59 protein-coding genes (1 of these 59 cut by a window edge) are annotated in these 55,249 nt (G+C 64.3%); 22 read left to right on the forward strand and 37 right to left on the reverse strand.

Annotated elements, in window-relative coordinates; genetic code table 11:
* Positions 1-664: 664 nt before the first annotated feature.
* A complete protein-coding gene (locus tag VQ045_RS11155; RefSeq protein WP_331830162.1) occupies positions 665-853 on the forward strand; it encodes a hypothetical protein in 189 nt (62 codons plus the stop codon).
* 191 nt (positions 854-1,044) lie between these two features.
* On the opposite strand, the gene VQ045_RS11160 is transcribed toward VQ045_RS11155, so the two are convergent.
* Positions 1,045-1,782, reverse strand: coding sequence for an outer membrane protein (locus VQ045_RS11160; RefSeq protein ID WP_331830163.1), 738 nt, complete (start codon positions 1,780-1,782; stop codon positions 1,045-1,047).
* A gap of 240 nt (positions 1,783-2,022) precedes the next feature.
* Between VQ045_RS11160 and VQ045_RS11165 the strand changes: the two genes are divergently transcribed.
* Positions 2,023-2,442: a hypothetical protein gene (locus tag VQ045_RS11165; RefSeq protein ID WP_331830164.1), complete on the forward strand. Its 420-nt coding sequence runs from the start codon at positions 2,023-2,025 to the stop codon at positions 2,440-2,442.
* A gap of 232 nt (positions 2,443-2,674) precedes the next feature.
* On the forward strand, positions 2,675-4,111 hold the full coding sequence (locus tag VQ045_RS11170; protein ID WP_331830165.1) for an MmgE/PrpD family protein: 1,437 nt from the start codon (positions 2,675-2,677) through the stop codon (positions 4,109-4,111).
* 139 nt (positions 4,112-4,250) lie between these two features.
* Here the strand turns inward: VQ045_RS11170 and VQ045_RS11175 are convergent, their stop codons facing one another.
* Genes VQ045_RS11175 through VQ045_RS11195 form a run of 5 tightly spaced genes read right to left on the reverse strand, consistent with a single transcriptional unit; the run spans position 4,251 to position 8,391 of the window.
* Entirely contained in the window at positions 4,251-4,934 is a 684-nt protein-coding gene (locus tag VQ045_RS11175; RefSeq protein ID WP_331830166.1) for a fumarylacetoacetate hydrolase family protein, read from the reverse strand.
* A 32-nt stretch (positions 4,935-4,966) separates the two neighbouring features.
* A complete protein-coding gene (locus VQ045_RS11180; protein ID WP_327624420.1) occupies positions 4,967-5,722 on the reverse strand; it encodes an ABC transporter permease in 756 nt (251 codons plus the stop codon).
* 8 nt (positions 5,723-5,730) lie between these two features.
* Positions 5,731-6,534 (reverse strand): ABC transporter ATP-binding protein, encoded by an 804-nt coding sequence (locus VQ045_RS11185; RefSeq protein ID WP_327624421.1) that lies wholly within the window; start codon positions 6,532-6,534, stop codon positions 5,731-5,733.
* Positions 6,531-7,409, reverse strand: a complete 879-nt coding sequence (locus tag VQ045_RS11190; RefSeq protein ID WP_331830167.1) for an ABC transporter permease — start codon at positions 7,407-7,409, stop codon at positions 6,531-6,533. The genes VQ045_RS11185 and VQ045_RS11190 overlap by 4 nt, the downstream gene beginning before the upstream one ends.
* The gene (locus VQ045_RS11195; RefSeq protein ID WP_331830168.1) at positions 7,402-8,391 is read right to left on the reverse strand and encodes an ABC transporter substrate-binding protein; all 990 of its coding nucleotides are present in this window, start codon (positions 8,389-8,391) and stop codon (positions 7,402-7,404) included. The genes VQ045_RS11190 and VQ045_RS11195 overlap by 8 nt, the downstream gene beginning before the upstream one ends.
* A 108-nt stretch (positions 8,392-8,499) precedes the next feature.
* Between VQ045_RS11195 and VQ045_RS11200 the strand changes: the two genes are divergently transcribed.
* Positions 8,500-9,273 carry a FadR/GntR family transcriptional regulator gene (locus tag VQ045_RS11200; protein WP_327624426.1) on the forward strand — a complete coding sequence of 258 codons (774 nt, stop codon included), beginning with the start codon at positions 8,500-8,502 and terminating at the stop codon, positions 9,271-9,273.
* A gap of 138 nt (positions 9,274-9,411) precedes the next feature.
* Here VQ045_RS11200 and VQ045_RS11205 read toward each other — a convergent pair whose 3' ends face one another.
* From VQ045_RS11205 to VQ045_RS11240, 8 genes are all read right to left on the reverse strand, one after another.
* A complete protein-coding gene (locus VQ045_RS11205) occupies positions 9,412-10,047 on the reverse strand; it encodes a nicotinate-nucleotide adenylyltransferase (protein ID WP_327646842.1) in 636 nt (211 codons plus the stop codon).
* A gap of 11 nt (positions 10,048-10,058) precedes the next feature.
* Entirely contained in the window at positions 10,059-11,342 is a 1,284-nt protein-coding gene (locus VQ045_RS11210; RefSeq protein WP_331830169.1) for a glutamate-5-semialdehyde dehydrogenase, read from the reverse strand.
* A 26-nt stretch (positions 11,343-11,368) separates the two neighbouring features.
* Complete coding sequence (gene proB / locus VQ045_RS11215) at positions 11,369-12,520, reverse strand: glutamate 5-kinase (RefSeq protein ID WP_327624429.1); 1,152 nt, start codon at positions 12,518-12,520, stop codon at positions 11,369-11,371.
* The gene (gene obgE / locus VQ045_RS11220; protein ID WP_327624430.1) at positions 12,520-13,572 is read right to left on the reverse strand and encodes a GTPase ObgE; all 1,053 of its coding nucleotides are present in this window, start codon (positions 13,570-13,572) and stop codon (positions 12,520-12,522) included. Before obgE ends, proB begins: the two co-directional genes overlap by 1 nt.
* Positions 13,573-13,832: 260 nt before the next feature.
* A complete protein-coding gene (locus VQ045_RS11225; protein WP_331830170.1) occupies positions 13,833-14,432 on the reverse strand; it encodes a DUF3833 family protein in 600 nt (199 codons plus the stop codon).
* The gene (locus VQ045_RS11230) at positions 14,429-15,040 is read right to left on the reverse strand and encodes a GNAT family N-acetyltransferase (protein ID WP_331830171.1); all 612 of its coding nucleotides are present in this window, start codon (positions 15,038-15,040) and stop codon (positions 14,429-14,431) included. The genes VQ045_RS11225 and VQ045_RS11230 overlap by 4 nt, the downstream gene beginning before the upstream one ends.
* Before the next feature lie 84 nt (positions 15,041-15,124).
* Entirely contained in the window at positions 15,125-15,394 is a 270-nt protein-coding gene (rpmA, locus tag VQ045_RS11235; protein WP_327646832.1) for a 50S ribosomal protein L27, read from the reverse strand.
* A 62-nt stretch (positions 15,395-15,456) separates the two neighbouring features.
* A complete protein-coding gene (locus VQ045_RS11240) occupies positions 15,457-16,167 on the reverse strand; it encodes a 50S ribosomal protein L21 (protein WP_331830172.1) in 711 nt (236 codons plus the stop codon).
* Between the two features lie 305 nt (positions 16,168-16,472).
* Between VQ045_RS11240 and galE the strand changes: the two genes are divergently transcribed.
* A complete protein-coding gene (galE, locus tag VQ045_RS11245) occupies positions 16,473-17,462 on the forward strand; it encodes a UDP-glucose 4-epimerase GalE (RefSeq protein ID WP_331830173.1) in 990 nt (329 codons plus the stop codon).
* A 39-nt stretch (positions 17,463-17,501) separates the two neighbouring features.
* Here galE and VQ045_RS11250 read toward each other — a convergent pair whose 3' ends face one another.
* The 8 genes from VQ045_RS11250 to VQ045_RS11285 form a co-directional block, all read right to left on the reverse strand.
* Entirely contained in the window at positions 17,502-18,425 is a 924-nt protein-coding gene (locus VQ045_RS11250) for an NAD(P)-dependent oxidoreductase (RefSeq protein ID WP_331830174.1), read from the reverse strand.
* A gap of 68 nt (positions 18,426-18,493) precedes the next feature.
* Positions 18,494-19,309, reverse strand: coding sequence for a GntR family transcriptional regulator (locus tag VQ045_RS11255; RefSeq protein WP_331830175.1), 816 nt, complete (start codon positions 19,307-19,309; stop codon positions 18,494-18,496).
* Between the two features lie 10 nt (positions 19,310-19,319).
* The gene (locus VQ045_RS11260; RefSeq protein ID WP_331830176.1) at positions 19,320-20,225 is read right to left on the reverse strand and encodes an NAD(P)-dependent oxidoreductase; all 906 of its coding nucleotides are present in this window, start codon (positions 20,223-20,225) and stop codon (positions 19,320-19,322) included.
* 28 nt (positions 20,226-20,253) lie between these two features.
* On the reverse strand, positions 20,254-21,240 hold the full coding sequence (gene denD / locus VQ045_RS11265; RefSeq protein ID WP_331830177.1) for a D-erythronate dehydrogenase: 987 nt from the start codon (positions 21,238-21,240) through the stop codon (positions 20,254-20,256).
* A gap of 23 nt (positions 21,241-21,263) precedes the next feature.
* The gene (locus VQ045_RS11270; RefSeq protein WP_327646829.1) at positions 21,264-22,016 is read right to left on the reverse strand and encodes an SDR family oxidoreductase; all 753 of its coding nucleotides are present in this window, start codon (positions 22,014-22,016) and stop codon (positions 21,264-21,266) included.
* A gap of 38 nt (positions 22,017-22,054) precedes the next feature.
* Positions 22,055-23,872 (reverse strand): IlvD/Edd family dehydratase, encoded by a 1,818-nt coding sequence (locus VQ045_RS11275; protein WP_327646828.1) that lies wholly within the window; start codon positions 23,870-23,872, stop codon positions 22,055-22,057.
* A 159-nt stretch (positions 23,873-24,031) separates the two neighbouring features.
* Positions 24,032-24,691, reverse strand: coding sequence for a cell wall hydrolase (locus VQ045_RS22000; protein ID WP_442879853.1), 660 nt, complete (start codon positions 24,689-24,691; stop codon positions 24,032-24,034).
* A 205-nt stretch (positions 24,692-24,896) separates the two neighbouring features.
* Positions 24,897-26,327, reverse strand: a complete 1,431-nt coding sequence (locus tag VQ045_RS11285) for a mannose-1-phosphate guanylyltransferase/mannose-6-phosphate isomerase (RefSeq protein WP_331830178.1) — start codon at positions 26,325-26,327, stop codon at positions 24,897-24,899.
* A 302-nt stretch (positions 26,328-26,629) separates the two neighbouring features.
* Here VQ045_RS11285 and VQ045_RS11290 point away from each other — a divergent pair, with 302 nt between their 5' ends.
* Positions 26,630-27,187, forward strand: coding sequence for a gluconokinase (locus VQ045_RS11290; RefSeq protein ID WP_331830179.1), 558 nt, complete (start codon positions 26,630-26,632; stop codon positions 27,185-27,187).
* Positions 27,188-27,264: 77 nt separating this feature from the next.
* Here the strand turns inward: VQ045_RS11290 and VQ045_RS11295 are convergent, their stop codons facing one another.
* A complete protein-coding gene (locus VQ045_RS11295; RefSeq protein WP_327624444.1) occupies positions 27,265-28,779 on the reverse strand; it encodes a UxaA family hydrolase in 1,515 nt (504 codons plus the stop codon).
* A 196-nt stretch (positions 28,780-28,975) separates the two neighbouring features.
* Between VQ045_RS11295 and VQ045_RS11300 the strand changes: the two genes are divergently transcribed.
* The 3 genes from VQ045_RS11300 (at position 28,976) to VQ045_RS11310 (ending at position 31,989) form a co-directional block, all read left to right on the forward strand.
* Positions 28,976-29,953 carry a sialic acid TRAP transporter substrate-binding protein SiaP gene (locus VQ045_RS11300; protein ID WP_327624445.1) on the forward strand — a complete coding sequence of 326 codons (978 nt, stop codon included), beginning with the start codon at positions 28,976-28,978 and terminating at the stop codon, positions 29,951-29,953.
* 73 nt (positions 29,954-30,026) lie between these two features.
* Entirely contained in the window at positions 30,027-30,608 is a 582-nt protein-coding gene (locus VQ045_RS11305; RefSeq protein WP_331830180.1) for a TRAP transporter small permease, read from the forward strand.
* A gap of 100 nt (positions 30,609-30,708) precedes the next feature.
* Complete coding sequence (locus VQ045_RS11310; protein WP_327624448.1) at positions 30,709-31,989, forward strand: TRAP transporter large permease; 1,281 nt, start codon at positions 30,709-30,711, stop codon at positions 31,987-31,989.
* On the opposite strand, the gene VQ045_RS11315 is transcribed toward VQ045_RS11310, so the two are convergent.
* Positions 31,937-32,878: a LysR family transcriptional regulator gene (locus VQ045_RS11315; RefSeq protein ID WP_331830181.1), complete on the reverse strand. Its 942-nt coding sequence runs from the start codon at positions 32,876-32,878 to the stop codon at positions 31,937-31,939. The two genes, VQ045_RS11310 and VQ045_RS11315, sit on opposite strands and share 53 nt — an antisense overlap.
* A 207-nt stretch (positions 32,879-33,085) precedes the next feature.
* Here VQ045_RS11315 and VQ045_RS11320 point away from each other — a divergent pair, with 207 nt between their 5' ends.
* From VQ045_RS11320 to VQ045_RS11350, 7 genes are all read left to right on the forward strand, one after another.
* On the forward strand, positions 33,086-34,297 hold the full coding sequence (locus VQ045_RS11320) for an aminotransferase (protein ID WP_331830182.1): 1,212 nt from the start codon (positions 33,086-33,088) through the stop codon (positions 34,295-34,297).
* The gene (gene speB / locus VQ045_RS11325) at positions 34,290-35,372 is read left to right on the forward strand and encodes an agmatinase (protein ID WP_331830183.1); all 1,083 of its coding nucleotides are present in this window, start codon (positions 34,290-34,292) and stop codon (positions 35,370-35,372) included. The genes VQ045_RS11320 and speB overlap by 8 nt, the downstream gene beginning before the upstream one ends.
* Positions 35,369-36,457 (forward strand): ABC transporter substrate-binding protein, encoded by a 1,089-nt coding sequence (locus VQ045_RS11330; RefSeq protein WP_331830184.1) that lies wholly within the window; start codon positions 35,369-35,371, stop codon positions 36,455-36,457. The genes speB and VQ045_RS11330 overlap by 4 nt, the downstream gene beginning before the upstream one ends.
* A gap of 68 nt (positions 36,458-36,525) precedes the next feature.
* A complete protein-coding gene (locus VQ045_RS11335; RefSeq protein WP_331830185.1) occupies positions 36,526-37,569 on the forward strand; it encodes an ABC transporter ATP-binding protein in 1,044 nt (347 codons plus the stop codon).
* A gap of 62 nt (positions 37,570-37,631) precedes the next feature.
* Positions 37,632-38,426: an ABC transporter permease gene (locus tag VQ045_RS11340; RefSeq protein WP_331830208.1), complete on the forward strand. Its 795-nt coding sequence runs from the start codon at positions 37,632-37,634 to the stop codon at positions 38,424-38,426.
* Positions 38,423-39,229, forward strand: a complete 807-nt coding sequence (locus tag VQ045_RS11345; RefSeq protein WP_331830186.1) for an ABC transporter permease — start codon at positions 38,423-38,425, stop codon at positions 39,227-39,229. Before VQ045_RS11340 ends, VQ045_RS11345 begins: the two co-directional genes overlap by 4 nt.
* Positions 39,226-40,002: a nitrilase-related carbon-nitrogen hydrolase gene (locus VQ045_RS11350; protein ID WP_331830187.1), complete on the forward strand. Its 777-nt coding sequence runs from the start codon at positions 39,226-39,228 to the stop codon at positions 40,000-40,002. The genes VQ045_RS11345 and VQ045_RS11350 overlap by 4 nt, the downstream gene beginning before the upstream one ends.
* An 18-nt stretch (positions 40,003-40,020) precedes the next feature.
* Here the strand turns inward: VQ045_RS11350 and VQ045_RS11355 are convergent, their stop codons facing one another.
* The 3 genes from VQ045_RS11355 to VQ045_RS11365 all read right to left on the reverse strand — a co-directional run bounded on the left by VQ045_RS11355 (position 40,021) and on the right by VQ045_RS11365 (position 42,762).
* A complete protein-coding gene (locus VQ045_RS11355) occupies positions 40,021-40,356 on the reverse strand; it encodes a hypothetical protein (RefSeq protein WP_327646812.1) in 336 nt (111 codons plus the stop codon).
* 138 nt (positions 40,357-40,494) lie between these two features.
* Positions 40,495-42,144, reverse strand: coding sequence for an energy-dependent translational throttle protein EttA (gene ettA / locus VQ045_RS11360; RefSeq protein WP_331830188.1), 1,650 nt, complete (start codon positions 42,142-42,144; stop codon positions 40,495-40,497).
* Positions 42,145-42,318: 174 nt separating this feature from the next.
* Positions 42,319-42,762: a hypothetical protein gene (locus VQ045_RS11365; RefSeq protein ID WP_331830189.1), complete on the reverse strand. Its 444-nt coding sequence runs from the start codon at positions 42,760-42,762 to the stop codon at positions 42,319-42,321.
* Between the two features lie 170 nt (positions 42,763-42,932).
* On the opposite strand from VQ045_RS11365, the gene VQ045_RS11370 reads away from it, so the two are divergent.
* A complete protein-coding gene (locus tag VQ045_RS11370; RefSeq protein ID WP_327624460.1) occupies positions 42,933-43,379 on the forward strand; it encodes a MarR family winged helix-turn-helix transcriptional regulator in 447 nt (148 codons plus the stop codon).
* A 38-nt stretch (positions 43,380-43,417) separates the two neighbouring features.
* On the opposite strand, the gene VQ045_RS11375 is transcribed toward VQ045_RS11370, so the two are convergent.
* Together VQ045_RS11375 and VQ045_RS11380 are read right to left on the reverse strand one after the other, a co-directional pair.
* Positions 43,418-44,437, reverse strand: a complete 1,020-nt coding sequence (locus VQ045_RS11375; RefSeq protein ID WP_442873089.1) for a DMT family transporter — start codon at positions 44,435-44,437, stop codon at positions 43,418-43,420.
* An 83-nt stretch (positions 44,438-44,520) separates the two neighbouring features.
* The gene (locus tag VQ045_RS11380) at positions 44,521-45,594 is read right to left on the reverse strand and encodes a ribonuclease T2 family protein (RefSeq protein ID WP_327624461.1); all 1,074 of its coding nucleotides are present in this window, start codon (positions 45,592-45,594) and stop codon (positions 44,521-44,523) included.
* Between the two features lie 180 nt (positions 45,595-45,774).
* Between VQ045_RS11380 and VQ045_RS11385 the strand changes: the two genes are divergently transcribed.
* Positions 45,775-46,713: an alpha/beta hydrolase gene (locus tag VQ045_RS11385; RefSeq protein ID WP_327624462.1), complete on the forward strand. Its 939-nt coding sequence runs from the start codon at positions 45,775-45,777 to the stop codon at positions 46,711-46,713.
* A gap of 96 nt (positions 46,714-46,809) precedes the next feature.
* Positions 46,810-47,253, forward strand: a complete 444-nt coding sequence (locus VQ045_RS11390; RefSeq protein ID WP_327624497.1) for an MgtC/SapB family protein — start codon at positions 46,810-46,812, stop codon at positions 47,251-47,253.
* Between the two features lie 379 nt (positions 47,254-47,632).
* Here VQ045_RS11390 and VQ045_RS11395 read toward each other — a convergent pair whose 3' ends face one another.
* The 8 genes from VQ045_RS11395 to VQ045_RS11430 form a co-directional block, all read right to left on the reverse strand.
* On the reverse strand, positions 47,633-48,838 hold the full coding sequence (locus VQ045_RS11395) for a pyridoxal phosphate-dependent aminotransferase (RefSeq protein WP_327624464.1): 1,206 nt from the start codon (positions 48,836-48,838) through the stop codon (positions 47,633-47,635).
* A 156-nt stretch (positions 48,839-48,994) separates the two neighbouring features.
* Positions 48,995-50,170, reverse strand: a complete 1,176-nt coding sequence (locus tag VQ045_RS11400) for a GAF domain-containing sensor histidine kinase (protein ID WP_327646806.1) — start codon at positions 50,168-50,170, stop codon at positions 48,995-48,997.
* Positions 50,171-50,363: 193 nt separating this feature from the next.
* Positions 50,364-50,717 carry a DUF1428 domain-containing protein gene (locus VQ045_RS11405; protein WP_327624465.1) on the reverse strand — a complete coding sequence of 118 codons (354 nt, stop codon included), beginning with the start codon at positions 50,715-50,717 and terminating at the stop codon, positions 50,364-50,366.
* A gap of 172 nt (positions 50,718-50,889) precedes the next feature.
* Positions 50,890-51,141, reverse strand: a complete 252-nt coding sequence (locus VQ045_RS11410) for a VOC family protein (protein ID WP_331830190.1) — start codon at positions 51,139-51,141, stop codon at positions 50,890-50,892.
* Positions 51,142-51,161: 20 nt separating this feature from the next.
* Positions 51,162-51,830: a DUF899 domain-containing protein gene (locus VQ045_RS11415; RefSeq protein WP_331830191.1), complete on the reverse strand. Its 669-nt coding sequence runs from the start codon at positions 51,828-51,830 to the stop codon at positions 51,162-51,164.
* 101 nt (positions 51,831-51,931) lie between these two features.
* Positions 51,932-52,408 (reverse strand): VOC family protein, encoded by a 477-nt coding sequence (locus VQ045_RS11420; protein ID WP_331830192.1) that lies wholly within the window; start codon positions 52,406-52,408, stop codon positions 51,932-51,934.
* A gap of 35 nt (positions 52,409-52,443) precedes the next feature.
* Entirely contained in the window at positions 52,444-52,917 is a 474-nt protein-coding gene (locus tag VQ045_RS11425) for an SRPBCC family protein (RefSeq protein WP_331830193.1), read from the reverse strand.
* Positions 52,914-53,540 (reverse strand): TetR/AcrR family transcriptional regulator, encoded by a 627-nt coding sequence (locus VQ045_RS11430; protein WP_327624470.1) that lies wholly within the window; start codon positions 53,538-53,540, stop codon positions 52,914-52,916. Before VQ045_RS11430 ends, VQ045_RS11425 begins: the two co-directional genes overlap by 4 nt.
* Before the next feature lie 321 nt (positions 53,541-53,861).
* On the opposite strand from VQ045_RS11430, the gene VQ045_RS11435 reads away from it, so the two are divergent.
* From VQ045_RS11435 to VQ045_RS11445, 3 genes are all read left to right on the forward strand, one after another.
* Positions 53,862-54,479 carry a glutathione S-transferase family protein gene (locus VQ045_RS11435; protein WP_331830194.1) on the forward strand — a complete coding sequence of 206 codons (618 nt, stop codon included), beginning with the start codon at positions 53,862-53,864 and terminating at the stop codon, positions 54,477-54,479.
* A 52-nt stretch (positions 54,480-54,531) separates the two neighbouring features.
* A complete protein-coding gene (locus VQ045_RS11440; protein WP_327646798.1) occupies positions 54,532-55,029 on the forward strand; it encodes a DUF1499 domain-containing protein in 498 nt (165 codons plus the stop codon).
* Positions 55,030-55,150: 121 nt separating this feature from the next.
* Positions 55,151-55,249, forward strand: partial view of a GntR family transcriptional regulator gene (locus VQ045_RS11445; RefSeq protein WP_327624473.1) — the 5' portion only. 603 nt of this gene lie beyond the right edge of the window; only the first 99 of its 702 coding nucleotides appear in the window; the start codon lies at positions 55,151-55,153; its stop codon lies off the right edge, out of view.

Consider the following 55,249-nt stretch of genomic DNA (forward strand, 5'->3'; position numbering starts at 1 on the left):
GATTTCGAGAACCTGTCGCGCAACGCGCTCGCATTCCTCAAACTGGCGTCTATCCGCCTAATGCTGCGAAGGCTTTGTTCAAATTGAACAACTTTCCGGACCGACTCTAAGACGCGAAAGAGAGTTCTGGAATTGCGCATGAGGAGTCCGGAGTTGCTCCGACTCCACTAGGCGACCCAAATCACTGGCAACTGTCCCAGGCTATACGAATTCGTATAGTCGGCAGCGGCAGTTGGGGGCATGCGCCGGTTGTTGGGCTTGCCTGCCTAGGCTCAAGCCAAGCGAGATCATCCCAGGTCACCTCGACAACGTAGGTGTCACAACCTGCTGATATCGCTCAGCTGCTTTTCGCCCACCCTCTCAGAGGCGCCACCGATGGGGATTCCCAGATGCGGATCTGCGGCGTTTCGGCCGCCGCCAAGCAGCCGACTGCTCAGCCATGGAAATCTCCGCTCTCGGGCTGGACCGAAAGTTGGCGACGGCCGGCTCAAGTCAGGTGAGCGCCACTGACGACCCTTTGCAACCGCGCCGCCATGGGAACCGCGGGGTCTACGCGTTCGGCCTATTCAATCCTCTCAGGGGAAACAAAGTAACGTCTGCGACGTTTCCTCTCATCAAAGCAATCAGGGGAAATCGGCGTCCTGCCGGACCAAGGGAGATCGACATGGCGACCAACACCGGCGAAGGCTATCGCAAGGGCTCCGTTACCGGCCGCACGCAGATGGAGCGCAAGGACGGCACCCATCAAAAGCGCGACGAGCGAACCGGCGAGTTCATGGAGGTCAAGCAGTCGGAGGGAAAGTTCAAGGGCGTCGCCAAGGAGCCGGACGGCCGCGACACCGGGAATTCCTGACGCCGCCGGCATGATTTGTCGCCGGACTTGCTCCGGGGATCAGGAACGGAGATGGCTTCCGACGGGCGGACGCAAGTGTCGTCCTTGCAATGGGGCGCTATAACCGGCCTTGAGCGGTTTCGTGGTTCCAAGCCTCATCGCCGCCATGCCCGCCGCCCTTATTACGGCGGGCGGCAGCGGCTCGCAGGCGCCTAGAAGCGGGCGCGAATACCCGCCAGAACCCGGTGCGCGGCAACTTCCACCTCGAACGGCGCCGTGCCGGTTCCCGGAAAGGTCGGGAACGTGAATTCGAACTCGGCGTCCTGACCGTAAGTGAAGTCGTATTCGGCGATCAGGTCAAACCGTTCGGACAGCGCGATCGCCGCGCCAACGCCGATCCGACCTGCGAAAACGGTATCGGAATCGTCGGCCACACCGTTGAAGGTCGTGCTCGATGTAACGTTGTCGAGCGAAATGTGGACGGCACCGACCCCGGCCTTCACATAAGGGCGGAATACGCCGAACGGCCCGAACTCGTAGGCCGTCTCCGCAAAGACGTTATAGGCCTCGATATCGCCGTTCAAACTGTCGCGGAACGGCGCGAACACGCCCTGGTTCAGCGTTTCCGGCTCCATCCTCGCATAGGCCAATTCGACGCCGGCGCGCCAGTTGGGGGTCAGATAGATGCCCGCCTCCACCGCGATCGCATAGCCGGTGTCGTAATCGATCGTCCCGTCGATTCGCTCTACCCGGAAAGGGGTCGGCGCCGACGTGAAGTCGTTGTCACCAATGATCGGCCCGGCGCCGCCCTTCAGCCCGAGATAGAAGCTGTAGGTGGACGCCGGCTCGAAAACCGGCGTCGTGTCGGTTACCGTGACGACGTCCGCCGCATTGGCCCCCGACGCGATCAACGTGACCGTAGTCAAAGCGGCAAACAACTTCACACCCATTATCTATTCCCCTACCGGACAAGATTCCGCCGGACCGTAAGCGCGGCAGGCAAATCCACCAAGCCCGCTTCGCCGCCAAGTCCGACGTTCTCGGCAATTGTGGCGAGAGCGCCACAATTGCCGACGTGGGTCTGCTTTGCGTTCCGGGCGACAGCTGTCGTCCAGCCGACATCTCGTGATTGCTTTCCTTGCGGCCATCCGGCAGATTTTGAATTTATTCCGTTGCGGAAGGATGCCTCTGTGTCGATCCGCCTGCTATCGTCCCTCGCCCTGCTCCTCGCACTCGCTGCCCCCGCGGACGCCCGCTCAAAAGCGGCCGCCTTTCTCGTCAAGGAGCAGATCGCCAGCGCCTGCGAAGGCGGGCGCGGCTCGATCGACCCGGCCGACGTCATCGAACGCGATCTCGACGGCGACGGGCGCGACGATTTGATCATCGCCCATGACGCGGTCACCTGCACGAGCGGTGGCCAGTTCGGCCGCAGCGCATTCTGCGGCATGCAGGTCTGTTCGGTGAATTTCTACCTCCGCCGCGGGCCACTGCTGCAAATTTCCCATGAAATGCTCGGCGGCGGCGTCACGGTCGGCGGAGGTCCGGGTTCCAGCCATATCGATGGATGCTCATGGCGGCAGCCGGGGCGCTGTCCAATGGAACGGCCGTAGTTTCGCCTGAGGCTCCCTCGCCCCCGACGGCGCCGCTCCCCGAAAACAGAGCCTCCTCCCCGATCATTCCTTTCTCCGCCGTATTGTTGACAATCGACAATACGGCTTGATAGCAAAGGTGAGAATAGGATGCCGGTGAGGCACCGCGCCGGTGCGATCGAGCGCTCGGGCCATGCTGGCGACATCGCGCCACACCACGGCGCCGGCGCTTCCCACGAACGAAGGTTCTGCCATGGAACAGCGCACGCCCACCCACTTCACGCCGCAGAACGACCCTTCCGTCGGCGAAGGACTGACGGCCGAGGTCGCCGCCTTCGTTCTGGATACCGGCTTCGACGCCATTCCCTCGCAGGTCGTCGACCTTGCAAAGAAGTCGATCCTCGACGGGTTCGGCCTGGCGCTGTCGGGGTCGGTCGCGGCGTCCGGCCGTTATGTGCAGCGGCATCTCAGGGATGTCGCCGGCGCCGGTACGGCCAGTGTGATCGGCACCGCCATCAAGGTGCCGTCGCGCTTTGCCGCCTTCGCCAACGGGGTCGGCATTCACGCTGACGATTACGACGACACCCAGCTGGCCGTCGCCCATGATCGCGTCTATGGCCTGCTCACCCATCCGACCGCGCCGTGCCTGCCGGCCGCCTTCGCCGAGACCGAGACCCGGTCGCTGAGCGGGCGCGATCTGCTGTCGGCCTATCTCGTCGGGGTCGATGTCGAGTGCAAGATCGCCGAGGCGATCTCGCCCCGGCACTATCAGCACGGCTTTCACGCGACCGCCACCTGCGGAACCTTCGCCGCCGCCTCGGCCACCGGCAAGCTCAGGGGCTTCGACCAGGAAACGCTGCAGCGGGCGCTATCCATCGCCGGCAGCCAGAGCGCCGGCCTACGCGAGAATTTCGGCACGATGACCAAGCCCTTTCATGCCGGCCGCTCGTCGGAATCCGGCGTCGTCGCCTGCGATTTCGCCGAGATGGGATGGAGCGCGACGGACAAGATCCTCGAGGCCCCCCGCGGCTTCTTCCAGGCGCATGGCGGCGGCTACGATCTCAACGCCATTCGCGGCAAGCTCGGCGCGCCCTGGAGCTTCGCCGATCCGGGAATTTCGATCAAACCGCACCCCTCGGGCTCCCTCACCCATCCCGGCATGACCGAGATGCTGGCGCTGATCGCCGCGCACGGCATCAAGGCCGAGGACGTCGAACGGGTCGATGTTGGCACCAATCACAACATGCAGAACGCCCTCATTCACCGCCGTCCCCAAAACGAACTCCAGGCGAAGTTCTCGATGGAATTCTGCATGGCGATCCTGCTGCTCGACGGGCGGGCAAACCTGCCCGAATTCACCGACGAGACGGTGCTGCGCGATGATGTGCGGGCGATGATCGAACGGGTTCATTTCGCCGTGCATCCGGAGGCCGAAGCGGCCGGCTACGCCAAGATGACGACGCTCATCGACATCCACATGAAGGATGGGCGGACGATTTCCGGCCGGGCCGATTTCGGCAAAGGCTCGCCCGCCAACCCGATGAGCTACGACGAGGTAGCCGACAAATTCCGTGGCTGCGCCGAATTCGCCGGGTGGCCGAAGGACAAAAGCGACGCGATCATCGACCTCGTCGCAACCCTCGATACCGCAACAGGCGTCGACGGCCTAACGGCCGCTCTGGGCGCCTGACCGATCGGAGCGCACCGAAGGCAAAGGCGCGTCGAGCGCGGTACGTTCGACCTGCGCGATAATACCATCCGCAAACGTCTCAGCGGCCGGCGACCGGCCGCTGAGACAATGGTTTGAGCCCGTCTATCCCGACGGTAAATCAGACGACGGTCACCTTGAGATCGCCGATCCCGTCGATGTGGCCTTCGAGCACATCGCCGCGCTGTACCGCGCCGACGCCGGCCGGCGTGCCCGTCATGATGACGTCGCCGGGCGCCAGCCGGAACAGGCCGGACAGGTAGGAGATCGATTCCGCCACCTTCCAGATCATCTGGTTGAGGTCGCCGCTCTGGCGGGTTTCGCCATTGACCTTCAGCCAGATCGCGCCCGCATCCGGATGGCCGATAGCCGATGCCGGAACGACCTCGGAAACCGGCGCGGAGTCCTCGAATGCCTTACCGACTTCCCATGGCCGGCCCAACTTCTTGGCCACGCCCTGCAGGTCGCGCCGGGTCATGTCGAGACCGACTGCATAGCCATAGACGTGCGACAGCGCGTCCTCGACCGATATCTCCTCGCCGCCCTTGCCGAGACAGACGATGAGTTCGATCTCGTGATGCACGTCGGAGCTCTTGCCGGGATAGGGAAAGGTATCGCCAGTGGTCAGGTTGTCAGGATTTTTCTGGAAGAAGAATGGCTCTTCCTTGTTGGGGTCATGCCCCATCTCGATCGCATGGTCGGCGTAGTTGCGGCCGACGCAATAGACCCGCCGGACAGGAAACGTATCGGCGGAGCCGCGGACCGGAAGCGCCGGGATCGCGGCGGGCGTGAAGACGTGGGACATGGGCGATTTTCCTTGATTGAGGTGGATTGGGGTTAGCCGCGGCTGGCGGCATAGAAGTCGACGCGCCGCTCCAGCCAGGCGAGGCTTTCCGCCAGGATGAAGGCGAGCGCAAACAGGACCAGCAGCGCGGCCCAGAAATGCTCCATCAGGAAGCGCGAGCCGTAGAGCTTGAACAGCGCGCCGAAGCCGACGATCGAGACCAGGAGTTGACCGATGATGACGCCCTTGACGGCGCGGATCACGCCGAGACGAATGCCGGCGAGGATTTCCGGCAGCGCCGCCCAGATGTAGATGCGCCGGAACGCCTGCCAGCGGCTGGCGCCGAAGACATGCGCCATCTCGACGAGCGACGGCGAGATCGAGCGCACGCCTGCCCGCGAATCGAGGACGATGATCCAGATCGCGAACAAGACGACGGTGAGGATGATGGTCGTCTGGCCGAGACCGAACAGCACCATGATCACCGGCACCAGCGCGGTCAGCGGCGCCGACAGGAAGAGGTTGACCCAGGGCAGAAAGATCCGGTCGGCGATCACCGACCGGCCCATCAGGATGCCGAGCGGCACGCCGACCACGATCGCGATCACATTGCCGACGACGAAGGCATAGGCGGTCACGCCGAGCGCCGACATGAAGGTCCGGGTCGGCACGATCTCGACGAGTGTGACGAGGACGGCCGATAGCGGCGGCAGCAGAATGGTGACCTCGAGCTGGCCGACGATTTCCCACAGGATGGCCCAGAGGATGAGGGAGCCGACCATGGGGATGCGATGTCCGAAGATGATCATGCCGCGCCTCAGTCCAGATAGGTCTTGAGCGACTGCCAGATGGCGTCGACCGTATCGAGATAGACCGGATGCCGGCGGATCGCGTCGGCATCGCCGTCGCGATTGATGTCCGGCTCGATGATCTCGGCGATCCGGCCCGGCCGCGGCGACAACAGCACGATGCGATCGGAGACGTAGACCGCCTCCTCGATCGAATGGGTGACAAAGATGAAGGTCTTCTTCTCGTTAGCGACGAGGGTCAGTAGGTCTTCCTGGAACTTGCGGCGGTTCTGTTCATCGACCGCCGAGAACGGCTCGTCCATCATCAGGACGTCGGCGTCGACCGACAGCGCCCGGGCGAGACCGACCCGCTGGCGCATGCCGCCGGACAGCTCATGCGGATAGCGCTCCTCGAAGCCGCCGAGACCCACCTGGGCGATGTATTTGCGGGATATCTCCTCGCGCTCGGCCTTCGGCGTGCCGCGCAGTTCCAGCCCAAATGCGACGTTCCGCAGCACTGTCGCCCAGGGCATCAGCGCGAAATCCTGGAACACGAAGGCGCGCTCGGGTCCGGGTCCGGCGACCGGCTTGCCGTTGACCAGCACTTCGCCCGAGGTCGCCGGCAGCAGGCCGGCGATGATCTTCAAAAGCGTGGTTTTGCCGCAGCCGGACGGGCCGAGCAGCGAGGTCAACTGGCCGCGAGGAAAATCGACACTGACGTTTTCGAGCGCCTGCACGCCGCCCGGATAGAGTTTGCTGACATTGCGGACAGCGACGACGGAATCGGTGACAGGCGACGGAGCGGCGAAGGCAAGGGGAGCGATGGCGTTCACGAAATGGCTCGCTTCTCGGGTCTGAAGATCGTGACCTCGACGCGCTCGATCAGTTCGATGAACAGCACGGAAAACACGATGATGGACAGGATCGCGGCGTACATGCCGGGATAGTTCGCGATGGAGCGGTTGTAGGTGATCAGATCGCCGACCCCGGTTGGCGTGATCAGCAGTTCGGCGAGGATCGCGCCAATGAAGCCCGAAGCGGCACCGAGCCGAAGCCCGGCGAAGATTACAGGGCTGGCCGCCGGCAGGATGATCCGCGTGATCACCTTCCATCGCGGCGCGAGGAACGAGCGCCCCATCTCGACGAGCGATGCGGGGGTGTGGCGGACCGCGGCATAGGAGTTCAGCACGATCACCGGCATCGCCATGATGCAGACGACGATGGTCTTCGACGTCAATCCGATGCCGTAGGAAAACACGATCAGCGGGATGAGCGCGGCGAGCGGCGCCGCCTGCGCGACGATGAAGATCGGCGAGGCCACCCACTCGGCCTTGGAGTTGAGGCCCATGGCGACACCGATCGCAACGCCGAAGATGGCCGAAATGACAAGGCCGAGGATCAGCGGCTGCAGGGTGATCGAGAAGGCCACGATCAGCGAACCGTCGGCCAGCATCTCCCACAGCGCGGCCATCGTTTCGGTGAAGGTCGGAAATGCCGGGCTGATCGGCACGAGCCCGGCCCATTGCCAGGCGACGCAGAACACGATCACCGAAAGAATCCGCAGGGTCAGCGGATGAGTCAGGAACGTGAATGCCGCATTGGGCTGCCGGTCACGGAGGGCCGACGGCTGCCCGCCCATTCCAACGGGCAGGAACCGGGAGAGGCGGAGCCCGGCAGGCTCCGCCTCCATGTCGTGATGCTCAGCCACCGAGCTTCTGCTCCGCCCGCTGCAGCGGCCCCAGGTCCCAGAAATCCTCAACCTTCAGGCTGTCAGCGGGACCATCGAGCTGACCGGCCTTGGTGTAGAACTCGAAATCGGCCTTGGCCGTGTCCATGCCGCCCTTGGGGTCGAACAGGTCGTTTTCGACGCCCTCAGTATAGAACGGCGTGACCTCGTCGAGAATTTCCTGCGGCTGGTCGGAGAGCAGGTCGCGCTTGGCCCGCTCGGTTTCGATGATCGAGGGATCCTCGTTCATCTCCTTCCACAGGCCCAGCAACTCCTCGACGAGGAGGTCAGCCTGTTCCGGATTGTCAGTAAGCCATTCCTGCGACGCGAAGATCAATTCGTCGCTCGGCTTGGCGTCGAGGCCCGGCAGGACCTGGAACTTGTCGCCGGCCTTCGCCATCAGGATGTTCTTGTTGGCGAGATCGACGATGGTGGCGTTGATCGTACCGTTCATCATCGCGATGATGCGGTTTTCCGACCCGGGCACGTAATTGCGCTGGCCGAATTCGATCCCTTCCCGCTCGGCGATGATGTTGCCGATCGCCTCGGTGCCGGTGCCGCGCGCATGAAAGGTGAAGGGCTGGCCGTCGAGATCCTTCCAGCTCTTGTATTCATTCGACGCGACCGGGAAGAATACCAGCCGCGACATCTGGAAGACGGCGCGCAGCGGCACCTTGGCCTTCTGGATGATCGTGTAGGGCGTGCCGACGCCGATATCGGCCTGACCGCTGACCAGTGCCTGGATCGCCAACTCCTCCTCGGCGAAAGACGTCAGCTCGTAGTCGAGGCCCTTTTCCTTGGCCCGGTCGAGCGCAACGAGAAATGCCAGCGTTTCCACCGACACCACATCGCCGAGCGCGACGCGGACCTTTTCCTGGGCGCTGACCGCCGGAATGCCGAAACCGATCGTCGCGGCGACGACGCCTGCGGCGAGCGTGCCTGTCATCTTAGTCCAAATTCGCATTGTATCCTCCCAATTGGCTTGTTTTGGTTGCTGCCGATAATGTGCCGCACCGGCCACTGACGGGCCAATCCCTTGCCAATACCCGATTGGTTAAGGCATAAGGGCCGGATGATCAAGCTGAACCATGCTGACCAAATGCGGAATCTGACGAAAGCCGAGATCGCCGGGCCGGGCGACGTCGACCGGGACCGGATCGACCGCAATGGCGGCGAGAGCGCCCTGGTGCAGCTTCGCGCCTATCTCGCGCAGAAGGAGTTCGCGCTGAACACCCGGCTGCCGCCGGAGCGCGAACTGGCGGAAATGATCGGCGTGTCACGCGGCGACCTCCGCAAGGCGCTTGCGGTGCTGGAGGAACACGGCGAGCTCTGGCGCCATGTCGGCAAGGGCACCTTCGTCGGTGCGCGCCCGGTCGCCGAGCTGGCCTCCGTCGCGATGATCGCCGATCAGACCAGCCCCGCCGAAGTGATGCGGGCGCGCCTGGTGATCGAACCGGAACTGGCGCGCGAGGCGGCGTTGCACGCCACCATCGACGACATCCGGGCGCTGCGGCTCTGCGTTTCCAGCGCCCGCCAGGCAGAGACCTGGCGGCAATATGAAAACTGGGACAACCGGCTTCACCGCACCATCGCGGAGGCCGGCAAGAATGCCCTGCTTCTTGCGATTTTCGACACGATCAACGCCGTCCGGCGCACCGTCGTCTGGGGCCGGTTGCGAACCGAGCTGCCACAGCCGCCAGTCGATCACCACAGCTTCGAAGAACATGATCTGATCGTCGATGCGATCGAGGAGCGCAATCTCGGCGCCGCGGCCACGCGAATGCGTTTGCACCTCCAGCAGGTCCAGACCCATCTGATCGCCCGCCACCAGTCGGCGGCGGAATAGTTGCGAGAAGCGGCGAACTCCGAGGCGGATTTGTTCTGCACTGCGAAAACCAATCCGGCATTGGTTATGCCCCCCCCTGGAGAATTGTCTCGCGAGCAACAGCCGAAAAACACATCGTATCTGCTCCGATGACGGCGCCTACCCTCCCCCGCCGATGCTTCTGAGGACGGTCGACGACACCGGGGAACGCGGACCGTGCAGGAAAACCCAAGCCGGTGGCTCGCGAAACGGCAGGGCCGCGGCATGTCGCTCGGCCAACCGGGCATAGGCAAAGGCCTGCGCCATGGGGGCCGACAGAACCGATAATGTCGATCCTGGCCGGTCGACCACCGCGATGGGAAACGTCGCGACGATTCGCCGCCAATCCTGCCAGCGATGGAAGGAGGCGAGGCTATCTGCGCCCATGATCCAGACGAAGCGAATGCCCGGGCGTTTTCGACGCAAGAGCGCCAGCGTATCGGCGGTGTAACGGATGCGATGCGCCGCCTCGAAGGCGGTGACATCGTCGCGCGGTCCGCTGGCGAGCGCCTTGACGGTCCCCAGCCTTTCGCGGAGCGGGCGCAGATGGCCATTGTCCTTGAGCGGATTGCCGGGTGTAACCATCCACCAGATGCGATCAAGACGCAGTCGCCGCCGGGCGATCTCGGCGACCAGACGATGGCCCTGATGCGGCGGATTGAACGAGCCGCCGAACAACCCGACGACCATGCCTGGCTCTGTGTGGGGCATGGCGAGCGCCGCCGGATCGATACCGTCGGGCCAGCCGGCTTTCATGTCGGACTGCGTCACGTGCGGGTCTGGCCGGTCCCGCGGACGCGGTAGTTGAAGCTCGTCAGCTGCTCGACGCCGACCGGCCCGCGCGCATGCATCTTGCCGGTGGCGATGCCGATTTCCGCGCCCATGCCGAATTCGCCGCCATCGGCGAACTGGGTCGAGGCGTTGTGCAGGAGGATCGCGGAATCGATGCCGGCGAAGAACGTCGCCGCCACGGCCTCGTCGGCGGTGACGATCGCCTCGGTGTGGTGGGACGAATGCCGCTCGATGTGGGCGATCGCCCCGTCGACGCCGTCGACCAGTGCGACCGAGATGATTGCATCCAGATATTCGGTGTCGAAATCCTCCTCGCTCGCGGGCTCGGCGGTCGGATAGCGCTGACGCACCTCGTCGGTCGCCCGGATTTCGCAGCCCGCAGTCCGCAACGCCTCGAGGATCGGCAGGAGCTGGGTGCTCGCCGCCGCGCGGTCGACCAGCAGCGTTTCGGCCGACCCGCAGATGCCGGTGCGCCGCATCTTCGAATTGACGACGACATTGACGGCCATGTCGAGATCGGCGGCTGCGTCGACATAGACGTGACAGATACCTTCCAGATGGGCGAAGACCGGCACCCGCGCCTCGTCCTGGACGCGGGCGACGAGCGAACGCCCACCACGCGGCACGATGACGTCAATGGCACCGTCAAGGCCCTTCAGCATCGCACCGACGGCAGCCCGGTCGGTCGAGGGTACGATCTGGATCGCGTCCTCCGGCAGGCCGGCCTGGGCGAGCCCGGCGGCCAGCGCGGCATGGATCGCGGCCGAGGACCTGGCCGAGTCCGAACCGCCGCGCAGGATGACCGCATTGCCGGATTTCAGACACAGGGCTCCCGCGTCGGCGGTGACGTTCGGCCGGCTCTCATAGATGACGCCGACGACGCCGAGCGGTGTCCGCACCCGCTCGATCTGGAGACCGTTGGGCCGCTCCCACGCGGCGATGGTCGCACCGACGGGGTCCGGCAGCGCGGCGACGGCGCGGATACCGTCGGCGATCGCGCCGATGCGCGCCGCGTCCAGTGTCAGCCGGTCGATGAAGGACGCGGCCATGCCGCTTTGCTTCGCCCGCTCGATATCGGCACGGTTTTCAGCGAGGATCGTCTCTCCCGCTTGCAGGATCGCATCCGCCATCGCCTCCAGCGCGGCGTTCTTCGCCTCCGCCGGTGCCAGGGCAAGGCTCCGCGCGGCACGGCGCGCGCGCTGGCCGATCGCGGCCATCAGCGCCTCGATCGAGCCGGCCTCCGTTGCACTGTCGAGCATCTCCACCTCTCCGCTTTCCGTCCTGCTCACGCGATGCGCAGGGATTCATCGGCCGGTTCCGCCGCCGCTTCCATCACCAAATCGTCGCGATGGATCATCGCCGTGCGCCCCTCGTAGCCGAGCACTGCCGCCACCTCCGCCGACCGCAACCCGGCTATCCGCCGCGCGTCCACGGCATCGTAGGCGACAAGGCCGCGCGCGATCCTGCGGCCGTCAGGTCCGGTGACCGCTATCGTGTCGCCGCGCCGGAACTCGCCATCGACGGAAACGATTCCGGCCGGCAGCAGGCTCTTGCCGGCGCACAGCGCCTTGACCGCGCCAGCATCCACGACGAGCCCGCCAGCGGAGCCGAGATGCCCGGCGATCCAGCGCTTGCGCGCCGTAACCGGATTGCCTGCGGCGCGAAACAGCGTCGCGCGTTCGCCGCGCTCGATGGCGCTGAGCGGAAACAGCCGGTCTCCCGCCGTGATGATCATCGCGGCGCCCGATCCGGTGGCGATCTTGCCGGCATCGATCTTGGTCTTCATGCCGCCGCGCGACAGCTCCGACCCGGCCGCGCCCGCCATCGCCTCGATGTCCGGCGTAATCCGCTCGACCAACGGGATATGCCGCGCCGCCGGATCGAGGGCGGGCGGCGCCGTGTAAAGACCATCGACGTCGGAGAGGAGAATCAGCAGATCGGCGCCCATCATCGTCGCGACGCGGGCCGCCAGACGGTCATTGTCGCCATAGCGGATTTCGGATGTGGCGACGGTGTCGTTCTCGTTGATGACCGGCAGCGCGCCGAAGCCGAGCAATGTCGAGATCGTCGCGCGGGCGTTGAGATAGCGCCGGCGTTCCTCGGTGTCGCCGAGGGTCAGCAGGATCTGCCCGGTCTCGATGCCGTGGCGGCCGAGAATCTCCGAATAAGTCCGCGACAGGGCGATCTGCCCGACGGCCGCGGCCGCCTGGCTTTCCTCGAGCCGCAGCGGTCCGGCGGGCATCTTCAGGAGCTTGCGGCCGAGCGCGATGGCGCCGGAGGAGACGACGAGGATCTGACGCCCCTCGCCGCTCAGTCGGGCGATATCCTCGCCGAGCGATTCCAGCCAAGTCCGCTTCAACCCGCTTTGAGGATCAACCAGAAGCGAGGAGCCGATCTTGACGACGATGCGGGCGTAGCCATCGAGCAGGTCCGTCATCACTCCTCCCTGGCGGCCTGTGCCTCGGCGAAACGATCCGGCTCGTCCTCATCGGTAGCGGCGGCGAGGCTGGCGATGCGGCTCTTCATCTGGCGAAGCGCCTCGGTCATGCCCTCGCGGCTCACCGCCGACAGCGCCAGCGGAGGGGATTTGGTCACCGCCGCCAGCTCGGCGAGCTTTTCCGCCCGCGTCTCCTCGGTCAGGGTGTCGACCTTGGAGAGCGCCACGATCTCGGGCTTTTCCGCCAAGCCATGCTCATAGGCCTCCAACTCGTGCCGCACGGTCGTATAGGCGCCCGCGACGTCTTCCTCGGTGGCGGAGACCAGATGCAACAGGACGCTGGTGCGTTCGATATGGCCAAGGAAGCGATCGCCGATGCCGACGCCGTCATGAGCGCCCTCGATCAGGCCGGGAATGTCGGCGATGACGAACTCGGCGTCGTCGATCTTGGCGACGCCAAGGCCAGGATGCAGCGTCGTGAACGGATAGTCGGCAATCTTAGGCCGGGCACGCGTCACCGAAGCCAGGAAAGTGGACTTGCCGGCGTTGGGAAGCCCGACCAATCCCGCGTCGGCGATCAGCTTCAGCCGCAGCCAGATCGTCAGCTCCTCGCCCTCGAGACCCGGATTGGCGCGGCGCGGCGCCTGGTTCACCGAGGTCTTGAAATACGCGTTGCCAAAGCCGCCATTGCCGCCGGCAGCCAGACGATGGCGCTCGCCGATATAGGTCAGATCGCAGAGCAGGGTCTCGTTGTCCTCGGCGAAGACCTGGGTTCCCGCAGGCACTTTCAACGTCACGTCGGGGCTTTTGGCGCCGGTGCGGTTGCGGCCCATGCCGTGCCCGCCGGTCTTGGCCTTGAAATGCTGCTGGTAGCGATAGTCGATCAGGGTGTTCAGGCCGGCCACCGCCTCGATGACGATGTCGCCGCCCCTACCGCCGTCGCCGCCGTCCGGGCCGCCGAATTCGATGAACTTCTCGCGGCGGAACGAGACCGAGCCGGCACCGCCATCACCGGAGCGGATGTAGACCTTGGCCTGGTCGAGAAACTTCATGATGTGCGTTCTTTCGTCTTCTTTTGGTGGCCGCTAGTGGTCCGATTTCGACATTTGCATCCCGCTTGGAGCACCCTGGCAAGCAAATGTCGAAATCAAAGGACCACTAGCAATTTTATGACTCTCGTGGACTTTTCAAATTTGATATTTGATCTTGAGTCCGCCGCACATGGGTATCAAATGTCAAATTCAATCCACTAGTCCAGCTCGCCTGTCATAGCGGTCCGGGCCGCCGATGGAAACGACCCCGTGTTATCGGTTCAATATGGTGCGAGCGCAGCCCGGCTCTTGGCGAAGGTCACATCCGAGGTAGCGAGCGGAATCCCGAACTTCGAGACAATGACGTGGTTGGCGACCGTACCGTCGGGACGGCCGGTCATCTCGTGGCGAAAATGCAGAAGCGTGCCCCCGCCGCCGGGCGCATAGCCGTCATAGTCGAGGACCGCGCCATTCTTCGTCTGGACGCCGACCACCGGCATGGGCGGCGCGAGGTCTCCTGTCTTCAGCTCCGTGGCGACGGTTCCGCCATAAAGACCCGGCGCGGTGCGCACCAAATCCCAGCGCTGCAGACGCTTGCCATCGGCAAAGGCAAAGCGCTCGTCGAGCTGGAACCGGTCGCCCGTCTGCTTGCCGTCGAATTCGGCGGTGAAAGCCTCGGTGAAAACCAAGGCCGTCGTCACCGTGCCCTTCGAGACCGACTTGCCCGCGAAGAAATCCGGCAGCGACAGGCCGTTTGGATCGGGCTGTGGAAGACGGGGCGGCGCGGCGAACCAAGCCAGGCCCGCGAGCAAAATAACAGCGCCACCCGCAACGGCCGTCGGCCAAAGCCAACTCCGACGCCCGTGGAGCTTCCCGATCATTGCCGTCCCCATGCCTTGAGCGACGTCCAGCAGCTGCGATCCATCACGAAATGTTCGCTGGCGACCCGGCCCGATGACACCGATTCGATCATGCCGCTACCGCAGAAGTGGAAGCCGCATTTCCGGATCACCCTTCGGGACGCCTCGTTGACGACACGGCAGCTGACGTCGATGGCGTCGAGCCGCAGCCGCGTAAAGCCGTAGTCGATAACCGCCTGGGCGCCTTCGGTCGCGATGCCGCGTCCCCAATAGGCCCGGCCGACCCAATAGCCGAGTTCCGCCCGCCCTTTCCTGCCCGAGGGCTTCAATCCGCAACAACCGACGAACCGATCCTCCTCCTTCAGGCACAGGGCGAAGACGATCTCCGAGCCATGATCGGCGATAAAGGCGCGCGCGTCTGAAAGCCGGTACGGGTGCGGAATCCGCGCGAGCATCGCCGCGAGGTGGCGGTCATTGGCGAGATTGGCCAAGGGCTGTGCGTCTTTCATCGCCAAGGGCCGCAGCCGGAGCCGTCCTGATTCGACCGTGGCGCCGTCCCGTTCGGCGGTAAAATCCTCGGTCATCGCATCGTCCTTCCTCAGACGCGAAAAGGGGAGATGGCGGTCCATCTCCCCTTTTCGCTCTGAAGTCCGATGCGTTTCGGAAGGATCAGAGGGCCGGTTCGTTGGAACGCCGGCGCTCTGAAGCTCCGGTCACTCGGCGGCTTCTGCTTTCGGCAGTACGGCTACGTAGGTTCGCCCGTTCGCCTTGTGCTGGAACGCGACGTTGCCCTCGGCCTTGGCGAACAGCGTGTGATCCTTGCCGATGCCGACATTCGTGCCCGGATGCCAGCGCGTGCCGCGCTGCCGGATGAGAATGTTGCCTGGAATCACAGCTTCGCCGCCGAACTTCTTCACGCCAAGGCGTTTGGATTCGGAATCGCGACCGTTGCGGGAAGAACCGCCTGCTTTCTTATGTGCCATCGTCTGTCTCCTTGCCTGTCAGGCTACCGGATCGGGTTCGCGTGGAAAATTCCGACCCGAACCTATTTCTTCGCCAGCTCTTTAGCCTGCTCGCGCCAATCTTCGATCTGGGCGGCGCTGAACGGCATATGCTCGTCGATCCGCGCCACGTCCTTGTCGCTCAGCTTGGCGATCTGGGCAAAGGTGGTGATGCCCTGCTCGTTGAGCTGCTTCTCGGCGACCGGGCCGATGCCCTTGATCGTAGTCAGCTTGTCGGCATCGCCCTTCGGCGCGGTGAACAGGCTCGCCGGCGCCGATGCTGCCGCCTGCTTCGGCTCTGCCGCCTGCTTTGGCTCTACCGCCTTCTCGGCGGGCTTCGCCGGCTTCGCGGCTTTCCCGGCCGCCTTGGCCGGTTGTGCCTTTTCGTCCTCGACGGGCTTCGCGACCTTGACGGGCTTGGTCCGGGCCGCCGAGGTCATCGACGGCGCCTTGCCGTCGGTCAGGATTTCGGCGACGCGGATCAGCGTCAGATCCTGGCGATGGCCGCGCGAACGCTTGGAGTTCTGCCGCCGACGCTTCTTGAAGGAGATGACCTTCTTGCTGCGCGTCTGGCCGATGATCTCGGCGGTGACGGAGGCGCCCGCGACGAACGGCGCGCCGATGGTCGAGCCGACCATCAGCACTTCCTTGAAGGTCAGAAGATCGCCGGCCTCGCCGGGCAGACGCTCGATGGTGAACTGGTCTTCAGGGACAACGCGGTACTGCTTGCCACCGGTCTTAATGACTGCGAACATTTTATCTCCGTTCGTTCGATCGGCTCTCGCGCCGTAAAGGCCCGGGCCATCTTCTTGTCAGTCGGTTGCGAATAGGGCGAAAACAAACGGGCGCGGTCAAGCCACGCCCCAATTTGATGCCCGTCACTAGCGGGCCGGGTCCTCAAGGTCAAGTCAACTTTGGAGACCCGATGCCGATCGGTTGCTTGCCTCCCGCTCGCCGGATATGGGGTCGACGGTGGCAGTTATGAACCTGCCACCGTGGCACATGCGGCATTGTCGCAATCTGTCGTGCCGTGCGGAAAGCATGAGGACAGGACCCGATCATGGCGATACTCGTCACCGGCGGCGCCGGCTATATCGGCAGCCACATGGCCTGGGAACTCCTGGATCGCGGCGAGACGGTCGTCGTCCTCGACCGGTTGTCCACCGGCTTCGACTGGGCGGTGCCGCCCGAGGCGACGCTGGTGGTCGGCGATGTCGGCGATGCCGATCTCCTCGATCGCACCATCACGGGCCATGATGTCGATGCCATCATCCATTTTGCCGGCTCGATCATCGTGCCGGAATCCGTTGCCGATCCGCTCGGCTATTACGAAAACAACACGGTCAAGTCGCGCGCCCTGATCGCGGCAGCGATCCGGAACAACGTCAAGAATTTCATTTTTTCCTCGACCGCCGCGGTCTACGGCTCTCCCGCCGCGATCCCGGTCACCGAGGCGGCCGCGACGCTGCCAGAATCGCCTTATGGCTCGTCCAAGCTGATGACCGAGATGATGCTCCGGGACACGGCGTTTGCCCATGATTTCCGCTACACTGCGCTGCGCTACTTCAACGTGGCGGGCGCCGACCCGCTGGGACGCACCGGCGAATCGACCAGGGGCGCGACGCATCTGATCAAGGTCGCGTCCGAAACCGCCCTCGGCAGACGCGCCTTCCTCGAGCTCTACGGCACCGATTATCCGACCGCCGACGGCACCTGCGTGCGCGACTACATCCATGTCACCGACCTCGTCAAAGCCCACTACTTTGCGCTCGAACGGCTGCGCGGCGGCGGGTCCAGCCTGGTCGCCAATTGCGGCTACGGACGCGGCTATTCGGTTCTGGAGGTGCTGAACGCGGTCAAGGATGTCGTCGGCAAAGACTTCGATATCCGCATAAAGGGCCGCAGGCCCGGCGACCCCGCGGCCATCGTCGCCGACCCGTCCCTGGCCCGCCGGGAGCTCGGCTGGCGCGCCGAATACGACAATCTGCAGCAGATCGTCGGTCACGCCCTCGACTGGGAACGCGCCCTCGCCCGCCGCAATCATCGCTGATCGCGACCGGCGACGTCGCGCCGGCATGGGCGGCGGAAATCAGGTGTTGGCGCCCGGATTGCGATCGGGTCCGGCGCCGAGCCGCTTGCCGGGATTGATCGCTTCCAGCCAGCGCAGATAGGCCGCGTGGTCGTGACGCCCCATCTCCATCTCCTTGGCGAGTGCATGGAAGGCGTCGCGCGCCTTTTCGGTCAGCGGCAGGGTCAATCCCGCCTCCCGCGCCACTTCGAGAGCGTTCTCCAGATCCTTCAATTGCAGCTCAAGCGGACCGCCGGGAACCCAGTTGCGCTCGGTCATCCGCTCGCCGTGGAGGTCGAGGATGCGCGAGGTGGCAAAGCCGCCCATCAGCGCGTCACGCAGCGCCACAGGATCGCAGCCGCCTTCCTGGGCAAGCAGCATCGCCTCGGCGACGGCACCGATGGTGACGGCGACGATCGCCTGATTGGCGAGCTTGGCGACCTGGCCGGCGCCGTGGACGCCGACATGAGTCGGCCGCCCCATCGCCTTCAAAACCGGTTCCGCCTCGGCGAAGTCCTCCGCGCGGCCGCCGGCCATGATCGCGAGCGTCGCCTCGATCGCGCCCTTCTCGCCGCCCGACACCGGCGCATCGATATGACGCCGTCCGGCCTTCTCAACCGCGCCGGAGTGATCGCGCGCAACGCTCGGCTGGATCGAGGACATGTCGATGAACAGCGCGTTTGTCGGCGCCGCCTCGATCACACCGAGCTCGCCGAAATAGATTTCCGTCACGATCGGCGAATTGTCGACCATGGTGATGACGGCGTCGGCCTCGGCCACGGCCTCACGCGGATCGGCGGCGACGGTCGCGACATCGGCGAGCGCCTCGGCTTTCGCACGGGTCCGATTCCAGACGGTGACGCGGAAGCCGGCCCTGCCGATGTTCCGCGCCATCGGCGCACCCATGATGCCGGTGCCGATCAGCGTGATGTTGTCGAGGCCCATGGGCGGCTCCTTTAACAAGATGAAACGCGGCGCCAGGTGCTCGGTCGGCCGCGAAGAGAAAACAGAAGCTAAAGGCCCTTGGCCTCGCCGGCCGACAGGTTGCCGGACTGGCTGCGCAGGAGATCGAGCGCCTGCCGATCGGCGCGATCGCGATGCTCCTGGTGCAGGCGCCTGGTTTCGGCCTCGTCGCCGCTCAGAATCGCGGCGATGATCGCCCGGTGCTCGTCATCCGATTGCGTCGGGCGCGGGCGGAGCGGCATAATCGCCATACGGGCACGATATTGCTGATCCCAATATTGCCGAAGCGTCGCCTGCAGTCTGGCATTGCCGCAGAACGAGACGATCTCGGCATGAAAGATGTCGTCCAGCCGCGACCATTGCTCGATGTCGTCACGCTGCGTCGCGCGCTCCAACTGCCCCATGAGCGCGCGCAAGCGATCGGCTTCGGACTTTGACAGGCCGCGGCGGGCGGCCAATTGCGCGGCCTTGACCTCGAGGGTGGAAAAGACCTCGTAGATATCGGCCAGATCGTCGAGCGATTGGGCCTTCACGGTAATACCGTGGCGCGGCCGCACCGCGACGAGGCCCTCCTCCTCGAGCCGGATCAGCGCCTCACGGATCGGCGTGCGGCTGAGCGACAGAAGATTGGCCACCTCGGTCTCCAGCAGCGTGGTGCCGGGTGGCAGGCGGCCTTCGAGGATCCGGAACTTCAGTTCGTGATAGGCCCGCTCGCGCGCCGGCATCTTGCCGACGCCCTGGAGCGTCGGCCGTGGCCGCGAACCGCCAGGCGTGGTGACCGTGGCCGTCTTTCTGCGACCACTGTCGCTGGTGGTGTCCGGTTTGGTCAGTGCGAGCCTCCCTGCTTCCGACGCATCAACGTCCACGGTCCTCCGCTCACTCCTTTGAGCCCTTTGAGGTCCCGATGCCGTTCAATTCCGCCACAACGTCGGAGAGCATCGGCAGGTAATCATCGCCCCGACCGATAGCCTCGGCCGTCGCCAGACCGTTCTTCACGCTCGACGAGACATGCGAAGCGATGCCGCTCTCGTTGGCCATCGAGACGACGTAGCGCATGTCCTTATGGGCATTGCGCAAGGTGAACTTGTGGGCATCGCGGTCGCGCTCGACCACATACTGCATGAAGGTCCGGTAGAAGCCGCAATCCATCCGGCCGCCGCTAATGACGCCATGAAATGTCTTGGCGTCAATGCCATTCTTCGCCCCGATCGCCAGCGCTTCGGAATAAAGCGAGGCATAACCGAGCGAGAGAAAGTTGTTGAGCAGCTTCATCGTGTGGCCGGCGCCGGTCTCCCCGACGCGCACGACCTTGCCGGCCCAGCAGTCAAGGATGGGGCGCACGCGCTCGAAATCCTCGACCGAGGCGCCGACCATGGTGTCGAGCGTGCCTTCCCAGGCTTCCTTTGGCGTTCGCGACAGCGGCGCGTCGATCAGCGTCACGCCGGCTTCGCGGCAGCGCTCCGCCACGGCACGCGTGGAAACCGGATTGCTGGTGGAGCTGTCGATGATCGTCTTCGTCGCGCCCTTGGCGCCAAGAATCTCGCCAATGGTTGCCTCGACCTCGGGACTGCCCGGCAGGCACAGGAAGACGATGTCCGACTTTTCGGCAATGTCGGCGACGCTTGCCCCCTCCTCGGCTCCCCGCGATATAAGATCGTCGACCGGCTTGCGGTTGCGGTGGGCGAGAACCGTTAGGGGGTAGCCGCCTTCGAAGATATTCTTGGCCATGCCGTGGCCCATCAGGCCGACGCCGATGAAGCCGATGCGCGGACGATCCGTCATGGTGTGTTCCTCTTCCAGGGCAGGCCGGTCACTGGGCGCCTTGGCGGGCGGCCTCGTCGGTGATGTGGGCGCGAATGATCGTGGAGAAGTCGGTGTCGGCCACGAAACCGGCCTCGACGGCCCGGTCCGCCTTGAAGTCGCGCGGCCAGCCCGAGACGATCTTCTCGATGGTGGCGTCCGGCTCGCGCCGGATCCGGCCGGCCACCTCGTCGCCTGCCACCTCGCGCAACGCCGCGATCATCTCGCGGATGGTGATCGACAGTCCGGGCATCGTCAGCGAACGGCGATGCCCCAGGATTTCGGTGTCCATCGTAGCCGCATGGATGAGGAAGCCGACGGCCGCGGCCGGGCTCGCGACCCAATGGCGCACTTCGTCGTCGACCGGCAGGATGGCTTCGTGGCCGGCCAACGGTTCGCGGATGATGCCGGAGAAGAACCCCGATGCCGCCTTGTTCGGCTTGCCAGGACGCACCACGATCGTCGGCAGGCGGATGCCGACGCCGTCGACGAAACCCTTGCGGGTGTAGTCGGCCAGCAGCAACTCGCAAATCGCCTTCTGGGTGCCGTAGCTGGTCAGCGGCGCCTGCTGGAAGGTGTCGGAGATCTGATCCTCGAAGGGCGCGCCGAAGACGGCGATCGAGGAGGTGAAGACCAGACGGGGACGATAGGCGTCACCCTGCGCGCGGATCGCCTCCAGGAGATGATGCATCCCGTCGAGATTGATCCGGTAGCCTTTCTCGAAATCGGCCTCCGCCTCGCCCGATACGATCGCCGCCAGATGGAAGATCATTTCCGGCCGCTTGGCGACCAGCGCCGCGACCGTGGCGGAATCGGCGATGTCTCCCGCGCTCGATTCGATCGCTATGGTGCCGGACGCCTTGTCGAAGCTGGGCTCCACGACATCGAAGGCGTGGATCGCCTCGATCGGCTGGCCGGCGAAGTTGCCATCGGCGAGAAGCTTGTCGACGAGCCTCCGGCCGACCATGCCGCCGGCACCCAAAATCAGAATTCGCATTACTCAGTCTCCCTACGGACGGGTCAGAGCGACCAGCCGCCGTCGATCAGTTGGGTGGTGCCGGTGGTGAAGCGGCTTTCGTCCGAGGCGAGATAGACGGCGAGGTGAGCGATCTCCTCGGGGGTGCCGAGACGGCCCATTGGCTGGCGCTCGATGAACATCGTCTTGGCCTTCTCGGTGCCGCCGACGCTCTTGCCCAGATCCTCGATCCGGCCTTCCAGCGACGGCGATTCGATTGTGCCGGGGCAGATCGCGTTGCAGCGGATGCCGCTTTTGATGAAGTCGATCGCCACAGAGCGGGTGAGGCCGATCACCGCCGCCTTGGTCGCCATGTAGACGTAGCGGTTCGGCGCCGCTTTGATCGAGGACGCGGCCGAGGCCATGTTGATGATTGAGCCACCGCCGGCCTCGACCATGCGCGGCAACAGGCCTGAGATCGTGCGGTGCATCGCCTTGACGTTGAGGTCGAAGGAAAAGTCCCAGGCATCCTCGTCGCAATCGAGCACTGTGCCGTGATGGACGAAACCGGCGCAGTTGAACAGGATGTCCGGCGTGTCGACCCGCTTCAGATACGCGGCGACCGCATCGGAGTCGGTGACGTCCAGCGCCGCCGTATCGACGATGCCGAAGGACTTCAGCCCGTCCAGCTTCGCCGCGTCGCGGTCGGATGCGTAGACCTTGGCACCTGCCTCCAGAAACGCTTCGGCGACCTTGCGGCCAATTCCCTGTCCGGCGGCCGTACAGACGGCCACTTTGCCGTCGAGACGCTTCGTCATGCTCACTCCCTGCTCCTGTCCGCCTTCGGACGGTTAGTTCAATGATTGTCGCGTGGCACGCGAGCGCCGGTGCCGTCGACCCCGCCCTGGGCCAGGCGCCGATAGGAGACGGCCGGCTCGAGCACCATCCCGGTCTCCAACTGCGAGATCATGCCGCGCTGGATTTCCTGCCAGGGCGTCTGATGTGCCGGATAGGCATAGCCGCCGGCTTCGGCAAGAGCGGCGAAACGCGCCTGGAGCTCGTCGTCCGCAATGAGGATGTTGGCGCTGCCCTGTCCCATATCGATCCGCACGCGGTCACCGGTGACCAGCACCGCCAGTCCGCCGCCGGCCGCGGCCTCTGGCGAAGCGTTGAGGATCGAGGGGCTGCCGGACGTGCCCGACTGGCGCCCGTCGCCGACGCATGGCAGCGAATGGATGCCGCGCTTCAACAGATAGTCGGGCGCCCGCATGTTGACCACTTCGGCCCCGCCCGGATAGCCGATCGGACCGGCGCCACGCATGAACAAGATGCAATGTTCGTCGATGCCGAGCGCCGGGTCGTCGATCCGAGCGTGATAGTCCTCCGGGCCATCGAAGACCACCGCCCTACCCTCGAACGCCATCGGATCATCCGGGTTCGAAAGATAGCGGTCGCGGAATTCCGGCGAGATCACGGACAGCTTCATGATCGCCGAATCGAACAGATTGCCCTTGAGCACCCGGAAGCCGGCATGTTGCAGCAACGGCCGGTCGATCGGCCAGATGACATTCTCGTCCTCGATGACCGCGCCACGGCAATTGTCGCCGATCGTCCGGCCATTCACCGTCATCGCGTCCTCGGCGATCAGGCCCTTGCTCATCAACTGATTGACCACCGCGGGCACGCCCCCGGCATGGTAGTAGTCCTCGCCGAGATATTCGCCGGCCGGCTGAAGGTTGACCAGCAGCGGGATTTCCTCGCCATAGGTCTGCCAGTCGTCGATCGACAGTTCGACGCCGAGATGGCGCGCGAGGCCGTTCAAATGGATTGGCGCGTTGGTCGAGCCGCCAATGGCCGAGTTGACTCGGATTGCGTTGATGAAGGCGTCGCGCGTCATGATGTCGGTAGGTTTCAGATCCTCATGCACCATATCGACGATGCGCTTGCCGGTGAGATACGAAATCTCCTGCCGGTCGCGATAGGGCGCCGGGATCGCCGCCGAGCCCGGCAGTTGCATGCCGAGCACTTCGGCCAGCGAGTTCATCGTCGTCGCGGTACCCATGGTGTTGCAGTAGCCGGTGGAGGGCGCCGACGAGGCGACCAGCTTGACGAAACCGGCATAGTCGATCTCGCCGGCGGCCATCATCTCCCGCGCCTTCCAGACGATGGTGCCGGAACCGGTGCGCTCGCCGCGGAACCAGCCGTTGAGCATCGGACCGACCGACAGAGCGATCGCCGGAAGATTCACGGTCGCCGCCGCCATCAGGCAGGCGGGCGTGGTTTTGTCGCAGCCGATAGTGAGAACCACCCCGTCGAGCGGGTAGCCGTAGAGCACCTCGACCAGCCCGAGATAGGCCAGATTGCGGTCGAGCGCCGCGGTGGGACGCTTGCCGGTTTCCTGAATCGGATGAACCGGAAACTCGATGGCGATGCCGCCGGCCTCGCGAATGCCCTCGCGCACCCGCTTGGCGAGTTCGAGGTGATGCCGGTTGCAGGGGCTGAGATCCGAGCCGGTCTGGGCGATGCCGATGATCGGCTTGCCCGACTGCAGCTCTTCCTGGCTGAGGCCGAAATTAAGATAGCGTTCGAGATAAAGCGCCGTCATGTCCGGATTTGACGGATTGTCGAACCACGCGCGGGAGCGTAGCTGGCCGGCCTTGAGGTCGTTTGTCATCGGATCTCCGGATGCATCCCTGTCCGTAGCGGCCGTTTCTTCGCCGCCACGCGCCGCATAACGTATACATTAGTTCGCTCGGCATTCAAACTCTTATCCCGCCTTCCGGTGAGAGGCGAGAGCGAGCGGAACGGGCAACGGGAAAACCCGGTGTTCGGGTCAGTTACCGTTCGCGGCGATGAGATCGGTTACGGTCATCGGCGCCAGAGCCCGGCCGTGAGTGGCCGGCGCGGCAATACGATGAGACACCGCCACGGGCCTGGCGAAGCGCGGCTCCTCCGCGATGCGGATCAAACGCGGTTCCGCCTGCGCCGTCCGCGACGCCGGATTGCGAAACGGCGGATCGCCTATCCGGCGGGCATTTTTGCGCTTTTCGTAGAACACGTTGCCGCCCGCTTCGACCAGATAATGCATGTTGGTGTAGGGGAAGGTCATTCCGGCCGTGTGGAAGAACATCGCCTTGCTGACGCTTGGGTGACGTTCGCCCCTGAGCACGCGCGTGGCCATCTTGGCGGCGAGGTCGCGGCCCTTGTTCATCGGTTTGCTGAGAACGCCCGGCGCAAACTGGTTCTTCTGGCCGACGACCCCACAGACCGATTTCGGATAGAGGCCGCTCTGGAGCCGATTCATCACCACCGTGCCGACGGCCAGCATGCCGTCCGGGCTCGAGCGATTCGATTCGAAATACATCACCCGTGTCATGCATTCGTGCGCGGTCATCGGGCGCAGGCGCGGTCCGCTGGCGCAGGCTCCGAAAACAGTGAGCACCGCAAGAAGCATCGCGTTGCGGCGGAGAATCGTCGGTTTCGGCACAGCCATCGCAGGGTCTCGAGCGTCGGAACGTCTGTCACGTTCAAATGCGATCAGCCTGCGGAATAAGACTTAACGGGTGGTGCGCTCCCGCTCGACGAGCGCCGAAAAGGTCGAACACCGTTAAGGATCGACTAAAATTTTCAGGGAAACGGCCAGCCGGCCAAGCAGCGCCCGCGCGGCGCCGCGTAAACGCCAGCTTTCGCGCGTGGGCTCAGACGGCAGAATCCGCGCGGGCGTAAACGTCCGCGATGCGCACGATGTCGTCTTCGCCGGTGTAGCTGCCGACCTGAACCTCGATCAGCTTGAGGTCGATCTTGCCCGGATTGTGCAGACGGTGGACGCAGCCGATCGGCAGATAGGCCGCTTCGTTCTCGTGGAACAGCGAGACCGTGCCGTCGATCGTCACCTCGGCCGTGCCATGGACCACGACCCAATGTTCGGCGCGATGGTGGTGGCGCTGCAGGCTCAACAGCCCGCCGGGCTTGACGCAGATATGCTTGACCTGAAAGCGCTCGCCGATATCGATGCGCTGATACCAGCCCCATGGCCGGTAGATTCTCAGATGCTCGCTCGCCTCGCGCCGCCCGTCGCGCTTCATATCGGCGACCAGATCCTTGACGCGGCCGGCCTCGCTCTTGGCGGCGACCAAGACCGCGTCCTGCGTCGCCACGACGATCACGCCGTCGAGGCCGACCGCGGCCGTCAGCATGTCCTCGCTGCGGATAAAGCTGTTCGTCGTGTCGAGCACGGCGACAGGGCCTTCGAGACGATTGCCGTTGTCGTCCTTGGCCTTGAGATCGTGGATCGCGTCCCAGGCGCCGATGTCCGACCAGTCGAACGATGCCGCGAGCACCCCCGCCCGCTCGGTCTTCTCCATCAACGCATGATCGATCGAAATTCTCGGTGCGTTGGCAAATTCATTCGCATCGAGGCGAAGGAAATCGAGATCGCGTACCGCCCTTGCGACGGCTTTGCGCGCGGCGCTCAGAACCTCGGGGCAATGACGCTCCATCTCCTCCAGGATCGTGCCGATGGAAAAGATGAAATTGCCGCTGTTCCACAGATAGCCTTCGGCAACGTAGCGCTCCGCCACTTCGCGCACCGGCTTTTCCACGAATCTTGCAAGACCGTGCGCCCGCTCGCCGAGAATGTCGTCCGACCGCTCGATGTAGCCATAGGCGGTGGACGGGCAATCGGGCTCGATGCCGATGGTCATGATCGGCCCGCCGGCGGCGACCGTTGCGGCCAGCAGGCAGTCGTTTACGAAAGCGTCGGCGTTCTCGATGGCGTGATCGGCGGCGACGACAATGCAGATGCTGTCAGGTGCGCGATCGGCCGCGAGCACCGCTCCGACGGCCACGGCCGCGGCGGAATCGCGGCGTTCCGGCTCCAGGACGATATCCCCCGTTATTCCAAGGGTCGCCATCTGCTCGGCCACGATGAACCGGAATTCGTGGTTGGTGACGACGATCGGTTCGCCGAATGCCTCGTCCTTGAAGCGCAGAAGCGTGGCCTGGAAGGTCGACATTCCTTCATCGAGCAGTGCGATGAACTGCTTCGGCATGGAATCGCGCGATACCGGCCAGAGGCGTGTGCCCGCCCCGCCGGCCATGATGATCGGAACCAGAGGATGATCCTGCACGCCGCCAACGCCTCCCAAAGCTCGCCCCATCGCCTATCGGCCTTGCGTAGCCGATCGATCTGTCGCTGTCCATTTGCGCGGCACCACAAGCCCGATCGCCGGCCAGCTCCGCGGCTTCAAGAAGACGAACTCGCTTGCGCGCCAACTTCTGCCGGTTGAAACCATGACAATCTGGCGCACGTTACGAGCTGACTGTCTAAGAAAAATGAAACCGATGGGCGATAATGTCGGTATCAACCCTTCGCTATCAGGGACCACCGCGTGAGTACGAATTGTTCCAAGCAGACCGGGAGGACGAAGCCATGACACCTTCAAGTCCCGTCTTCCTGCTCATGGGGGTATCCGGGGCAGGGAAAAGCACGGTCGGACAAGCGCTCGCCCATCGTCTCAATGGCATCTTTCTCGATGCCAATGACTTTCATCTCGCCAAGCATATCAACGGCATGTCCTGCGGTATCCCGATCAACGATTTCATCCGGAAGGGCTGGCTGCGGCGCGTCTGCGGCGCCGTGGAGCGAACCCGCCTGGAGCAGCAACGGCCGGTCTTCCTGGCCTGCTCCGCGCTCAGGAAGAGCAATCGGGACTTCCTGCGCCGGGAGATCGATGCGCTATGCGTCATTCACCTGGCCGGCGCGCGCGGCCTGATCCATGACCGCATGCTGGCGCGCCGCGACCATTTCGCGCCCGCCGCATTGCTCGATAGTCAACTCCTCGATCTGGAAGCACCGATCCCGCTCGAGGAGGACGCTCATGTGATCGACGTTTCTCCGAGCCTCGATGACGTCGTTGCCGAGGTCCTCACGCTTGTGGAGACTGTTATGCAACGGACAGGTCGGAATCCGGGCGCCGTCCCCGCCTGAGTGCGCGACCCCGCCTTCTCGCCCCCGCCGGATGACGCGCGGGTCCTGTTCCGGCAATCAGGGTCGCGCTCCCGCCTCTACATCGTCGCGCCGATCTGCCAGGGCACGAACTCGTAATCCCCCAGCCCCTGCGCCTCGGATTTCGACGTCTCGCCGGAGGCGACCCGCAGCAGCATGTCGTAGATCTCGCGGCCGAGTTCCTCGATCGAGCGGCCTTCCGAGACGATCCGGCCAGCATCGACGTCCATGTCCTCGGTCATCCGCCGGTACATCTCGGTGTTGGTCGCGATCTTGATCGAGGGTGACGGCTTGAAGCCTGCCGCCGAGCCGCGGCCCGTCGTGAAGGCGACGAGGTTGCAGCCCGATGCGATCTGTCCGGTGACCGAGGCGGGATCGTAACCGGGCGAGTCCATGAACACGAAACCGCGCTCGCGGATCGGCTCGCCGTATTTGTAGACGCCCATCAGCGGCGTGGTCCCGCCCTTGGCGGCGGCGCCGAGCGACTTTTCCAGGATCGTGGTCAGGCCGCCCTTCTTGTTGCCGGGGCTGGGATTGTTGTCCATCGAGCCCTTGTTGCGGGCGGTATAGTCCTCCCACCACTCGATCAGCTTGACGAGTTTCTCACCGGTCTTCACGTCCTTCGCCCGGCGCGTCAAAAGGTGCTCGGCCCCGTAGATCTCCGGGGTTTCGGCGAGAACGCCGGTTCCGCCCTGCGCGACGAGGAGATCGCACGCATAGCCGAGCGCCGGGTTCGCCGTGATCCCCGACCAGGCGTCCGAACCGCCGCATTGCAACGCGACGGTCAACTCGGAGGCCGGGCACGGCTCGCGGCGAGCCTGATCGGCGATTGGTAGCATCGCCCGAACCTTCTCGACGCCCATTTCGATGGTGCGCCGTAGGCCGGCGACATCCTGGATGTTCATCGCCTGAAACATCGGTCCCTTTTCGATACCGTAGGCCTCAAGCAGCCAGTCGATCTGGTTGACCTCGCAGCCGAGTCCCACCATCAGGACGCCGGCCACATTGGGATGGCGGGCATAGCCCCACATCACCCGCTGCAGCGCGTCGAAACCTTCGCCATCGCCGCCCATGCCACAACCGGTGCCGTGTACGAACGCCGTGACCCCGTCGACATTCGGATAGGCGGCGAGTTCCTCCTGCCCGAACGCTTCGGCGATCTTGCGGGCCGCCGTCGCCGAGCAATTGACCGACGTCAGAATCGCGATGGTGTTGCGCGTGCCGACCCGCCCGTCGGCGCGGCGATAGCCCATGAAGCTGTCGCGTTTGTCCGACGCAACCGGGGCAACGGGGCGCAGATCGGTCGAAAATTCGTAGTCATGCGCAGTGCCGCGGAATTCGACATTCTGGGTGTGGACGTGAGCGCCCGCCGCGATCGGCTCGCCGGCGTAGCCGATCACCTGCGCATACTTTATGATCGGCTCGCCCTTGGGGATCGCCCGCGTGGCGATCTTGTGGCCGCGCGGGATCATCGTCAGCGTCCGGACGTCTTCCACCTCCGCGCCGGCTTCGAGCGCCCGCAGCGCCGTCACCACATTGTCGGAGGAGTCGAGGCGAACCGTATTGGTCGACATTGTCTGGTTGTCCCTGGAACCGAGGCCGCCGAAACACATGAGCATGACGGCGCCGTCGCGGTGGAAATTCGTCGATGGCGGCAAAGCGCGCGGCGCATTCATCCTAACGCAAAGAATGTTGCTCCGGCCATTGCACTAGAAGGCGCAGTGAATATGATGCCGCCGGGAGTCAGCGTATACATTAGGGAGGAATAATATGAAATATCTAAAGCAGTGCCTGGCCATGTCGGCGGCAATGGGCGTCGCTCTATCCGCGCAGGCGGCAGCGGCCGAGACCGTCCTCAAATTCGCGCATGTCTATGAAGAGAGCGAGCCTTATCACACTTGCGCCGTGGCCGCGTCGGACAAGCTGAAGGCCGCGACCGAAGACCGGTATTCGATCGAAGTGTTCCCGGCCTCCTCGCTCGGCAAGGAAGTCGACATCAACGAAGGCCTTGGGCTCGGAACGGTGGACATCATCTACACGGGCCAGCTCTTTGCCGGACGCGCCTACGGGCCGATCGCCATCGGCGGCGCACCGTTCATGTTCCGCGATTACGATCACTGGGACAAATACCGCAATTCCGACCTGTTCAAGGAACTCGCCGAGGGCTATCGAGAGGCGAGCGGCAATCATGTCGTCGCGACGACCTATTACGGCCAGCGGCACGTCACGTCGAACAAGCCGATCCTGAAGCCGGAAGACATGGCCGGCATGAAGATCCGCGTGCCGAACGCCCCGCTCTACATGATGTTTCCCAAGGCCGTCGGCGCCAACCCGACGCCGATCGCCTTCGCCGAGGTCTATCTCGCTCTGCAGCAGGGCACGGTCGACGGGCAGGAAAATCCGCTGCCGACCATCCAGGCGAAGAAGTTCTACGAGGTCCAGTCGAACATCAACCTGACCGGACACATCAACGACGCGCTGTTGACCATCGTCGGTGGCCCGACCTGGGACCAAATGGACGAGGCCGACCAGACCGCCCTCACCCAGGTTCTGACGGAAACCGCCGACTGCGCCACCGCGCAGGTGCGCGAGAAAGAAGCCGAGCTCGCGGCATGGTTCGAGGAGCAGGGTGTGACGGTCAACAAGGTCGACATCACGCCGTTCCGCGAAGCCACGATGAAGCTTCACAATGGCGAGGACGCCACCTGGGACCAGGAGACCTACGACAAGCTCCAGGCGATCAAGTAAGCCCTGACACTCAGGCAGCTATGTCGGGCGGCCCCGTTGCCGCCCGGCCTTTGTGCGATTCCCGGAGACCGTCATGGCATCCATGCCCACAGACAATGATCCGAGCCCGGCAATCCGGGCCGAAGCGCCGAGCCCGCTCACCGATCAGCCGATCGACCTGTCGGACATTCGCTGGAGCGACGGGCTGATCCTGTTCGTCTTCTGGCTGCTGGCCTTCGTCGTTTTTCTGCAGTTCTTCACGCGCTACGTGCTCAACGACTCCCTCGGCTGGACCGAAGAGATCGCCCGGTTCCTGCTGATCGCCGTGACCTTCATCGGCTCGGTCATGGCCGCGCGCAAGCAGAGCCATATCGCCGTCGAACTGATCTACCGCTACATGGCCCGACCGATCCGCTTCGCGTTGCAGATCTTCGTCGATTGCGTCAGCCTCGCCTTCTATGTGGCGATGGCCTGGTTCTGCACGCAGCTCGCCCAGAAAACCCAGCAGATGATGGTATCGATCGACGTGCCGAAATCGCTGGTCTATTGGGGTGTTTCCATCTGCTTCGGCTTCATGGCGATCTACGCGCTCGTGGCGCTGGTCGGTCATCTCAGAACCGGCACCAGCCGGCTGATCGATCCGGAGCGTTTCGCGCCGACGACAGCGGGTCTTTGAAGCCGGTGAACAAACCGCTTTCTCCTTTCATCCTCCCAGCGATCGCAGCCGGCACCTGCCGGCGATTTGGGGTCGCGCATCCTCGAACCGGTCCGTCCCGATGCTGCTGATCTCCCTCTTCGTCCTTGTGCTGGTCCTGATCATGGTGGGCGTGCCGGTGGCGATCGCGCTCGCCGGCTCCTCGGCGATGTTCATCCTGATCGAGGGACGCGTGCCCGACGTGGTGGTCATCCACCGCATGATCAACGGCGTCGATTCCTTTCCGCTGCTCGCCATCCCCTTCTTCATCTTGGCCGGCAATCTGATGAACACCTCCGGCATCACCGAGCGGATCTTCGATTTCGCCAAGGCCATCTTCGGCTGGATGCGCGGCGGCCTCGGCCACGTCAATGTCGGCGCCTCGGTGATCTTCGCGGGCATGTCGGGCGCGGCAGTCGCCGACGCCGGCGGCCTCGGCGCCATCGAGATCAAGGCAATGCGCGACGCCAATTACGATCCCGGCTTTGCCGTCGGCATTACCGCCGCCTCCTCGACGATCGGGCCGATCATCCCGCCGTCGCTGCCGATGGTCATCTACGGCGTCGTCGCCGGCGCCTCGATCGGCCAGCTCTTCGCCGCCGGTTTCGTGCCCGGCCTGCTGATGGCCGTGTCGCTGATGGTGATGATCGCGCTCTATGCGCGCTGGCGGAAATATCCGATCGACCAAGCCTTCAGTTTCACGGTCCTCTGGTCCACCTTCAAACGCGCCTTCCTGTCGCTACTGACCCCGCTGATCATCGTCGGCGGCATCCTGTCGGGCGCCTTCACGCCGACCGAGGCGGCGATCGCCGCCTGTGCCTGGGCGATGATCCTCGGCCTGTTTGTCTACCGGACGCTGACGCTGAAACGCTTCCTGCGGGTCTCCTTCGACACGATCGAGACGACGTCGGTGGTGCTGTTCATTGTCGCCGCCGCGTCGATCTTCGCCTGGATTCTCACCTCGAACCGGGCGCCGGAGCAGTTTGCCGCGTTGATCCTGACGATCTCCGACAATCCGTGGATCGTGCTGCTGCTGATCAACCTGATCCTGCTTGTCGTCGGCTGTTTCCTGGAGACGGTGGCGGCGATCACTATCCTGACGCCGGTGCTCTTGCCGATCGCCATCAAGATGGGCATCGACCCAGTGCATTTCGGCGTAATCATGGTGCTCAATCTGATGATCGGGCTGCTGACGCCGCCGATCGGCATGGTTCTCTATGTGCTGTCACGGGTTTCCGGCGTTCCGTTCGAGCGTTGCGTGACCGCGACCGCACCCTTTCTCATACCGCTGTTCGCCGTCTTGCTTCTGATCACTTTCGTGCCGGCGCTGACCATGTGGCTGCCGACGCTGATCTATCGCTGACGATCTGTAGCGCTGGCCGTTCGCACCGCCAGACGGCGCGGACGGTATCGATGAAGGCCTGGGCGATGTCGCTGGTGCGCCGGTTCTTCGGTGAGAGCAGTTCGAAGGCGCAAACATAACCGATCTCGGCCGGGCGGACGGGACGCAGTTCGCCGGCCTCGACCTCCTGGCGGACATAGTGATCCGGCAACAGGCCGATGAAGCGGCCGGAGCGGATCAGGATCAGCTGCGGCTCGATCTGATACACTGTCGCCTCGACTCGCCAGTCGATCTGCCGCAATGAGTCCTCGTCACGCCAATAGCCCCGATGCACGAACGGCAGAGCGGCGAGCCGCGCGTCAGTCAGTTCGGCGTCCGGCGTGCCGAAATCGGGATGGCTTCGGCCGCAATAGAGGCTGTGCCGCTCCTCGTAGAGGCGATCGTACTCGATCCCCTCGAGGCGGCTGCGATAACTACCGATGGCGCAATGGTAGAGTCCGTCGGCCACCTTCTGCTGCATGTCCTGCGGCCGCTCCTGGACCAGAACGAGTTTCACCTGCGGCGCCACGCGGCCGAATTCGGCGACCACGTCGGCGAGGCGGTTGGCCGGGTCGCTGGCGATGGCGTCGAGGATGCCGATGCGCAGTTCGCCCTTCAGCTCGCCCCGCACCGAGGCAACGTCGGCGGTGAAATCCTGTAGGGCCTTTTCGAGCAGTCGCGCGGACTCATAGGCGGCGCGCCCCTTTTCCGTTAGTCGAAAGCCGCCACGGCCGCGTTGGCAGAGCGTGAAGCCGAGCCGTTGCTCGAGCGCCGTCATGTGGTTGCTGATGGTCGACTGGCTGATGTTCAGCTCGGTCTCTGCCGCCGCGAAACCGCCATTGCGGACGACCGCGTCGAAGACCTTGAGCAATCGCAGGTCACTCCCAGAAACACGCATACCCACCCGTCTCACATTGATTTTTACCAATGTCAGGATTGATAGTGCGTTATGTCATGGCACGCCCAGCCCCCTTCAAATGTCCGGGGAGAAGGCGAAGGGCCATAGTGAGCAAACTATGGGCAACCGGGGGAGGATCCGACGCTGGCTGAGCATGAAGACGGTTTCGCGTCGCCACGATTGAATCCGCTGCTTGCCGCCGTTACCGCGCCACCGATCGCGCGGGCCGGCCGTTGGATCGAATCCTACGACGGCGCCCATGGCGCCATGATCGATTGCAGCCAGGCGGTTCCCGATCACGCGCCACCGGCCGAATTCGCCGACCGCCTCGCCGTCGCGGCCGCTTCCCCAACGGCGGCACGCTACGGCGACATCCTCGGCGACCAAGCATTACGAGCGGCCTATGCCGTACATGTCTCGCGCCTTTACGACAGCGAGATAGCCGCATCCCGCATTGCCATCACCGCCGGCTGCAACCAGGCCTTCTTCGCGGCGATGCTGGGCGTCGCCCAGGCCGGCGATGCCGTGATCCTGCCGGCGCCCTGGTACTTCAATCACAAGATGACGCTGGAGATGCTCGGCATCGAGGCACGCGCGCTGCCGTTGCAAGCGGAAACCGGCTTTCTGCCATGCCCAAACGAGGTCGAGGCGCTGATCGACGGCCGCTGCCGCGCCCTCGTTCTCGTCTCCCCCAACAATCCGGCCGGCGCGGTCTATCCGCCCGAGCTGTTGACCGAACTGTTGGGCGTCTGCGTCCGCCGTGGACTCACGCTGGTGCTCGACGAGACCTATCGCGATTTCCTGGCGCCCGAGACCGGCGCGCCGCATCGCCTGTTCGACAGGACCGCCGCGCGCGAGCATCTCGTCAGCCTCTATTCCTTCTCCAAATCCTACGCGATTCCCGGTCACCGGGTCGGTGCGATGATCGCCGGACCCAGCTTCATCGACCAGATGGAAAAGGTCATCGACTGCGTGCAGATCTGCGCGCCACGGCCGGCGCAAGCGGCCCTGCCCTGGGCAATCCCCGCGCTCGCCGGCTGGCGGGACGACAACCGCCACGAGATCGCGAAACGTGCTGATGTTTTCCGGGCCGAGATCGGCCGGCTCGATGGCTGGACGCTCGAACAGATCGGCGCCTATTTCGCCTATGTCCGGCATCCCTATCGCGGCCTGTCGGCGGAATCGGTCGCCGAGGCGCTGATGCGTAATCTCGGCGTGCTGGTGCTGCCGGGCAGCTTCTTCGGCCCTTCCCAGGAAGACCATCTGCGGATTGCCTTCGCCAATGTCCCGGTGGACCGGATCCGCGAATTGGCGCGCCGGCTGGCGCTCGGTCTTGCCGGGGGCTTGCGGGCGGACGACCCAACCCATGCGACGAGGACAGCCCATGGATAGCGAAAAACTCGACGCGCTGCGCCAGCGCTTTGCCGGCGATAACGAGCGGACGATCCACGACGCCGGCTTCGCGGCCGTCGCGGCCAAGTTGTTCGACCCGAAAGGCACGCGCGTCGCGCCCTATGCCGGCCTGCCGACGCTGCTCGACATGCCGTTCCGCGCCGTCAACTGGTCGGCACCGGATCTTGCCGGCCTCGACGTCGCGTTGATCGGCGTGCCGATGGATCTCGGCGTCACCAACCGCAACGGCAGCCGGTTCGGCCCACGGGCAATGCGCGCGATGGAGCGGGTCGGCCCCTACAATCATGTGCTGAAGACGATGCCTGGCGCCGACCTCACTGTGGCGGATATCGGCGACGTGCCGTTCCGCAGCCGTTTCGATCTCGCGACATCGCACGCGGATATCGAGCGAACCATCGCCGCGATCGTCGCCGCCGGCGCCATCCCGCTCTCCGTCGGCGGCGACCATTCGATCACCCTACCGATCCTGCGCGCCATCGGCGGCGACCGGCCGGTCGGCATGATCCATATCGACGCCCATTGCGACACCTCGGGGCCGTTCGACGGCTGCAAGTTCCACCATGGCGGCCCGTTCCGGCAGGCCGTCCTGGAGGGCGTACTCGACCCCGAACGCACCATCCAGATCGGCATCAGGGGCTCGTCGGAATATCTGTGGGAGTTCTCCTTCGAGTCCGGCATGACCGTCATCCACGCCGAGGAGATCCCCGCGATGGGCATCGATGCCGTGATCGCCAAGGCGCGCGCGGTCGCCGGCGACGGACCGGTCTATGTCTCCTTCGACATCGACAGTCTCGACCCCGCTTTCGCGCCGGGAACCGGAACGCCGGAGATCGGCGGACTGACCACCGGCGAGGCGCAGGCGATCCTGCGCGGTCTCGCCGGGATCGACATGGTCGGCGGCGACGTGGTCGAGGTCGCGCCGCAATATGACGCGACGACCAACACCGCCCATGCCGGGGCGCAGATGCTGTTCGAGCTTCTGAGCCTCGCGCCCTTTAACCCCGGTCGCCGCTTCATCACGACTGGCAGAACCAACCAAGGAGACAGAACATGACGACGCGATCCCCGTTCCTCATCAACCGTCGCACGCTCCTCGCCGGAGCGACGATGGCCGGCGCGAGTCTGGCCATGCCCTCCATTCTTCGGGCGCAGGACAAGTCCTTGAAGATCGGCGTTTACGGCGGTTACTTCAAAGATTCCTTCGACAAGAACATTTTCCCGGCCTTCACCGAAAAGACCGGCATCACGGTCGAGAGCATCGCCGAGCCGACCGGCGAAGCCTGGCTCGTCCAGCTCGAACAGGCGGCGCGCGCCGGCGCAGCCCCCGCCGACGTCTCGATGATGTCCCAGGTGTCGATGCGCAAGGGACTGTCGACCGAGCTGTGGGCGCCCCTCGACACCGCCAAGATCACCAACGCCGGCGACGTTCTGCCGCCTTTCATCGTCGAATATCCGGACGGCCAAGTCGCCGGCATCGGCGCGGTGGCCTGGTACATCACGCTCGTCACCAACACCGAGTCCTATCCGGATGCGCCGGAAAGCTGGGAGGCGTTCTGGGATCCGGCCAACAAGGAAAAGCTCGGCCTGCTCGCGCTGGTCTCCAACTCCTTCCTCCTGGAGGTGACGGCGAAGACGTTCTCTGGCGGCACCGACATCCTCGACACCGAGGACGGCATCCTGAAGGTCATGGACAAGCTCGCCGAGCTGAAGCCGAACGTGCAGCTCTGGTACCGCGACGAGGCGCAGTTCGAGCAGGCGCTGAAGTCGGGCGAAATCCCGATGGGCCAGTATTATCACGACGTCACCGGCCTTGCCGCCGCCGACGGATTCCCGGTCCGCTCCACCTTCCCGAAAGAGGGCGGCATCTCCGATTCCGGCTGCTGGGCGGTGACCAAGGCGTCCGAGAAACTCGATCTCGCCCATGAGTTCATCGACTACATGACGCAGCCGGACATCCAGGCGTTGCTCGCACGCAAGGTCGGCACCGCCCCGGTGATCAAGCGGGAATTGCTCGACCTGTCCGACGAGGAGTTTTCGGCGGTCTCCTCCGAGATCGATCCGATCGTGCCGCGCTACGATCTCTATGTCGACAAGGCCGACTGGCTGAACCAGAAATGGACCGAGCTGATCGTCGGCTGAGCCCCTCGCCCTCGCGAAACCGGCCGGTCGTCCTGGTGACGACCGGCCTTAATCACCGGACACCAGCGATGAGCGGCCTCGAACTCGTCAACGTCACCAAGCGCTATGGCTCCATCGTCGCGGTCGACGACGCCATGCTGAACGTGCCCGCCGGCAGCTTCGTCTGCCTGCTCGGCCCGTCCGGCTGCGGCAAGACCACGCTGATGCGCATCGTCGCCGGACTGGAAACGCCGAGTGCCGGCGACGTGCGCTTTGACGGCGAGGCGATCGGGGATCGCCCCGTGCACAAGCGCGACTTCGGCATGGTGTTCCAGTCGCTGGCGCTGTTTCCGCATCTGACCGTCGGCGAGAATATCGCCTACCCGCTGAAGATCCGCCGCCGGGGCAAGGCGGAACGCGAGGCCCGGGTCGCCGAACTGCTCGACATGGTGCGGCTTCCAGGCGTCGCCGACCGGGCGGTGTCACAGCTCTCCGGAGGCCAGCGCCAGCGCGTGGCGATCGCCCGCGCGCTCGCGGTGTCGCCGAAGCTGTTCCTGCTCGACGAGCCCTTGTCGGCGCTCGACGCCAAGCTGCGTGAGGCGATGCAGGTGGAGTTGCGCCAGCTGCAGCAACGCCTCGGCGTCACCACCATCGTCGTCACCCACGACCAGCGCGAGGCGATGACCATGGCCGACGAGATCGTCGTCATGAAAGGCGGGCGCATCCTGCAGATGGACCGGCCGATCGACATCTACCGCCGACCGGTCGACCCCTTCGTCGCCGATTTCCTCGGCCAGACCAACCTTCTGAGCGCTTCGGCCGAGGCCGGGACGGTGCATGTCGCCGGCGCCCCGATCCCCGGCCTCGCGCTGCCGGACGGCCGGCGCACGGCGGAAATCTCCGTGCGGCCCGAAGACGTCTCGGTGCGGCCCCAAGGCGAGGCGCCGATCGCGGCGAGCGTCGAGTTCATCCGCGACATGGGCTCGGCGGTGGAAGTTTATCTGACCACCGCCGCCGGCCGGATCATCGCACAAAGGCCCGCCGGCAGCGACGGGCTTGCGGTCGGCGACAAGGTCTCGCTCAGCCTCGATCCGGAATCCGTCGTCGTCTTTCCCGAAGGCGGGCGCGCGTGAGCGGGGCGACGACCGCGGGTAAACGCGCGCGCGATCAACTGCCGCTGATCTTCCCGGCGCTGATGCTGTTCGCCTTTTTCGTCGTGCCCTTCGGGCTAATGATCGCGGTGTCGTTTTTCGAGCGGGTCCAGGGCGGCTTTTACGTGCCCGTCTTCACCACCGCGAACTACGCCCGCTTCCTCAGCCTGTTCTTCGGCGAAATCCTGCTGTTCTCGCTCGCCCTGTCGGCGATGGTCTCGGCGATCTGCCTGACCGTCGGCGCCCCGTTCACCTATCTTCTGACCAAGCTGTCCCGACGCCGCCAGGTGTCGTGGCTGGTGGCGATGCTCGCCGTCCTGTCGCTTTCGGAGGTGATCATCGGTTTTGCCTGGTCGACGCTGCTCAGCCGCACGGCGGGCGTTTCCAACCTGCTCGCGGCAATCGGGCTGATGGATGGACCGGACGCCTGGAGCCCGAGTTTCGGCGCCGTCCTCGCCGGCATGGTCTATCAGGCGCTGCCCTATGCGGTGCTCGTACTCTACCCGTCCTTCTCCCGGCTCGATCCCTCGCTCGCCGAAGCCGCGCGCACCCTTGGCGCGTCGCCGGTCCGTTCGTTCCTGACGGTCATATTGCCGGCGATGCGCACGACGCTGATCGCGACCTTCATTATCGTCTTCGTCTTCGCCCTCGGTGCCTATCTGCTGCCGCAGCTGCTCGGCCGGCCGCAGCACTGGACGCTGTCAGTGCTGATCACCGATCAGGCGATCTATCAGTCGAACATGCCCTTCGCCGCGGCGATGGCCGTGTTCCTCGTCATCGCGAGCCTCTTGCTCGTGCTGCTGACCACCGTGCTCGGCCAAAAGGGGAAACCGGCATGAGCGAACGAGTCGTCACCCGGCTTTTCCTCTTCCTCGTCGCGCTGTTCCTCGCCGGCCCGCTGGTCGTCATCGCCGGTGTGTCGGTCAACGAAAAGCGCAGCCTGACCTTTCCGCCCGAGGGCTTCTCGTTTCACTGGTACGCCCAGATCTTCACCGATGCCGGCTGGCGCGGCGCACTGACGACCTCGGTGCTGATCGCGCTCGGCGCCGCGACGCTCTCCGTCCTGATCGCCTTGCCGATCGCCTATGTGCTGTGGAAGCGCGTCAGCATGGTCGGCCGGCTGATCCAGACCCTCGGCATCTCGCCCTTCGTGCTGCCGCCGGTGATCACCGCGCTTGGCGCGCTGAGCTTCTGGGCGACGGTCGGCTCCTACGGCGCCTGGTACAGCGTCGTCATCTCCCACGCGATCTTCTTCACCAGCCTGCCGCTGGTGACGCTGTCGCTGGGATTTTCGACCATCGACCGGGAGGTGACCGAGGCGGCACGCACCATGGGCGCCGACGAGCGCATCATCCTGTCGACGATCGTGCTGCCGATGATCGCGCCCTACATCGTCTCCGGTTTCGCCTTCGCCTTCGTCCTGTCGCTGAACGAATATATCGTCGCCTACATGACCGTGGGCTTCACGATGGAGACGGTGCCGATCAAGATCTTCAACGCGCTGCGCTATGGCTACACGCCGACTATGGCCAGCGTCTCGATCCTGTTCGTCGGGGTCGCGGTGGCGGTCTTCGGCCTCGTCGCGCGCTTCGGTGATCTGCCGCGATTGCTCGGCGCCTGGAGCGCGGGCGACGAGACATGAAGGTCGCGGCATTCCAACTCGCGGCGAGCGACGAGACATCCTCGGCCCGGCTTGCGGCGATCGCGGACCATGTCGCCGACGCGAAACGCGCGGGCGCGACGCTGGCGGTGTTTCCCGAACTCGCCATCCCCGGTTACGGCGCCAGCGAAGCGATCGAGAATGAAGCCAGAGAGCGCGGCGACGAACAGCTGACGGCCCTCGCCCTTCTTGCTGATCGAAGCGGCGTCACCATCGCCGCCGGCATCGCGCTGGAACGCCAAGGTTCGATCGTCAACGCCGCCGCACTGCTCAGACCCGGTGAGAAACCCGTCGCCTACGCCAAGCGGCAACTCTATGGCACTTATGAAAAGGCGCTGTTTCGCGCTGGCGACATCCCTCCCCCTGTCGTCGAACTCGGCGGGCTGAAGGCCGGCCTGCTGATCTGTTTCGACGTCGAGTTTCCCGAGCATGTCCGCGATCTCGCCAGGCGCGGCGCCGACATCGTGCTGGTGCCGACGGCGCTGCCGCGGAGCCCGGCGGCGCGCTTCATCGCGCGGAACGTGATCCCGGTTCGCGCTTTCGAGAACCAGGTCTTCGTCGTCTATGCCGATTGGTGCGGCGCGGACGCCCGCTTCGCCTATCAGGGCCTGTCCTCGATCGCGGCGCCGGACGGCAGCCGCCTCGCCGCTGCAAGCGAGAGCGAGCCGGCGATGCTCCTCGCCGACATCGATCCCGGCGCCTTCAGCGCCAGCAAAGAGCAAAATCCTTATCTCGACGAGTTGCGGGCGGATTGAGACAAAGGCCGCGCGCACCTACCAGGCGCAGATCTTCGTCTCCGTCTCGGCATTAGCCCAGCAAGCGGGATCGTCCCGCTCGCGCACATAGGTTCCGGCAAGCGAAATGTTGCGATTGCCCAGATTGACGAAACCGGAGGCGTAGCCGGGGCTGTCGACGAGGAGGATATAGGTGACCCCCGGTCCCTCGATGGTGAAGCTTCCGGCCGCGTCCGTCATCTCAAAATCGCAGTCGAAATAGCCGTCGTCGCTGGCGAAGCACTTCGCCGGCTTGGCCTCGGCACCCGTAGCGAAAACGACGAGGGCGAGCGCCGCAAGGCCGCCCGCCCTTTTCAATGCCTTATTCGACACCATGACCGCCTCCCAGCGAACCGGCCACGTCATGTGGCCGTATCGTGCGAGATTAGCACGGCGCGCGTGCCGCAGGGAGAGGCTTGCAAGCAAATGCGCGCCTCTCGCGACGGCCGAAACAGGCCGCCGTTCCCTTGCGATCTAGCGCGTCAGGCGCTTGTAGGTCGGGCGTTTGGGGTTGACCGATTCCGGGCCGAGGCGGCGGATCTTGTCCTGCTCGTAATCCTCGAAATTGCCCTCGAACCATTCAACGTGGCTGTCCCCCTCGAAGGCGAGGATGTGCGTCGCCAGCCGATCAAGGAACATGCGATCATGGCTGATCACCACGGCACAGCCGGCATATTCCTCCAGCGCGTCCTCGAGCGCGGTCAGCGTCTCGGTGTCGAGATCGTTGGTCGGCTCATCGAGCAGGATGACGTTGGCGCCGGATTTGAGCATCTTGGCGAGATGCACCCGGTTGCGCTGGCCGCCCGAGAGGGTGCCGACCTTCTGCTGCTGGTCGCTGCCCTTGAAGTTGAAGTTACCGACATAGGCCCGCGAGTTCATCTCGTATTTGCCGAGCTTCATGATGTCGACGCCGCCCGACACCTCTTCCCAGACCGTCTTGTTCGGTGCGAGATCGTCGCGGCTCTGATCGACATAACCGAGGTCCACCGTTTCGCCGACATCGACCTTGCCGCTGTCGGGCTGTTCCTGGCCGGTGATCATCTTGAACAAGGTCGACTTGCCGGCGCCGTTCGGGCCGATGATGCCGACGATGCCGCCGGCCGGCAGCTTGAACGACAGGTCTTCGATCAGCACCCGGTCGCCATAGCTCTTGGTCAGGTTCTCGACCTCGATCACCCGGTTGCCGAGCCGCTCGCCGGTCGGGATGACGATCCTGCCGTCGGCCGGCTTGCGGTTTTCGGCGATCTCGACCAGCTCGTTATAGGCCTTGATGCGCGCCTTCGACTTGGTCTGCCGCGCCTTGGCACCCTGCTGGATCCATTCGCGCTCGCGCGTCAGCGCCCGCATGCGGGCATCGTCCTCGCGGCCCTCTTGCTTCATGCGCTTGGCCTTCTTCTCCAGATAGCTGGAGTAGTTGCCCTCGTAAGGCATGCCGCGGCCGCGATCGAGCTCAAGGATCCAGCCGGTGACGTTGTCGAGGAAGTAGCGATCATGGGTGACCATCAACACCGAGCCCTCGTACTCCCTGAGGTGCTTTTCGAGCCACAGGATGGTCTCGGCGTCGAGATGGTTGGTCGGTTCATCGAGCAAGAGGATGTCCGGCTTCGACAGGAGCAGCTGGCAAAGCGCCACTCGGCGCTTTTCGCCCCCGGACAGCGGCGCGATCAGCGCGTCGGCCGGCGGACAGCGCAGCGCGTCCATCGCCATCTCGACCTGCGACTCCAGATCCCACAAATTCTGGGCGTCGATCAGATCCTGAAGCTTCGCCCCCTCCTCCGCCGTCTCCTCGGTGTAGTTCATCATCAGTTCGTTATAGCGATCGAGGATCGCCTGTTTGTCGGAAACGCCCAGCATGACGTTCTCGAAGACGGTCTTGGTTTCGTCGAGATGCGGTTCCTGCGGCAGGTAGCCGACCGTGGCGCCTTCGGCCGCCCAGGCCTCGCCGGTGAATTCCTTGTCTTGGCCCGCCATGATCTTCAGCAGCGTCGATTTACCCGAACCGTTCGGGCCGAGGATGCCGATCTTGGCGTCCGGATAGAAAGACAGATGGATGTTCTCCAGGACCTTCTTGTTGCCGTAGGCCTTGGTAAGTCCGGACATGTGATAGATGAACTGGCGTGCCATGGCGCGCTGCCGCTCCGTATGATGAGGGGAAAAGAGAAGTTGCGCCGTACCTAAGCCATCGGGCGCGCCGGGGCAACGGGCGCGGGCGGCATCATCGCCACAGCGACACACCGTTTGCTCGTCCCACCGTCATGCAGACTTATCCTTCTCGCCACGCCCAGCCTGAAGAAGCAGCTAACTGTTCAGCGCTTCGTTCGCCCGCTGCGAAATCTCAACGAGCACCCGCTCGGCAGCGACGAGATCCTCAGGCGAAAGACCCTCCGTCACCTTAGCGACTGTTGCCGCGACATCCGCGCGTAGCGGATCGAACAATTCCCTGCCCGATGCACTCAACCGATAGAAGGACTCGTTGGTTGTAAAATCCTGCGTGATTTCGAGCAAATATCTTGCAGTCAGAGCATCTATCGCTGTCTCAGCTTCCAGACCCGTCGAGGCGACATGACCTTGGATCATGGCATGGGTGAGCTGCTGCTTGGTCAGCGATGCAGTTCCCTGCGCGAAGACCAGAACGGTCCACTGCGGGAAGGAGATTTTCGCCCCTTCTAGCTTGCGTTCAAGCAACGCCCGCATCGCTCGCTCGGCGCCTCCAAGAAAGCGGCTGATGTTTGCTGCAGACATCGAACTCTCCTGATTGGAATGAATGCTCGGGTCGGCCCGAACCGCGTGCGGCGGCGACGCTTAACACCGTCCCTCACGGTCACAACCATCCCATCAGACTCTCCGAAAACTGACAATATGCTGTCAAATATAACGTTGGCAACATGCTGTCAATATGCCATCTTCAACGGATGGCTGAAACACCTGCAAAGATCGAAGAGACCGGACAATTGATCTTTGAAATTCTGCGATTGCACGGTCGCCTCGTTGGCGCCGGCGACGCGCTGGTGAGTTCGCTCGGGCTCACCAGCGCAAGGTGGCAACTGCTCGGCACGATCGTTGGCGGCGGTCGCGCCCTCACCGTTTCCGACATTGCCCGCTCGCTCGGCCAATCGCGGCAATCAGTGCAGCGACTGGTGAACGAGCTGGTTTCCGAAGGTATCGTTCAGATGGCCCCGAACCCCGGACATCGTCGGGCACCCCTCTTGTCGCTGACACGACAGGGTGCAGAGATATATGAGCGCGCGGAGGCATCTCGCCTGCCTTGGACGGCCAAACTTTCAGAAGCTCTTGAGGCTTTTGATATTGGTGCCGCAGCGAAGACACTCGCCACGCTACGAGCTGCGCTGGAACGCTGATCGTCATCACCGGCGATCAGAAGGTGCTGATCGCCGGATTAAATGTCGCCTCCCGGACGGATCGCCGGATCTGGACTCTGGGTTTCTCGCGCGCTGCGACGCTCCGACAGAGATCCGCGACGGACCAGCCCGATCAGCCGCCCGTCGATGGCTGCGAGACCCAGGCCGATCAGCCCCATTCCGAGAAAGTGGCGAGGATCGAGGCGTTCCCCCAAGACCAGGGAGCCGAGGATGATGGCGCTGACCGGAATCAAGAAGGTCACGAGCAAGAGGTTGGTCGCGCCGGCCGTCGCCAGAATGCGGAAGTAGAGAACATAGGCGAGCGCCGTCGACAGAGCCGCGATGCCGAGGATCGCGCCGACGGTCGGCAAGCTCGGCATCGCCAACGTCCAGGGCCGATCCACGACGAGCGCCAGCGGCAGCAGCAGCAGCGTCGACGCAGTCACCTGTCCGGTGGCCGTCGCCAGCGGCGCGACGCCCATGCGCTTGAACCGCCGGCCGAAGATGCCGGCGAGCGCGTAGGAGAACGCCGCCGCGAGACAGGCCAACTGCGCCACCACGCCCAGGCCGAAACCCTCCAGCGCCGCCGGCCCGATCATCACCGCGACACCGCTGAGACCGGCGACGATACCGACCAACCGCTTGCCGGTCAGCTTCTCGTCATCGGTCAGGACATGCGCCACGAGCACGGCGAACAGCGGCGTCGTGGCGTTGAGGATGGCTGCGAGGCCCGACGCGATCTGGGTCTGGCCCCAGACGAGCAGGCTGAACGGCACGGCGTTGTTGATGAGGCCCATGATAAGGAAGGCAGCCCAGACGCGCCACTCCCTCGGCATCCTGACGCCCAGCAACCCAAGCGCGGCGAACAGAATCATGCTGGCCAGGCCGACCCGCAGCACAACGATAGTGAAGGGCGGCAGCTCCTTCACCGCCACCTCGGTGAAGAAGAAGGAACCGCCCCACAATACCGAGAGGGTGAGCAACATGCCCCATTCGCCAAGGGTCATCGAACGATTGATCGTCGGCGCGGACAATGAGGTGTCGGTCTGGCGGCGCATGGTCGAATCGGCTCCCGAGCTGTCGAACCTCGGACCCTATGGAACCTTGCCGACGATCACGACCCGATTTCCGGACCGTCCGGCTATTGCCATCCCGCCGCGTCGACGACGCCGCCCCGGCAGCCGCCGCGCACCTTGTTCGCGGCCATGACGAGATCGCCGAAATCGGTTTGCGGCGTGATCGTGCCGGCCAAATTGATGCGCAGCTCCGCGATCAACCGGCGACCGCCGTCGCGGGCGCAGTCGACCAGCACGCGCTGTCCGGCGCCGCGCCCGAAGGCCTTGTCGAAGGCGGCGCGGACAACCGTTGCGTCGAGATGTGTGCCGACGTTGGTCGCGAACATCTGGCCGACCGGCGACGCGTTGAGCTTGCCGATCAGCGCGACCGCGTCGGAGAAATATTCCGAGGCGTCGGTGCCGTAGCAGCTGCCATGCTTGATCCATTGATGCCGGTCGAGATTCGCCTTGGTCCCCGGCATGACGGCATCGAGAGCCCGCCGCGTCTCTCGGCCCAGTTCAGGCTCCGGCAACGCGCTCCAGTCGCCGGTTTTGTCAGAGGCAACCGTGCTTGCCGCCACGCCGCAATACTCGTTCCCGCGCGGCTGCGGCCACAGGCCATGCAGGCTAAAGCCGCCATCCTCGCCGCCGTCCCGGCAGTCCCTTGCTCTTGGCTTGGTCTCGCAGAAGGCGGCGTGCCAACTCGCCGCAAGCACATAGGCACCAGAACCGGAACGCTGGTCGCCGGATGGCGGCGTCCCTCGATCATCTGTCCGGCGTTTCGCGCGTCCCTGCCCCAACGCTTTCGCCAATGCGTCGATGCCCCGTTCTAAAGCGCTACGGCTGCTCGGATCTTCGCGTACAGCGGCCGAGACGCCATCCTCGGCCGCGACGCGGCCACAGCCCACCGCGACCCAGCGGCGCGGCGGCTCGGCGTCCGGAATCACGACATAGTAATGCGTCGCTGCCTGGGCGTTGCGGCCGATCAGCACGTATTCCGTCCCCGGCTCCGTCGCGACGCCGCCCGAATTGGTCTGTTTGCGGATCGATTGCAGCGCCGGACAGCGCGCCTCGGCGACGAAGCGGCCGGTCATCGGCAGCTGCGCGAAGGCGGATGGGGCGGCGAGCAGGAGCGCGGCAAGCAGACAAAAGCGTTTCATGGGCTTTCGATACGTCAGAGCGGCGGCGGGCGAAAGACCGCCGGGCGATCGGGTCAAGCAGAGGGCCATTTCAAGGGGTTTGGGCCGGTGCCTCTTCGCGCTATACCGATGCTCGGTGCGCGTGGAAGAACGTCACCCGGCCCGGCCATCCCGTTGGCCGCCACGGACGAGGATGCGCCGTTGTTCGATCACCGAGAAACCATCGACAGCCGTTCCGGCGCGGCGGTTCACGTCTACAGCCGCAAGGCACAGGGACTTGCGCGCGGCATCGTTCTGATCAACCACGGTCTTGCCGAACATGCAGGCCGCTACGGCCGCTTTGCCGCCGAACTGGCCGGGTTCGGCTTCCACGTCGTCGCCCATGATCACCGTGGCCACGGCTCGACCAGCGCGTCCGACGCGCCCTTCCGAAGATTCGCCCGCCGCCACGGCGCCGACAGGGTGCTCACCGACTGCCGGGCGGTCCATACCCATGCCCTTGGCCGTTATCCCGGCCTGCCGGTGGTGGTCTTCGGCCATTCGATGGGCGGGCTGATCGCCCTGAACTATGCGGAAACCCACGGCCGCGACCTCGCCGGCGCCGCGGTGTGGAACGCCAATTTCCAGACCGGGCTGCAGGAACGCGTCGGCCGGCTGGCGCTCAAGGCCGAAAAGGCGCTGAAGGGATCGGACGTGCCGAGCGCGCTGCTCCAGCGCGCCACCTTCGACGCTTGGGGCAAGGCGATCGAGCCGCGCCGCACCATGTTCGACTGGCTGTCGCATGATGACGCCGCAGTCGATGCCTATATCGCCGACCCGCTCTGCGGCTTTTCGCCGACCTTGTCGATGATGGAGGATGTGATGACCCTAATCTTCCAAGGCGGCTCGCAGGCCGGGCTCGACATGCTGCCGCCCGCGCTGCCGCTTCACCTCCTCGGCGGCACCGCCGACCCGGTGACCGACAAGGGCGAGGCGATCCGGTGGCTGGCCGGCCATCTGCGCCATGCCGGCTCGCGCGACGTCATGGTCGAGATCATCGAGGGCGCCCGGCACGAGACGCTGCACGAATTACCGGCCTATCGCGAGCCCGCCGTCGCCAGTCTCACAGCCTGGCTCCAGCGGATCGTCCCGGCGAGTTGAGGCGTTCGCCTTATTCGACCCCACGCGTCCTGTCGACGCGCCGCAACCCGCTACAGATCTTGCGCTTCGTTCAAGATCGGAGACAGTAAGTTGGCCATGGAGCAATTCCTCGATCCAGAGACACTCGGCACCGCCGCCCGGCAAGCCGGTCGGCTGATCGTCGCGGCTCTGTTCACCGGCGCGATCGGCTATGAACGGGAACGCAAGGATCAACCCGCCGGATTGCGGACGCACATGCTGGTGGGAATCGGCGCCTGCCTGTTCACCCTCCTGATGACGCTGCTGATCGGCCGGTTCGACAGCGGCGACGTGCGCGCCGACCCGATCCGCGTCGTCGGGGCAATCACCAGCGGCGTGGCATTTCTCGCCGCCGGCGTGATCATCCAGGCGCGCGGTCGCGTGCACGGGCTGACCACCGGCGCTTCGCTCTGGCTGGCAGGCGCCATCGGTCTGGGTGCCGGGTTGGGCGAGTACCTTCTATCCTTTATCGCGGTGGTGCTGACGCTCGTCGTGCTGCGGGTGGTCAAGGCATTCGAGTAGCGACCAGGTCCCGCGCGATCCTCCAGATTTGCATGGCTTCGTCATAGCGCAATGGGGCGTGCCGGCTGCGCTTTTCGCGCGAATCTTTTGAAATGGCTGGATTCACGAATCATCCGCCATGCACAGAAAGCATGGCTGACATGCCAAAACCTCTCTGGTTTTGGATGCGAGAATCCCTATGTAGAGAGTACGTTAGTTGCGGGCGATACCTCCTCCCTTCGTTCCGCTCTGACTGTTTCCTCCCAGGATTTTCCAATGGAAGATCCTTCTTTCAGCCGGGTTCTCGCGAGCCCGGCTTTTTTTTGCGCCGCGCGCCAAAACAAAACGGGCGCTCCCTTTTAGGGGACCGCCCGCTGGCCGATGGCATTCGCGAGGTGAATCAGCCGTCGAGGCTGGCGCAAAACCGCTGAATGCGTGAACAGGCCTCTTCGAGCAACGCTTCCGACGTCGCGTAGGAAATCCGGAAGTTCGGCCCGAGACCGAAAGCCGCACCGTGAACCACCGCGACGCCTTCCGCTTCCAGCAGCTCGGAAACGAAGTCCTCGTCGCTCGCGATCACCTTGCCGGCCCCGGTCTTCTTGCCGATCAGCCCGGCGCAGGACGGATAGACGTAGAAGGCGCCCTCCGGCGAGGGACAGGCGATGCCGTTCGCCTGGTTCAGCATCGAGACCACCAGATCACGGCGGCCTTCGAAGACGGCGCGGTTGGTATCGATGAAATCCTGCGGACCGTTCAGCGCCTCGACCGCCGCCCATTGGGCGATCGAGCAGGCGCCCGAGGTCTGCTGGCCCTGGATCATGTCCATCGCCTTGATCAGTTGCAACGGTCCGCCGGCATAGCCGATGCGCCAGCCGGTCATCGCATAGGCCTTGGAAACGCCGTTGATGGTCAGCGTACGGTCGTAAAGACCGGGTTCCACCTCGGCCGGGGTCGTGAAGGTGAAGTCACCGTAGACGAGATGCTCATACATGTCGTCGGTCATCACCCAGACATGGGGATGGCACATCAATACGTCGGTCAGCGCCTTCAATTCGGCCCGCGTATAGGCCGCGCCCGACGGATTCGACGGCGAGTTGAACAGGAACCACTTGGTCTTCGGCGTGATCGCCTTTTCGAGCGCGTCAGGCGTCAGCTTGAAATTCGTCTCGATGCCGGCCTCGACGAACACCGAGGTGCCGCCGCAGATCGCCACCATCTCGGGATAGCTCACCCAATAGGGCGCCGGGATGACCACCTCGTCACCGGGATTCAGCGTCGCCATGAAAGCGTTGAACAGGATCTGCTTGCCACCGGTCCCGACGATGGTCTGCTCCGGCTTGTAGTCGAGATTGTTCTCGCGCTTGAATTTCCTGGCGATCGCCTGGCGCAGTTCGGGGATGCCGGAGACCGGCGTATATTTCGTCTCGCCGCGGTTGATGGCCGCGATCGCCGCCTGCTTGATGTTGTGGGGCGTATCGAAGTCCGGCTCGCCGGCGCCCAACCCGATCACATCGCGCCCGGCGGCTTTCAGCTCACGCGCCTTCTGCGCGACAGCGATGGTCGCGGACGGTTTGACGCGATCGAGGGCGGCGGCGAGGAAGGCCATGGGAGGGACTCCAGTCAGAACGTCGGGAAGGCTCCAGCGGGAGCGCGCGGACCCTAATCGCAGACGTTTTGCATCGCAAGCCGGCAGTCAAGCGCCGCGCGAAACAAGCAGCCGCCGTATTTGTTGGGGAAAGCCCACGGGTGCGGCCCGATACGGCTACCGCAGCGGCATTTGAAAGGTAAAGCGGGTCTCTGTCGTGTCGGAGGATACTTCTAGCGTTCCGCCGTGGGCCCGTGCGATCTCCGACGCAATATAGAGACCGAGGCCGAGGCCTTGCTGGCTCGGTCGCGTTGCCGCGCGGAAGAACGGCTGAAACAAGTCGGCAAGTGCTTCTTTCGGGATCGGCTCGCCGGAGTTCGACACCCACAGTCGAAAGTGATCCGCGTCGCTCGACGCTCCCACCCGCACCGCTCCACCGTCGGCCCCATGGGTCAGCGCGTTGCCCAGCAAGTTCGACAGAAGCTGAGAAAGACGTCCGCGATCACACCGGACAGGATCGGCGAAGCCGAAATCCGTTTCGATCGGCGTATCGGGGTAGCTCGAACGAAGCTCCTCGACGACTTGCACGAAAATCGGTTCCAGAGATCCGCACTCGTCCCACTCAAGCTTGAGCCCACCACCCAGGCGGCCCCGAGCGAAATCGAGAAGATTGTCGATCAAGCCCTGCATTCTATGTACACTGCCTTGAATCAGCGCCACGATGTGCGACGCCTTGGCATCGAGCGGCGTCCGTAGCAGCAGCTTTGCTCCGGCGTCGATCGAGGCAACCGGGTTGCGCAAATCGTGACCGAGTACCGCGATGAACTGTTCCCGCAGTTCCGAAATCTTGCGTTCGCTCATCAAGCTGGCCTCGCTGGCGGCCAGGCGCTCGCCGGCATCCAAATGAAAGGCGATGAGCTCCGCGAACAGCTTGAACATGCCGATGGTTTCGGGATTCTTGAGCCGCGCCGGCCGAGGGTCGATCGCGCACAGCGTGCCGAAAAATTCGCCGTTCTCCAGGATAATTGGCATCGAGATATAACTGCGGAAACCGTACATGGCCGGAGTTGGATGCCCGCAATAGGCCCCGTCGCGCGGTACGTCGTCGATGACGACAGGTTCCCGGCTTTCCTCGATCTCATGGCAGATCGTGGTTTCCACCTGCAACTCGCTGCCTGGCTCAAGCCCGAACTCTATGTGGTCGAGGGCTGTACAGGTGATCCAGCGATCCTTGGTGACCCGTGCCACCACCGCGAATCCCATGCCGGTCGTCCGGCAAATCACATCAAGGATTGTCGGCACCGCGTTGATGCGGCCGACAGAATCGATATCGGCTTGAAAATCGTGGCTCAACAGCCCTTTGATCCTTGCGGTGAGGCGTCAGACGCAACTGTTTCAGTCAGACCTGATCGTAAGGCAGCATGTCAAGCCAGAGCCACCTTTAACAGCTATGCTTTCGCATTGTCCCGTGGCGATCGCTGGTGATCATCGCAGCGCAACCTCCGCGATGCAGGAAAACGGCAGAGGTCTTCGGCAAGCCCGCCCTTCAGCGTTCGACGAGCATCTCGAATCCGCCGAAGATCAGGCGTTTGCCGTCAAACGGCATCGGATTGAGATCCGGCTTCAGCCGCGGATCGTCCATCAGCTTGGGCATCGCCTCGTTGCGAACCTCCTTCGACGGCCACAGGATCCAGGAGAAAATCACGGTTTCGTCCGGCTTGCGCTGCACCGCCATTGAAAACGACGTCACCTGGCCCTCGGGCACGTCATCGCCCCAGCATTCCACCACCTTGAGCGCGCCATACTCCTTGAACACCGTCGCCGCGTCCTCGGCATGCTGGCGGAATTTCTCCCGATTGGCGATCGGTACCGCCGCCACGAATCCATCGACATAGGTCATTGTGCTTCCTCCTTCGGCTAAAGATGGTGTCAAAGCAGCAGGCCGCTCCCGCTATCCGACAGGCGACGCCTCTCAAGGCCCATCATAGGCCGCCTGCAAGCCGCATTGGACGGGCGCGCCGCCATCGGTGGTCAAAGCCGCCCAGTATCGGTCTACCTCCGCCTGGTCCTCGCTAGTTCACCGCCAGCGAGATCGCGTCGTTGAACGGCTCCTGCGGGCCGCCGTTCAATCCTTGGAACGACTGCCCGGCGAGCGTGAAATCCACCAGGATCACCGAACCCGCCTTACCGCCGGGCCAGTCGAGGCCCGACCGCATCAGCCGGTCGATGCGCGAGTCGGGGAAGACCGACACGTAGAACGCGGCGGCCGCCTCCGCATGGCCGTCGAACCACAGGCAGCTCGAGATTTTCTGCATCCTGGGCATTGCGGTGATCTCCTTCTCGTCTAGGCGCTTTCGCGCGTTCGGCTATCATCATATTCGTCATGCAGCCGCCACCACTGGTACGGCTCGCTCTGCTCCGTTCCCTCCGGCGCATCTTCCCAGCTCTCTTGCCGGCCAAGCGGCGTCAGATCGAGAAAGGTCCAGGGCGTCCCGAGCGTCTCCACTCCGCGACCGGTGGTGAAATAGGTGCGGTAGATGTCGCCGTCGTCGCGGTAGAAGACGTTGAGGCCGAAACCGGTGGTGACGCCGAAGTCGGCGTTGAAATCGTCCGCCGTCGACACCCAGGGCATGGTCCAGCCCATACGCCGCTTGAACGCCTCGATCTCGGCGATCGGCGCGCGCGAGACGAAGACGAGCGAAGTGTCGCGGACGTGCAAATGCGCCAGGTGCGGGATCTGGTCGCCGACCATGCCGCAACCGGAGCAAGGGTCCGGATCGGTGGGTTTTAGCATGTGATGGTAGACGATGAGCTGCCGGCGGCGGTCGAACAGATCGTCGAGACTCGCCTTTCCCGACAGCTTATCGAAGGCATACGCCTTCTCGACCTTCTCCCAAGGCAGCCGGCGCCGCTCGGCGGCCAGCCGGTCATGGGCGTGGGTCAGTTCCTTCTCCTTTGCCCGCAGCGCCTCCTGCGCCCGCAGCCAGTTCTCTCTCGAGACAATATTGCGCATCGCAGTTTCCTCCGCGTCAGGGACCGGACGGGATGTTGGCGGCCCCACTTGTTCAGAATGGCAGACCGTCGCGGCGGTCTTTCAACCGCTGCCGACCGCCGCTAGCATATCAGCTTGGCCATCTCCGCCTGCATCTCCTCGATGCTGACGTCGCGCCGATGCGTGGCGAGAGACCATTTGTGGCCGAACGGATCCTCGACGATCCCGTAGCGATCGCCCCAGAACATGTCGGCGATGGGCATATCGACCGTCGCGCCGGCATCGATCGCCCGACCGAACCAGGCATCCACGTCATCGACCATGAGGTGGATGGTGACCGGCGTCCCCTTCAGATGTTTCGGTCCGGTCATGCCCATCTCGACATTCTCATCGACCAGCATGACCGACGAGCCGTTGATGCACAGACTGGCATTGGCGACCTTGCCGTCTGGCATCGGCAGCAGGAACATCACCTCGGCGCCGAAGGCACGTTGATAAAATTCGATCGCCTCCGTCGCGCCGGCGCATACGAGGTGCGGCGTCACGGCGTGCATCCGGGCGGCCTGCTCCTGAGGTGAGTCTGTTCTGACAGTTTCCATGGCTTCTTCCTCCCCGGTGGTCTTTCTTCGGCGCGTCACAACTCGCGCGCCACCTCCTCGAGCTGTTGGGCACATTGACCCCAGCCCTCGTGAAAACCCATCTCCTCGTGGGCCTTGCGGTCGGCGGCCGACCAGTGCCGAGCTGTGGCGGTGTAGCGCGTCTTCCCGTCCTCATCCTCGAAGGTAAGGGTGACCGTCATGAACGGCTTGTCGGATGGCACCCAAGCGCTGGTATAGGCATCGGTGAACACCAGACGCTCATTCTTTACGACCTCGAGATAGACGCCCGGATTGGGATAGTCCTTGCCCTCCGGGCTCCTCATTGTGACGAGGCTGGAGCCACCGGGCCGAACGTCGAGTTCGGCGCGCGGCGTCGTCCAGGGCTTCGGCGCAAACCATCGTGTCAAAAGCTCCGACTCGGTCCAGGCCCGGTACACCTTGTCGCGCGGAGCGTCGATCAGGCGGGTCAGAACCAGTTGGCGATCGTTGTTTCCGGCATTCTGGGTCATGTTTCGCTTCCTCCTTGTGGGTGTTTGAACAGCATTTCGAGATATCGCCGCAGATGGTCGAGGCTCTCGACCGCCACCTTCGGGCCGCCCGTCGCTTTGGCCAGGAGCAGCGCGCCCTGGACGACCACCTGGGTGTGCAACGCAAGACTCTCGGCGGTCCATTCCGCCGCGATGCCGCGCTCGCGCATCGCCTCGGCGATGTCGGCCTCCAGAACCTTGGCATGGCCGACGATGCTCGACTCGCAGGCGTCGCGGATCGCCGGATAGGTGGCGAAAGTCTCCTGCACCATGGTGCCGACCAGACAGGTGTATTCGGGCAACTCGCCCCGCAGGATCGCCTTGCGAAAATCCACATAGCCCAGCAGCCGGTCGAGCGGGTCGGACAGTTCGCGATACGGCGCGGCCTCGAAGAACGCGCCGGTCATCATCGACCAGTGGTCGGCGGCGGCGATCGCGAGGTCTTCCTTGGTCTTGAAGTGATGGAAAAAGGCGCCCTTGGTCACCCCCGCCGATCGGCAGATGTCGTCCACTGTCGTGGCCGAGTACCCCTTGCCACGAATGACCGCCAGCGAGGCCTCCAGAAGCTTGCCTCTCGCGCCGGTGGGGATGTCGGTTGATGCCATCAAATCTCTCCTTACCAATTTACATACCAACCAGTTGGTATGTTGTCGAGACGGTTTTTCGCTTTAGCGTTTTTTTCCAGTTTGACAGATAGCGAGCGGGGCCGCTCTCATACGAGGTGCGGTTGGCAAGGGCGCTGGCGGTGGTGGGCGGTTCCCTCTGTCAGACAGCAGCATGCAGGAGGCCGAGACGACGCGGGATGCGATCAGGCCTCCAGCGGCCGTTCCGATTGCTGCGTTCACTGAAATGAATTGGTCGCCGGCGGCCCGATGGCGCACTATCGCGGCGGGCGGTTATCGCCTCCGGCCAAGGGCAGTCTTTCGATGATCACCATTCACGGCATGCAGGACTCGGGCAATTGCTACAAGCCGCGGCTGCTGATGGCTTTGCTCGGGAAACCGTTTCACCATGTCGAGGTCGACTCCCTCGACGGCTCGACGCGGCGGCCGGCGTTTCTCGCTCTCAACCCCATTGCCAAGGTGCCGGTGCTGGAGTTGGAGGACGGGCGGACGCTGCCGGAATCCAACGCGATCCTGGCCTATCTTGGCGAGGGCAGCGCATTCGTCCCTGCCGACCCATTCGAGCGCGCAACAATGCTGTCCTGGATGTTCTTCGAGCAATACAGCCACGAACCCAACGTCGCCGTACGGCGCTCGCTGCTCGTCTATCCCAGCCGCAAGGCTCAGGCTACGCCCGAACGGTTGGCGGAGACGCTCGACGGCGGCAACAAGGCCCTCGCCGTCATGGAAACAGCACTGACGCGATCCAACTGGCTGGTCGGCGATGCGCCTACGCTCGCCGACATCGCGCTTTACGCCTATACCCATGTGGCCGACCAGGGCGGCTTCGACCTCGCCGCCTATCCCGGCATTCGCGCCTGGCTCAGCCGGATCGAGGCGCTGCCCGGCTACCAGCCGATGACCTGGCTGCCCGGGACCTGAATGGCGCGTCCCCGTCGCGCGCTCCGCCTCCCGTTCGCAGCGAAAGCCCGTCATGAAATTTCTGCTTCGCTTCGCCCTGATCCTCGTTGCCATACTCCTCCTGGGTATCGGTGGCTTCTTCCTGGCCGGCCCCGAGCGGGTCTGGGAACTGTTTGGCGCCCCGGCCGACCAGGGCGCCGTCGACTTCTCGGCGCTCATTCGCAGTCCGACCCCGAACGACGCCCTCGCCTGTTCGCCGGGCGCCTGCGACGGCGAGATCGACGCAGCGCTGCCCCTTTACGAGGACGCGCCGGCGGCACTGCTCGACCGCCTCGACGCCATCGTTCTTGTCGATCCGGACGTCGCGCGGGTCGATGACGGCGGTCGGCCGGACTACCGCCGCTATGTCGCGCGCACGCCCTTGCTGCGCTTTCCCGACACGATCGATGCGCAAGCCCTTCCGGGCGACGACGGCACCCGGTTGCGGCTCTATTCGCGCTCGCTGGTCGGCAAGAGCGATCTCGGCGCCAATGCCGAGCGGCTGAACGCCTGGGCGGGCTTTCTGCAATAAAATTGTGCACAATTTTCCAGAATTTGCCTACACTTGACAGCGATTTATGCCAGATGTTATCAGAATTGCGAACCGCTAGTCGTTATTTTTGGATTATTGCCGACAAATAGGAGTGCGCGGCTTGTCGAGACAATCCGATCTTGCCGCCGGGAGGATCGAGGAACTCATCATGAGCGGTGAGTTCGCTCTGGGCGCGCATATCAACGAATTCGCGTTGTCG

The organism is Aurantimonas sp. E1-2-R+4, from assembly GCF_036549515.1.
Classification (GTDB): domain Bacteria; phylum Pseudomonadota; class Alphaproteobacteria; order Rhizobiales; family Rhizobiaceae; genus Aurantimonas; species Aurantimonas coralicida_A.

What these genes read in the sequence shown, in the direction of transcription:
- VQ045_RS11155 (WP_331830162.1), top strand. Translation starts at nt 665, where the DNA reads ATGGCGACCAACACCGGCGAAGGCTATCGCAAGGGCTCCGTTACCGGC.
- VQ045_RS11160 (WP_331830163.1), bottom strand. Translation starts at nt 1,782, where the DNA reads ATGGGTGTGAAGTTGTTTGCCGCTTTGACTACGGTCACGTTGATCGCG.
- VQ045_RS11170 (WP_331830165.1), top strand. Translation starts at nt 2,675, where the DNA reads ATGGAACAGCGCACGCCCACCCACTTCACGCCGCAGAACGACCCTTCC.
- VQ045_RS11175 (WP_331830166.1), bottom strand. Translation starts at nt 4,934, where the DNA reads ATGTCCCACGTCTTCACGCCCGCCGCGATCCCGGCGCTTCCGGTCCGC.
- VQ045_RS11180 (WP_327624420.1), bottom strand. Translation starts at nt 5,722, where the DNA reads ATGATCATCTTCGGACATCGCATCCCCATGGTCGGCTCCCTCATCCTC.
- VQ045_RS11195 (WP_331830168.1), bottom strand. Translation starts at nt 8,391, where the DNA reads ATGCGAATTTGGACTAAGATGACAGGCACGCTCGCCGCAGGCGTCGTC.
- VQ045_RS11200 (WP_327624426.1), top strand. Translation starts at nt 8,500, where the DNA reads ATGATCAAGCTGAACCATGCTGACCAAATGCGGAATCTGACGAAAGCC.
- VQ045_RS11205 (WP_327646842.1), bottom strand. Translation starts at nt 10,047, where the DNA reads ATGAAAGCCGGCTGGCCCGACGGTATCGATCCGGCGGCGCTCGCCATG.
- VQ045_RS11210 (WP_331830169.1), bottom strand. Translation starts at nt 11,342, where the DNA reads ATGCTCGACAGTGCAACGGAGGCCGGCTCGATCGAGGCGCTGATGGCC.
- proB (WP_327624429.1), bottom strand. Translation starts at nt 12,520, where the DNA reads ATGACGGACCTGCTCGATGGCTACGCCCGCATCGTCGTCAAGATCGGC.
- obgE (WP_327624430.1), bottom strand. Translation starts at nt 13,572, where the DNA reads ATGAAGTTTCTCGACCAGGCCAAGGTCTACATCCGCTCCGGTGATGGC.
- VQ045_RS11225 (WP_331830170.1), bottom strand. Translation starts at nt 14,432, where the DNA reads ATGATCGGGAAGCTCCACGGGCGTCGGAGTTGGCTTTGGCCGACGGCC.
- VQ045_RS11230 (WP_331830171.1), bottom strand. Translation starts at nt 15,040, where the DNA reads ATGGACCGCCATCTCCCCTTTTCGCGTCTGAGGAAGGACGATGCGATG.
- rpmA (WP_327646832.1), bottom strand. Translation starts at nt 15,394, where the DNA reads ATGGCACATAAGAAAGCAGGCGGTTCTTCCCGCAACGGTCGCGATTCC.
- VQ045_RS11240 (WP_331830172.1), bottom strand. Translation starts at nt 16,167, where the DNA reads ATGTTCGCAGTCATTAAGACCGGTGGCAAGCAGTACCGCGTTGTCCCT.
- galE (WP_331830173.1), top strand. Translation starts at nt 16,473, where the DNA reads ATGGCGATACTCGTCACCGGCGGCGCCGGCTATATCGGCAGCCACATG.
- VQ045_RS11250 (WP_331830174.1), bottom strand. Translation starts at nt 18,425, where the DNA reads ATGGGCCTCGACAACATCACGCTGATCGGCACCGGCATCATGGGTGCG.
- VQ045_RS11260 (WP_331830176.1), bottom strand. Translation starts at nt 20,225, where the DNA reads ATGACGGATCGTCCGCGCATCGGCTTCATCGGCGTCGGCCTGATGGGC.
- denD (WP_331830177.1), bottom strand. Translation starts at nt 21,240, where the DNA reads ATGCGAATTCTGATTTTGGGTGCCGGCGGCATGGTCGGCCGGAGGCTC.
- VQ045_RS11270 (WP_327646829.1), bottom strand. Translation starts at nt 22,016, where the DNA reads ATGACGAAGCGTCTCGACGGCAAAGTGGCCGTCTGTACGGCCGCCGGA.
- VQ045_RS11275 (WP_327646828.1), bottom strand. Translation starts at nt 23,872, where the DNA reads ATGACAAACGACCTCAAGGCCGGCCAGCTACGCTCCCGCGCGTGGTTC.
- VQ045_RS22000 (WP_442879853.1), bottom strand. Translation starts at nt 24,691, where the DNA reads ATGGCTGTGCCGAAACCGACGATTCTCCGCCGCAACGCGATGCTTCTT.
- VQ045_RS11290 (WP_331830179.1), top strand. Translation starts at nt 26,630, where the DNA reads ATGACACCTTCAAGTCCCGTCTTCCTGCTCATGGGGGTATCCGGGGCA.
- VQ045_RS11295 (WP_327624444.1), bottom strand. Translation starts at nt 28,779, where the DNA reads ATGTCGACCAATACGGTTCGCCTCGACTCCTCCGACAATGTGGTGACG.
- VQ045_RS11300 (WP_327624445.1), top strand. Translation starts at nt 28,976, where the DNA reads ATGAAATATCTAAAGCAGTGCCTGGCCATGTCGGCGGCAATGGGCGTC.
- VQ045_RS11305 (WP_331830180.1), top strand. Translation starts at nt 30,027, where the DNA reads ATGGCATCCATGCCCACAGACAATGATCCGAGCCCGGCAATCCGGGCC.
- VQ045_RS11310 (WP_327624448.1), top strand. Translation starts at nt 30,709, where the DNA reads ATGCTGCTGATCTCCCTCTTCGTCCTTGTGCTGGTCCTGATCATGGTG.
- speB (WP_331830183.1), top strand. Translation starts at nt 34,290, where the DNA reads ATGGATAGCGAAAAACTCGACGCGCTGCGCCAGCGCTTTGCCGGCGAT.
- VQ045_RS11330 (WP_331830184.1), top strand. Translation starts at nt 35,369, where the DNA reads ATGACGACGCGATCCCCGTTCCTCATCAACCGTCGCACGCTCCTCGCC.
- VQ045_RS11335 (WP_331830185.1), top strand. Translation starts at nt 36,526, where the DNA reads ATGAGCGGCCTCGAACTCGTCAACGTCACCAAGCGCTATGGCTCCATC.
- VQ045_RS11340 (WP_331830208.1), top strand. Translation starts at nt 37,632, where the DNA reads ATGCTGTTCGCCTTTTTCGTCGTGCCCTTCGGGCTAATGATCGCGGTG.
- VQ045_RS11345 (WP_331830186.1), top strand. Translation starts at nt 38,423, where the DNA reads ATGAGCGAACGAGTCGTCACCCGGCTTTTCCTCTTCCTCGTCGCGCTG.
- VQ045_RS11350 (WP_331830187.1), top strand. Translation starts at nt 39,226, where the DNA reads ATGAAGGTCGCGGCATTCCAACTCGCGGCGAGCGACGAGACATCCTCG.
- VQ045_RS11355 (WP_327646812.1), bottom strand. Translation starts at nt 40,356, where the DNA reads ATGGTGTCGAATAAGGCATTGAAAAGGGCGGGCGGCCTTGCGGCGCTC.
- ettA (WP_331830188.1), bottom strand. Translation starts at nt 42,144, where the DNA reads ATGGCACGCCAGTTCATCTATCACATGTCCGGACTTACCAAGGCCTAC.
- VQ045_RS11365 (WP_331830189.1), bottom strand. Translation starts at nt 42,762, where the DNA reads ATGTCTGCAGCAAACATCAGCCGCTTTCTTGGAGGCGCCGAGCGAGCG.
- VQ045_RS11370 (WP_327624460.1), top strand. Translation starts at nt 42,933, where the DNA reads ATGGCTGAAACACCTGCAAAGATCGAAGAGACCGGACAATTGATCTTT.
- VQ045_RS11375 (WP_442873089.1), bottom strand. Translation starts at nt 44,437, where the DNA reads ATGCGCCGCCAGACCGACACCTCATTGTCCGCGCCGACGATCAATCGT.
- VQ045_RS11380 (WP_327624461.1), bottom strand. Translation starts at nt 45,594, where the DNA reads ATGAAACGCTTTTGTCTGCTTGCCGCGCTCCTGCTCGCCGCCCCATCC.
- VQ045_RS11390 (WP_327624497.1), top strand. Translation starts at nt 46,810, where the DNA reads ATGGAGCAATTCCTCGATCCAGAGACACTCGGCACCGCCGCCCGGCAA.
- VQ045_RS11395 (WP_327624464.1), bottom strand. Translation starts at nt 48,838, where the DNA reads ATGGCCTTCCTCGCCGCCGCCCTCGATCGCGTCAAACCGTCCGCGACC.
- VQ045_RS11405 (WP_327624465.1), bottom strand. Translation starts at nt 50,717, where the DNA reads ATGACCTATGTCGATGGATTCGTGGCGGCGGTACCGATCGCCAATCGG.
- VQ045_RS11410 (WP_331830190.1), bottom strand. Translation starts at nt 51,141, where the DNA reads ATGCCCAGGATGCAGAAAATCTCGAGCTGCCTGTGGTTCGACGGCCAT.
- VQ045_RS11415 (WP_331830191.1), bottom strand. Translation starts at nt 51,830, where the DNA reads ATGCGCAATATTGTCTCGAGAGAGAACTGGCTGCGGGCGCAGGAGGCG.
- VQ045_RS11420 (WP_331830192.1), bottom strand. Translation starts at nt 52,408, where the DNA reads ATGGAAACTGTCAGAACAGACTCACCTCAGGAGCAGGCCGCCCGGATG.
- VQ045_RS11425 (WP_331830193.1), bottom strand. Translation starts at nt 52,917, where the DNA reads ATGACCCAGAATGCCGGAAACAACGATCGCCAACTGGTTCTGACCCGC.
- VQ045_RS11430 (WP_327624470.1), bottom strand. Translation starts at nt 53,540, where the DNA reads ATGGCATCAACCGACATCCCCACCGGCGCGAGAGGCAAGCTTCTGGAG.
- VQ045_RS11435 (WP_331830194.1), top strand. Translation starts at nt 53,862, where the DNA reads ATGATCACCATTCACGGCATGCAGGACTCGGGCAATTGCTACAAGCCG.
- VQ045_RS11440 (WP_327646798.1), top strand. Translation starts at nt 54,532, where the DNA reads ATGAAATTTCTGCTTCGCTTCGCCCTGATCCTCGTTGCCATACTCCTC.